The organism is Nocardioides sp. GY 10127 (genome assembly GCF_004919085.1).
Taxonomy (GTDB): Bacteria; Actinomycetota; Actinomycetes; order Propionibacteriales; family Nocardioidaceae; genus Nocardioides.
This window is the reverse complement of the sequence record NZ_STGL01000006.1, coordinates 395,137-449,229: the sequence shown is the minus strand read 5'-3', so window position 1 is coordinate 449,229 and position 54,093 is coordinate 395,137. Positions and strand designations below refer to the sequence as shown.

Genomic DNA, 54,093 nt, shown 5'->3' with positions numbered 1-54,093 from the left:
CCGAGACCACGGCCGGGACCACGCCCGCCCTGGCTCCGATGGCGGCCGACTACCGCCCCGGCTGGGCGCTCCCGTCCCACGCCTTCTCCGACCCGCGGCTGCACGCCCGCGAGCTGGACACCATCTGGTCGGGCACCTGGCTGTTCTGCTGCCCGTCCGCCGACCTCGCGGAGCCCGGCGACCGGGTCGCCTGGACGATCGAGGGCGACTCGGTGCTCGTCGTGCGTCAGCGCGACGGGTCGCTGCGCGGGTTCGTCAACGTCTGCCGCCACCGCGGCTGCCGGATCGCCGACGACGGTCGCGGGGAGGGCCGTGGGATCACCTGCCCGTACCACGAGTGGGTCTACGCCCTGGACGGCTCGCTGCGCGGCACCCCGCACATGGGCACGGAGGTCCGGCACGCCCGCGACTCCCTCGGGCTGCTGCCGGTGGCGGTGGCCGAGGTGGCGGGCCTGGTCTACGTCAACAGCGACGCCGAGGCGTCCTTCCCGCAGGCGTTCGCCGACGCCCTCACCGCCCACGTCGGGCGCTACCGGGTGGAGGAGACCGAGGTGGTCGCCCGGCACACCTACCGGGTGGCGGCGAACTGGAAGCTCCTCGTGGAGAACAACCGGGAGTGCTACCACTGCGCCGCCAACCACGAGGAGTTCTGCCTCTCGAACTTCGACCTCGGCATGTCCGGGGACACCCGGACCTCCGCCGAGTACGTCGAGACCGTCGCCCGGCAGGAGGCCCTGTGGGCCGAGCGCGGGCTGCCGGTGGGCGACGTCAGCTTCCCGGACGGGGAGTTCTTCCGGGTCGCGCGCCTGCCGCTGCGCGAGGGGTTCGTGACCGAGACGCTCTCCGGCCAGCCGGCCGGTCCGCTGCTGGGCGACCTCACCGACGCCCACGTGGGCTCGATCCGGATCGTCACGCTGCCCAACTCGTGGTGCCACGTGAACGCCGACTACGTGATGACCACCCGGCTCACGCCCGTCGACCCCGGGACCACCGACATCGAGGTCGTCTTCTGCGCCCGCCCGGGCGGGGAGGTGGACGTCGAGGGGCTGACCCGGGTCTGGGTCGCGACGTCCGAGCAGGACTGGGCGCTGTGCGAGCGCAACGCCCGCGGGATCGCCGACCGCGGCTACCGTCCCGGCCCGCTCTCCCCGGTGATCGAGAACTCGGTGGCGGCCTTCCACGAGTGGTGGCTGCGGGCGATCGGGCTGCCGGACCTCGCCGACGCCTCCGAGGCGGCGCGGCCGGCCTGATCGCCCCCCGGCTGCTGGTGGGCGGTGTGTGAGCAACGTGTCTGAGGTCTTGGCGGGTTGCTCCGGCACCGCCGGTGCGCTGCGGCTGGGTGGGCGGTGTGTCAGCAACCTGTTCAGGGTCTCGGGGGGTTGCTCCGGCACCGCCGGTGCCCCGCTGCGCGAGTGGCGGTGTGGCAGCAACCGGTCCAGCGTCCCGGCCGGTTGCTCCGGCACCGCCGGTGCCCGGCAGCTGGGTGGGTGGTGTGGCAGCAACCGGTTCAGGGCCTCGGTGGGTTGCTCTGCCACCGCCAGTGCCCCGCCGCCCGCGCCCCGGGACGTCATACGAACCGGCCGTGGATCGCACCCGGATGGATGACGTCCCCGCCGGCCGGCCGCCCGCGCCCCGGGATGTCATACGAACCGGCCGTAAGACGCACCCAGATGGATGACGTCCACAGGCCGCGGAGGCCGACCCCTCAGACCGACCCGGCCTCCCGGACGGAGTGCACGCGGTGCACGGCGAACCGCAGCTCGTCGTCGGCGCGGTGGTCGTAGCCGAGCAGGACGCCGCCGTCGAGCCGCAGCGGGTCGACGACCCGGTCGCCGCGACGTCCCTGCTGGTCGACGTAGCCGATGACGACGGTCGTGCGGGTCTCGATGGCCTCGCGCAGCAGCGTGAGCGCGTCGGCGGGGCTGGTGGTCGCCGCGGGCGGTCGGGCGGCGGCCGCCCGGTCACCGGCGCGGACGGCGCTCAGCACGTGCGCCACCGAGGCCTCACCGCGGGCGGCCACGGCCCCGGCGGAGCGGCCGGCCCGCGAGCCACGCGGCCCCCGGGTGCGCAGCTGCTCGGGCGCCGCGACGCGCACCTCGCCGTCCGGGCCCTCGACCACGGGCGCGGCGCCGAGCTCCCGCAGCCGGGGGAGCAGGACGTCGATCGGGGTGCTCGTCACCAGCACGGTCGGCGCGATCCGGCGCAGCCCGAGCGACTGCGAGCGCGGGTGGTGCAGCAGCTCGGCCAGCGCGGTCTCGTCGTCGCTGCGCAGGAACGCCTCGGCGTGGCCCACGCGCACCGAGCCGAACGTCCGGGCGGTGTCGTCGACGAGGTAGCTGAGCGGCTGCGGCACCGGGGTCGCGGAGACCTCGTCGAGGAACTCGTGCAGCTCGGCGGCGCTCCAGCCCAGGTCGAGCGCGCGGCGGACCGAGGGCGGGGTGAACCGGTAGACGGTCGCGCCGCCGCGCGACTCCACGTCGGCGATCGCGGCCAGCCGGCGGGCCAGCGGCGAGGCCAGCGGGCCGGGCGCCACCGCGGTGAGGTCGGCCTGGAGGAGCACCTGCTCCACCGGGTCCGGCAGGAGCGCGTCCAGGGCGGCGACCGCCTGCTCCTCCTCGCCGGCCAGCAGGGCGCGGCCGTGCGGGGAGAGCCCTCCGAGGCCGGTCACGCCGAGGGCCGCGGACTCCTCGGCCGCCCAGGCGACCTGCTCGGCCCGGTTGCGCGGGCGGCGCGGCCGGCGCCAGGAGACGCGGGCGACGATCGCGGGCAGGCCGGTGCCGGCGGCCGGCACGAGGTCGGGGTCGAGCTCGGCCAGCGCCTCCAGCGTGAGCCGCCGGGTCTCGACCTGGTGGGCACCGACCAGCTCGGGCACCAGCGCGTTCCACGCCTTGCCCGCGGGGTCGCGTCGGCCCACGAGCGAGGGCAGGCGGGGGGAGTCGAGCCACGCGCGGGCCAGCACCCGCCAGCGCTCCGCGAACGTGAGCCCGACCCAGCGGTCGTAGGCGTCGGTGGGGACCCAGGCCGGCTCGGACTCGCGGCCGAGGCCGGCGTCCAGGAGCCCGGCGCCGGCGGCGGTCTCCACCAGCAGCGCGGCCCCCGGCTCGTCGACGCCCAGCAGCACGGCGGCCGCCTTGAGGTCGCGCACGCCGAGCCCGCCGCTGCGCAGGGCGGACGGCGGGTGGGTGCCCCAGGTCTCCAGCAGCAGCTCGACCCGGCGGACCGCCTCGAAGGCGGCGCCGGCGGCCGCCCGGGCCACGAGGTCGGCACCCCGCGAGGAGGTCGGCACCTCCGGCACGGCGTCGGCGGGCTCGAGGGTGGTCCGGCCGCCGCGCAGCACGAGCCCGACCTCGCCCGGCAGCACGACCACGCCGTCCGGTCGCCTCACGAGCAGCCGACGCGAGAGCAGCTCCTCGGCCGGCGTCCGCGCCTGGGCGGGGCTCACGGTGTGCCTGGCCTCGCCCGTGGTGGCCTCCCCGCCCGCGTCCAGCACGGCGCGCAGCAGCGTCGAGGCCCGCTCCGACAGCTCGCCCAGCCGCTCGGTGACCTCGGCGGCCGACAGGGGCTCCGGCGAGCGCGGCCGCAGCCCGCTCACCCCGGCCTCCGGCCCACCCACGAGGGCCTCCGGCACCCCGGTCAGGGCCCGCAGCCCGGCGGGGCTCTCCCAGGCCAGCGCGAGGTCCAGCAGGACGTCGAGGGCGGCCCGGGTCGCCGCCGGCTCCGCCCGCACGAGGCCGACGACCTCCTCCGGGGTGGTGTGACCGGCCACCACGAGGGCATCGAGGACGGTGAGCGCGAGGCGGTCCAGCTGGTCGAGCGCGCGCGACAGCGACGACCTGGTCGCGGCGCGCGAGGCGAGCTGGCCCGAGTCCTGCGGCGCGGGGGAGACGAGGTCCCCGCGGCGCGCGAGGAGGGTGGCCAGACGCTCGTCGGGCCAGGCGCGCAGCTGGTCCGCGAGGGACCGGTATCCGGAGGACATCGGACCCACGCTAGCGACACGGGCGGGACGTGCCCACGCCCGGCGGGTGCGGTAGGAGAGGGTGGGGCCCGGAACCGGTGGTTCCGGCCCCGGCGGCGAGGAGAGGACGAGTCCGATGAAGCAGGTGCTGGTCCGGCACGGCGGCGCCACCGACGTGGGCCGGGTGCGCCGCGTCAACGAGGACTCCTTCCTCGCCCAGCCGCCCGTCTTCGTCGTCGCCGACGGCATGGGCGGGCACGACGGCGGGGACGTCGCGAGCGCGATCGCGGTCGAGGAGCTCGGTCGGCTCGGCGGCACCGCCTGGTCGGCGCCCGAGGCCGCGGCGGCGCTCGAGCGGGCGCTGGCCGCCGGGCAGCGACGCATCGCCGAGTACGCCCAGCGGCAGGTGGCCGCCGGCGCCGAGCGCTTCCACGCGGGGACGACGGTCGTGGCCGCCGTCCTGGTGCAGGAGGGCCGCCCGGAGGAGACCGACGACCGACCCGCCGACGCCGAGCGTCCCGGCTGGGTCCTGTGCCACCTGGGCGACTCCCGCATCTACCGCTTCGCCGACGGCCGGCTCGAGCAGGTCACCCGGGACCACTCGCTGGTCCAGGACTACCTCGACGCCGGGATGATCACGCCCGAGGAGGCGGCGGTGCACCCCGAGCGCCACGTCATCACCCGGGCCCTCGACGGCCGCGGCACCCCGCAGCCCGACCTGCTGCACCTGCCCCTGCGCGCCGGCGAGCGGCTGCTGCTGTGCAGCGACGGGGTCACCGGCATGCTGCCGGTCGAGGAGATCGCCACGATCCTGGCGCGCAGCGCGTCCGCCACCCTGGCGGCCCAGGCCCTCGTGGACGCCGCCGTGGCCGCCGGCGGGCGCGACAACGCCACCGCCGTCGTGGTCGACGTCGCCGAGCAGGTCGAGGCGTCGGCCGGCGACACGCTCACGCTCCCGCTGGAGGAGCAGCCCTCCTAGGCGGCGCCGCGTGTCCCGGTCAGCGCCGGACGAGCAGGGGCAGCCGGGTCACCAGGCCCGAGCCGTCGGTGGCGGTGAGCACCACCGCGCCCTGGCCGGCGGTCCCGCCGACCGACCGGACGCGGATGCTCGCGCGACGCCCGGGCGCCACCCGGACGGTCGCGGGGCGGGCGGTGACGCCCTCGGCTCCGCGGACCGTGACCCGCCACGTGCGCGTGGCCCGGCCCGCGTTGACCAGGGTCCGGGTGGCCGCGGAGCCGCCGGCGCGGACGACGATCCCGTCGGTCTGGAGACCGGCGGTGCCGGCGAGCCAGGCGCGGTCGAGCGCGGCGTCCCGCGGGACCACGAGGCCGACCGCGGTGCCGTCGGCCTCGGGGAGCACGCGCCCGGAGCCCTGCCGCAGCACGGGGACGCCGGGCAGGTGCTCGGCCCGGGCGACGAGGAGCGAGGCCACGCCGCCGGCCTCGAGACCGGTGGACGCGGCGAGCCGGGCCGCGGCCCCGGCCACCACCGCGCTGGCGGCGGAGGTGCCGCTCAGGACGCTCCACCGGTCGGCGGAGACGCCCGCGGGCACGACGCCGAGGACGTCGGTGCCGTCGGCGACCACGTCGGGCTTGAGGACGGTGGAGGTCGCCGAGCCGCTCGCGGAGAAGCCGGCCACCCGGGCGCGGGCCCGGCGCAGCCCCTCCGGCCGGAGCCGGACGTCGGCGGCCGGGTGGGTGGCGAGCCACCGGGTGAGCCGCCGCCCGTCGGCCGCGGCCAGGTGGACGGTGGGCACGGTGTGCAGGTCGGCGTCCACGCCCTCGTGGCCGGTGTTGACCAGCACCATCCCGACCCCGTCGGCGGCGGCGACGGCGGCGGACTTGTCGACGCGCCCCACCCCGCCGCGCAGGCAGAGGACGACCCGGCCGCGGACGCGACCTGCGTCCAGCGAGCCGGGCTCGCAGAGGCGGGCGGCCGCGGTGCTCGCGCCGGGCGCGGCCACGTCGGCGCCCCGGACCAGGCGGCCCGTCACGCCCTCGCTCGCGGCCATGGCGCCGTCCAGGACGGGTCCCGCGGCGCCGCCGGCCGTGGTGGCGACGACCTCGCCGCGGCGCTGGGCGGCCCGCACCGCACCGACCGTGACGACCCAGGGGGAGGGGTGCGCGGCCGTGGCCCGCGCGCCGCCGTTGCCGGCGGCGGCCACCACGACGGCACCGGCCTCGCGGGCGCCGAGCAGCGCCGTCTCGACCGTGTCGAGGCGCGAGGGGCCGCCGACCGCCAGCTCGAGCACGTCCACGCCGTCGGTGGCGGCGGCGTCGATCGCGGTCACGAGGTCGGCGGTGGAGCAGCCGTCGTCGTCGGGGTCCGGGGCGGTCCAGCACGCCTTGTAGACGGCGACGCGGGCCTGCGGGGCGACGCCGGACCAGGAGCCCAGGGACTCCTCGCCGACCCGGACCGTCACCCCCGCGTTGCCCGCGGCGATGGAGGAGACGAGGGTGCCGTGGCCGTCGGTGTCGAGCGGGGAGAGGCTGGCGCCGGAGCTGAGCCGGTGCTCCCCGAAGCCCGCCACGAACCAGCGGCCGGTGACGACCTTGCCCGCGCAGGACGCGGCCGGCCACGCGTCCTCGCCCTCGCAGGTGCCGGAGAAGCCGGTGGGGGCGGCGCCCAGGGCCGGGACGTCGGCGAAGACCGCGCTGTCGGCGTCGAGGCCGGTGTCGACCACCCCGACGACCGTGCCCGCGCCGCCCGCCGAGCCCGAGCCGGGGCTGTCGGCGCCGGTGACCGTGGCCGCCGCCGACGCGAGGGACGCCGTCGCCGCACGGCGTCCGACCGAGGCGGGCCGGCGCAGGGAGCTGCGCTCGACCATGCTCACGTCGTCGCGGGTGGCGAGGGTGGTGGCCTCGGCCGAGGTCAGCCGCACGGCGACCCCGTTGAGGGCCGTGGTCCACCGGTAGACGGGCTCGGGGGAGCCCACGGCGGCGAGGACGTGGTCCTGCTCGGTGAGCATGCGCACGGCGGTGAGGCCGCCGCCGGTGCTGCCGGCCGTGCCGGCGCCGGCGAGCGTGACGAGGTACAGGGCGCGGCCGGACCCGTCCGTCGCCGAGGCCGCCGAGGCCCCCGAGGCCGCCGCCGAGCCACCGGCGGCGCTGGAGGTCTCCGCGCCGGCCGACGTGGTGGCGGCGGACGCGCTCGTGGTGGAGCCGGCCGGGGTGGAGCCGGCTGCGGGTGAGGAGGAGGCGCCGGACGCCGAGGCGGACGACGAGGAGGCCGACGCGCCGGCCAGCCACGTGTCGACCGGGCGGGCGGGGGCGGTGAGCCCGGCCGCGGGCTGGCCCACGGCGAGCACGGCCAGGCCGGCGAGGGCGGGCACGGCGGCCAGGACGGGGCGCAGGAGCGCGACACGTCGCACGTCCTCACCTCCGAACCGTTCTCGTGCTGGCGAAGTGCACAGTGTGACGGAAGTGGCGTCCGGCCGCAGCCCCGTCGCGGGGGAGACGTCAGTCCGGCCCTTCCGCCGTCCGTGGTGAGGATCGGCACGCCGGGCCCGCGGGCTGAGGTGCCGGGGGCGCGTGCGTCGGTGCCGCCTCCTACCCTGGCCGCGTGGTGCCTCCCCTCGTCGTCGGCTTCGACCTCGACATGACCCTGGTCGACTCCCGCCCCGGGATCGGCGCCGTCCTGCGCGAGCTCGGCTCCGAGCTGGGCCTCGAGCTCCCGGTGGAGCAGCTCACCGCGCAGCTCGGGCCGCCGCTGGACCAGATGCTCGCCCCGCACCTGCCCGCCGACCGTGTGGGCCCGGCCGTCGACCGCTTCCGCGCGCTCTACCCCGACCTCGCGGTCGCCGCGACCCCGCTCCTGCCCGGCGCCGTCGAGGCCGTCGAGGCCGTGCGCGGGCTGGGCGGACGCGTCGTGGTGGTCACCGGCAAGCACGAGGCCAACGCCAAGCTGCACGTCGACCACCTCGGCCTCGCCGTCGACGCAGTCACCGGCAACGTCTGGGGCCACGGCAAGGGCGACGTCCTGGCCCGCGAGGGCGCGCAGGTCTACGTCGGCGACCACGTGCACGACGTCGAGGGCGCGCGGGCGGCCGGTGCGGTCTCCGTCAGCGTGCTCACCGGACCCTGCTCCGCGGAGGAGCTGACGGCGGCCGGGACGGACGTCGTCCTCGAGTCCCTGGACGCCCTGCCCGCCTGGCTGGCCGGGCACGTGCTGAACGGGCGGCTGGCCGACCTCGAGCAGCGCCTGCGGGGCCTGGGCTCGGTGCTGGTGGCCTACTCCGGCGGCGCGGACAGCGCCTTCCTCCTCGCCGCCGCCGTGCGTGCGCTCGGCGCGGGCAACGTCGTGGCCGCGACCGGCTACTCCCACTCCCTGCCCCAGGCCGAGCGGGACCCGGCCCGGGCGTTCGCGGAGAGCCTCGGGGTCCGGGTGCTCACCCCCGACACCCACGAGATGGAGCGCGAGGGCTACCGCGCCAACGCGGGCGACCGCTGCTTCTTCTGCAAGGCCGAGCTGCTCGACGTCCTCTCCGTGCTGGCGGTCGAGCACGGCCTCGCGGCCGTGGCCACCGGCACCAACGCCGACGACGTGGCCGCGGGCTTCCGGCCCGGCATCCGGGCCGCCGCCGAGGCCGGCGCCGTCACGCCGCTGGCCGACGCGGGGCTCACCAAGGCGCAGGTCCGCGCCGCGTCGCGCGCGTGGTCGCTGCCGACCTGGGACAAGCCCGCCGCCGCCTGCCTCTCCTCGCGGATCGCCTACGGCGTCGAGGTCAGCCCCGAGCGCCTCGCCCGCGTCGAGCGCGCCGAGACCGACGTCCGGGAGGTGCTCGCCGAGCACGGCCTGCCCGCCCGCGACCTGCGGGTGCGCGACCTCGGCGAGCGCGGCGCCCGCGTCGAGGTGGACGCCGACCTGGCGACCGGACCCCTGGCGCACGACCCCGGGCTGGCCGCCGCCGTGGTCGAGGCGGTCGTGGCCGCCGGCTTCGCGACCGCGGAGGTCGACCCGCGCGGCTTCCGGTCCGGGTCGATGAACGAGCTGCTCCCCGACCCCGAGCGCTGGAGGTAGGACGTGAGCGCCGACGGGCTCCTGGCCGGAGCCGGCCTCGTCCTGGCCCGGGTGTGGGCGGACGCCACCTCCCGGCAGCCGCTGCCGGCGGTGTGGGTGGTGGTCGTGACCGGCGTGGTCGCCGCCGTCCTGGTGGTCTCCTCGCTGACCTGGCACACGGTGCGCACCGGCGTGACCGTGGTGCACGAGGCGGGGCACGCGCTGGTCGCGGTGCTCGTGGGTCGTCGGCTCGCCGGCATCCGGCTGCACTCCGACACCTCCGGCGTGACGCTCTCGCGCGGGCGACCGACCGGCCCCGGCATGGTCGCGATGCTGGCCGCCGGCTACCTGGCCCCGGCCGCCCTCGGCGTGGTGGCGGCCCTGCTGCTGGCCGCGGGACGGCCCCTGGCGCTGCTGTGGCTGCTCGTCGTCATGGCCCTGCTGCTGCTCGTGTGGGTGCGCAACGCCTACGGCGCGCTCGTCCTCGTGCTGCTCGGCGGGCTCGTCGCGGCCCTGGGCTGGTGGGGTGCCGAGCCGTGGCCCAGCGTGGCCGCCTACCTCGTCACCTGGCTGCTGCTGCTCTCCGCGCCGCGACCCCTCCTGGAGCTCCTGGGCCGCGGCCCGGCCGGCCGCCGCGGCTCCGACCCCGAGCAGCTCGCCCGCGTGAGCGGCGTGCCCGTGCTCGTGTGGGTCTGGTTCATGCTGCTGGCCAACCTGGCCGGGCTGGTCGTCGGCGTCCTCACGCTCCTGCCCCAGCTGCTCGAGCGCTGAGCCCGCGCCGAAGTGGGGTCGGCGCCCGGTCGGACCTATTCTTTGCCGTCGGGTCGCGCCTGCGCGCCCGCACGCGGGAGCGGCCCGAGCCGCCCGCGAGGAACCGAGCAGCGACCTAGGGGGAGAGCAGCTGTGCCGACTGGCAAGGTGAAGTGGTACGACGCCGAGAAGGGCTTCGGCTTCCTCTCCCGCGAGGACGGGCCGGACGTGTACGTGCGCGCCGACGCGCTGCCCGCGGGCACCGGCCCCCTCAAGGCCGGCACCCGCGTGGAGTTCGGCGTGGCCCAGGGCCGCCGCGGTGAGCAGGCGCTCGCCGTCACCGTGCTCGACGCGCCCGCCTCGGTCTCCCGCAACCAGGCCGCCGCCCGCCGCAAGAAGCCGGACCAGCTGGCCACCATCACCGAGGACGCCATCCGGCTCCTCGACGCGATGGGCGAGGCCTACCGTCACGGACGGCACCCCGAGCGCCAGGCCGCGCGGCAGACCGCCAAGGTGCTGCGCGCCCTCGCCGACGAGCTGGAGCTCTGACTGGGTGTGTCCCTATTGGTCGGCTCCGAGCCCTGGCTCTGGCGATGAACTAGCTACATCTGGTTCAGCAGGCCAGGGGGCGACGGATGAACCACTCAGTCGAGAGAAGTTCCTCGCGGTCCATCGGTGACAGACGGGCGATGAGCCCAGGAAGAGCGCCTCGGTCAACTTCCGAGCGGTGGGCGAGGATTGCGGCCACCTTCTGTTCCAGCCAGGGCGAAACGTCCACTCGGTCTGTGACCTGTTCGTCCGGAGCGGCGTACACGGCTCTTCGAGCGCCGATGATCTCCTCGATCCGCTCTACCGACGAACACGGGTGGGTCGCCAAGTAGACGGCGCTCGGCGCCCAAGGATGGCCCGCATCGGGATACACGTCCATACCGGCTGCCTCGGCGGCCAGCATGGTCACGCGATGGGTGTGCACATGATCGGGGTGGCCGGTCAGACCGCCATAGGCGTCGAAGGTCACCAGGGCTTCCGGACGGAACTCGCGGATCTGCATCACGAGCCGGTGTACGGCTTCGTCAAGCGGCGCATCGCACCAGCGGGGACGGCCCGGAGCAGACTCCGGGACCTTCGCGTCGGCGTATCCGAGCATCCTCGGCTCACCCGCACCAAGGATCCTCAGCGCATCAGTCAGCTCGGCTACTCGTTGCGTGTCCGGAGCCCACGTGGCGGTGACGACGGCAGTCCGCGCGCCTGCTGCGGCATGTTGAGCGAGGATGCCGCCCGCGGCCAGTGACTCGTCATCGGGGTGTCCGAACACCGCAAGCAGGCTCGAAAACCTCAAGACGACGACCTTCCTGACGGGACCCCAGATCGGCCCAGTATGGGCGTCTCGTACGGTCGCACCCGCGACGAAACGCACTCACGTGCCGCATTGCGCGAGGTGACCGAACCGACGCCGCTCACGCGGCGTTGGCGAGCATCGGTCGGCCGCGTCGCGTCCGTGAGATGTGGCGGAGCATGGTCGCGATGCAGGCGACCTGGAGTCGGCCGGTCGCTGAGGCGGTCGTGTTCTCGAACGACTTCGCAAGACGGCGGGAGCGTCCGAGTCGGCCATGGGCGACCTCGACCCGCCAAACGTGCTGGATGGGGCGGAACACCGGTTGCTTGTCGTCCCACCCGACCCGGCGCACCTCGACGTCGTAGAGGCCACCGAGCGTGCGGGCAGCGGCCGCGGTGACCCCACGGTCTACGAGGACCAGCTCGAGCCGCCCGGTGGCGCCTTGGCCAGTGAGGTGCTCCAACATGAGCTCACTGGCGCGGTTCTCGTGGGTGGAGGCCGGCACGACCAGCGCACCTATCGGGAGTCCGGTGACGTCGACCGCCACAATGCGCTTGGCGCCCTTGGTGCGTCCGTAGGGCCGCCGCGCTCGTGAAAGGTGCGGCCGCCGTTGGATGCCCCGCGAGCGAGGTGCGTGTCGATGACCACCATCGACGGCGTCGCCTCTGCGCGGCCATCGACCGCGCGCGCGGCCTCGTGCAGCACGGCGAGGGCTCGTGCCCAAGTGCCGTTGCGGGACCAGCGGCGGAACTGCGACCAAACCCGGGTCCAAGGTCCGAACGACTCCGGCAGGTAGCGCCATTGGCACCCGGTCTGCACGATGTAGAGCATCGCGTCTACCACGGAGCGCAGGTCCTCGGCGTGCCTGCGGCCGCGCTTTCCCGGCTGGTTGAACACCGGCTCCAGGAGGTCCCACTGCTCGTCGGTCAGGTCACTTGCGTACGCCATGCCCTGCACGGTGACGACCGGACTTCCCACGACAATAGGGACACACCCAGTGAGGGTCGCTCTCCCGAACCGACGGGTGAGGGCCGTCCGGCTCAGCCCCGGCCGGCGCCGCCGCGCGCCCGGCTGACGACCAGCGCGGTGAAGGCCACGAGGACGGCAGTGGCGACCCCGAGGCCGACGCGCGCCGGGTCGACCGGCAGCGCGACGCCGGTCAGCCCGCCGACCACCCAGGCCACCTGGAGGGTCGTGTCGCTGCGGGCGAACGTGCTGGCCTGCACGGTCGGCGCGACGTCCGCCTGGATCGTGGAGTCCAGGCAGAACTTCGCCAGCGACTGCGAGAGCCCGGCGACGAGCCCCAGGACGGCGAGCGGCACGACGCCGTAGGCGGCCAGGGCGAGGGCGAGCGCGACGGCGTCCGCCACGAGCGCGGCGAGCACCGTGACGCGGGGGTCGAGGCGGCGCAGCAGGGAGGCTGCGGCCACGCCGGCGCCGTTCCCCACGGCGGCCGCGCCGACCACGACGGCGACCAGCACCTCGCCGGACAGGGCGCTCGCGGGCGGGTTCTCCCGCAGCAGGAACGCCAGGAACATGAGCAGGAAGCCCGAGACGAACCGTGGGCCGAGGTTGGCCAGCAGGGCGAACCGGACGCTGGGCGGCACGGCGAGCACGCGGCGCAGGGCGGTGAGAAGCCGGGCGCCCGCACCGTCCCGGCCCGCGCCGTCGCCGGCCGCCGCGCCCGGTGACGCCTCCCGCGACGGCAGGGCGAACGGCTCCTCGCCGGCGGCGGAGTCGACCCGTGCGGGCAGCCGCACGGCGCACACCACGGCGACGAGGAAGAGGACGAAGGCGTAGCGCAGCGCCCACTGCGACCCGGCGAGCGAGGCCAGGAGCGCCACCGGCGCCGACACCGCGGTGCCCGCCATGCCCGCCAGCGAGACGCGCCCGTTGGCCCGCACGAGGCTCATCCCCTTGGGGCGCAGTCGCGGCACGGCCGCGGCCCGGGTGACCCCGTAGGCCTTGCTGGCCACGAGCACCCCGAGCGCCGCCCCGAACAGCTCGGCCTCGCCCCCGCTCACGGCGCCGGCCAGCACCCACGCCAGGAAGGCGCGCACGGCCATCGTGGTCGCGATCGCCCAGCGGCGTCCGTGCCCGAAGCGGTCCAGGGTCGGGCCGATGAACGGCGCCACCACCGCGAACGGCAGCATCGTGACGGCGAGGAACAGCGTCACCTGGCCCTTCGCCTCGGCGGAGGGCACCTGGAAGAACAGCGTCCCGGCCAGCGCGATGGCGATCGCCGCGTCCCCGGCCGCGTTGGCGGCGTGCAGGTAGATGAGGCGGTTCAGCCCGGACGCCTCCGCGCCCTGCGCCCCGGCGGCACGGCGGGTCTGGCGGCCGACGTAGCGGGCGGCGCGGGTCGTCCCTCGCGCCGTGGCCCGCGCCGTGGCCCGCGCCCCGGTGGCCGCGCCCCGCCCCACGGCGGCGGCGTCCACTCTGGGCCGGCCCCGTCGCTGCGACGTCGACCGGTCCGTCCCGCTCTCGTCGGTCGCACCCACGCGCCCCATCCTGCCGGGGCGGCCCAGCGGCTCCGGGAGCCACCCGCTGTCTGCTCGGACACGCCCGCCGGGGCCCCGATGAGGCGGGGCGCCACGAGGACAGGCATCATGGCCCCCGTGAGGACCACCGCCCGTCAGAAGCCGGACGCCGTCACCGTCGGTGCCGTCGAGGCCGCGCGGTCCGCCCTGCTCGGTGACGTCGACGACGCCTCCGACATCGGCGAGCACCTCGGTCACGAGGTCGAGGGCGAGCGTCTCGTCACCCACTACTTCGCCTGCGCGCGACCCGGCTACGTCGGGTGGCGCTGGGCCGTCACGCTGACCCGCGCGTCGCGCCAGCGCACGATCACGGTGGACGAGGTCGTCCTGCTGCCCGGCGACGACGCGATCGTCGCCCCGGCGTGGGTGCCCTACCGCGAGCGCATCCGGCCGGGCGACCTCTCTCCGGGCGACCTCCTGCCGGTCGAGGACGACGACCCGCGGCTCGTGCCCACCTACTCCTTCGGCGACGACCCGCTGGACACCGACGAGAAGGCCCAGGTCCGCGACGTGGCCCGCGAGCTGTTCCTCGGCCGTCCGCGCACGCTCGGCCCGGAGGGCCGCGAGCAGGCCGCGCAGCGCTGGTGGGACGGCGACGGCGGCCCCGGCAGCCCGCTGGCCCAGGCCGCGCCCGACTCCTGCGACACCTGCGGCTTCCTCGTCCGCCTCAACGGGCCGCTGGCGGAGACGTTCGGCGTGTGCGCCAACGGGGACGCCAACGACGACGGACGCGTGGTCGCGCTGGGCCACGGCTGCGGCGCCCACTCCGAGGTCCGGCTCGCCAAGAAGCACGAGCCCCAGCCGATGCCGGAGCCGTACGTCGACGACCTGGCCGCCGACAACGTCGAGTCCTTCTGAGGCTCGCGCCGCCCGCTCGGGCTCCGCTCAGCCCCGCACGGCGCTGAGCAGCCACACGGCGTAGTCGTCGGCCGGCGGGTGCAGCTCGTAGCTGCCGAACCGGGCGTCGACCCGCAGGCCGGCCGCCTCGACGTCCGCCTCGAACTCCTCGGGGCGGTACCTGCGCGCGGCGGGCGGCCCGTCGGCCAGGTGGAAGCCCACGAGGACGCGGCCGCGCCCGGCCAGCAGGCCGCGGACCGTGCTGAGCATCCGCTGCTCGGTGCCCTCGGCGACGAAGACGAGGACGTTGCCCACCAGGACGACCAGGTCGTACTCGTGCGGACGCTCGGTGCCCAGGGTCGCGGGGGACAGCGCCAGGCCGTCCAGTGGCAGGACGTCGAGCCCCGGGTAGGTCGCCCGCGCCTGCTCGACCAGGGCGGCGTCCGGCTCGACGGCGACGACGGTGTGCCCGCGCGCGGACAGCGCCGCGGAGACCCGGCCCATGCCCGCCCCGACGTCGAGCACCCGCCCGCCGCGGGGGAGGAGGGCGTCCGCGAGCCGGGCCTCGCCGTCGACGTCGGCGCCGGAGGCGACCAGTCGACCGAACGTCCGGCCGAACCCGTCGGAGGTGCCGGCGCCCGCCTGCGCCCAGCGGGTGGGCGGCAGGGGTCCGCTCACGCCGTGGCCTCGTCGGGCCCGTCGGTCGCGGAGACCTCGTCCGCCTGCTCGGCGGCCTGCGCGGCCGCCACCCGCCTGTCGCGGCGCCGGCGGACGTACTCGAGGCCGAGGAGCCCCAGGCCTGTGCCGGCCAGGCAGACCCACAGCCACCAGGTGCGCTCGGTCTGCTCGAGCCACCCGTAGAAGGGGATGAGGGCGAGGAAGCCGAGGAAGCACAGGGCCGTCCCCACCGTCACCGTCCGGACCCCGTCGGTGTCCAGCGGCTCGACCGGGGCGACCACGTAGGTGCGCCGCCCGATACGGTGGGCGTCCACCTGCTCGTCCTCGCTCACGGCCCCAGCCTAGAGGGCGACGCCCGCCTGCGGCCCCCGGCCCGCGCGGCTGGGGTCCTCGGCCTTTTTGACCCCCTCACAGGGGCCGGGTAGCCTCGACTTTCGTGTCTGGGACGACCAGGCCGTCGCGCGTGCTCGACCAGCTCCTCCGCCACGTCGGAGGAGGCCGGGCACGGGCCCCACGAACCGCCGGGGGAGACCCCGGTCGGGGCGAGGACAGGGGCGACACGCCCGACCTCGGGGGTGTGCGGTCGGTCGGTAGCACCACCCAGCGCCAGGGGGGAGAGGGATCTCCCGCCACCACCCTGCCCGGCAGGTCGCCGAGCAGTGAGAGTCGACAAAGAGAGGGAACCACCCGGTGCCCACTATCCAGCAGCTGGTCCGCAAGGGCCGCCAGGACAAGGTGTCCAAGAACAAGACGCCTGCCCTGAAGGGTTCTCCGCAGCGCCGCGGCGTCTGCACCCGCGTCTACACGACCACCCCGAAGAAGCCGAACTCCGCCCTCCGCAAGGTCGCCCGCGTGCGTCTGAGCTCCGGCGTCGAGGTCACCGCCTACATCCCGGGTGTCGGTCACAACCTGCAGGAGCACTCGATCGTGCTCGTCCGCGGCGGCCGTGTGAAGGACCTTCCCGGCGTCCGCTACAAGATCATCCGCGGCACCCTCGACACCCAGGGTGTCAAGAACCGCAAGCAGGCTCGCAGCCGTTACGGCGCGAAGAAGGAGAAGAGCTGACATGCCGCGCAAGGGTCCCGCGCCGAAGCGGCCGATCGATGTCGACCCGGTCTACGGGTCGCAGCTGGTCACCCAGCTCGTCTCCAAGGTCCTGCAGGACGGCAAGAAGCAGGTCGCGCAGCGCATCGTCTACAGCGCCCTCGAGGGCTGCCGTGAGAAGACCGGCACCGACCCGGTCGTCACGCTGAAGCGTGCGCTCGACAACGTGAAGCCGGCCATCGAGGTCAAGTCCCGCCGCGTCGGCGGTGCGACCTACCAGGTCCCGATCGAGGTCAAGGGTGGTCGTGGCACCACCCTCGCCCTCCGCTGGCTCGTGGGCTACGCCCAGGACCGTCGCGAGAAGACGATGGCCGAGCGGCTGATGAACGAGATCCTCGACGCCTCCAACGGCCTCGGTGCCGCTGTGAAGAAGCGCGAGGACACTCACAAGATGGCCGAGTCCAACAAGGCCTTCGCCCACTACCGCTGGTGACCTCGGCGGGGCGGCTCCTGACCGGGGCCGCCCCGCTCCACCGCACACCTTCGACCTAAGGAACGCGACCAGACCGTGGCTGTCGACATCACGACCGACCTCAAGACTGTCCGCAACATCGGCATCATGGCTCACATCGATGCCGGCAAGACGACCACCACCGAGCGGATCCTCTTCTACACCGGCATCTCCTACAAGATCGGCGAGGTGCACGACGGCGCCGCGACGATGGACTGGATGGAGCAGGAGCAGGAGCGCGGCATCACCATCACGTCCGCCGCGACGACCTGCTGGTGGAAGAAGCACCAGATCAACATCATCGACACGCCCGGTCACGTGGACTTCACGGTCGAGGTCGAGCGCTCGCTGCGCGTCCTCGACGGTGCCGTCGCCGTGTTCGACGGCGTCGCCGGTGTCGAGCCCCAGACCATGACCGTGTGGCGCCAGGCGAACAAGTACTCCGTCCCGCGGATGTGCTTCGTCAACAAGCTGGACCGCACCGGCGCGGACTTCTACCGCGTGGTCGACACCATCGTCGCCAAGCTGAACTCGACCCCGCTCGTGATGCAGCTCCCGATCGGCGCCGAGGGCGACTTCATCGGCATCGTCGACCTGGTCGAGATGAACGCCAAGGTCTGGCGCGGCGAGACCAAGACCGGTGAGGACTACGTGGTCGAGGAGATCCCGGCCGACCTCGCCGACAAGGCCGCCGAGTACCGCGAGAAGCTCATCGAGACCCTCGCCGAGACCGACGACGACATGATGGAGAAGTACCTCGAGGAGGGCGACGTCTTCGACGTGCCCACCGTCAAGGCCTACGTCCGTGCCGCGACGCTCGCCGACAAGGTGAACCCGATCCTCACCGGCACCGCGTTCAAGAACAAGGGCGTCCAGCCCCTGCTCGACGCGATCGTCGACTACCTCCCGTCCCCGCTGGACGTCGAGGGCATCGTCGGCCACAAGCCGGACTCCGAGGAGATCCCGGAGAACGAGATCGTCCGGAAGCCGTCCGACGACGAGCCGCTGGCCGCGCTGGCGTTCAAGATCGCCGCCGACCCGCACCTCGGTCGTCTGACCTTCGTCCGCGTCTACTCGGGCAAGCTCGAGGCCGGCGCCACGGTGCTGAACTCGACCAACGGCCGCAAGGAGCGGATCGGCAAGGTCTACCAGATGCACGCGAACAAGCGTGAGGAGATCGCGTCGGTCGGCGCCGGCCAGATCGTCGCCGTCATGGGCCTGAAGGACACCCGCACGGGTCACACCCTCTCGGACGCGGCCAAGCCGGTCGTGCTCGAGTCGATGACCTTCCCGGCCCCGGTGATCGAGGTCGCGATCGAGCCCAAGACCAAGTCGGACCAGGAGAAGCTGGGTGTCGCCATCCAGCGTCTGGCCGAGGAGGACCCGACCTTCGTCGTGAAGACCGACGAGGAGACCGGGCAGACCATCATCTCGGGCATGGGCGAGCTCCACCTGGACATCCTGGTGGACCGCATGAAGCGCGAGTTCAAGGTCGAGGCGACCGTCGGCAAGCCGCAGGTGGCCTACCGCGAGACGATCCGCCGCGAGGTCTCCAACCACTCGTACACGCACAAGAAGCAGACCGGTGGTTCCGGCCAGTTCGCGAAGGTCGTCATCTCGATCGCGCCGAACGTGGACCCGGAGACCGGCCTCGGTGCGGGCTACGAGTTCGCCAACAACGTGACCGGCGGTCGCGTGCCGAAGGAGTACATCCCCTCGGTCGACCAGGGTGCCCAGGACGGCATGCAGTTCGGCGTTCTCGCCGGCTACCCGATGGTCGACGTGAAGGTGTCCCTCGAGGACGGCGCGTACCACGACGTGGACTCCTCGGAGCTCGCGTTCAAGATCGCCGGCAACCAGGCCTTCAAGGAGGCCTGCCGGATGGCCAAGCCGGTGCTGCTGGAGCCGATGTTCGCCGTCGAGGTGACCACCCCGGAGAACTTCCTGGGTACTGTCATCGGTGACATCAACTCCCGTCGCGGCCAGATCCGTTCGCAGGAGGAGGTGAACGGTGACCTCGTCGTCGCCGCTCTCGTCCCCCTGTCCGAGATGTTCGGGTACGTCGGTGACCTGCGGTCCAAGACCTCGGGCCAGGCCTCGTACTCGATGGAGTTCGACTCGTACGCCGAGGTTCCCGCGAACATCGCCGACGAGATCGTCAAGAAGGTCAAGGGCGAGTAAGGCCCCCAGCCTCGGCACCAGCTGCGGCGGCCGCGGACCCATGCGGCCGCCGCCCAGTTCCACCACGAGTCAAGTAACAACCACACCAGGAGGAGCCCCCAGTGGCTAAGGCGAAGTTCGAGCGGACCAAGCCGCACGTCAACATCGGCACCATCGGTCACATCGACCACGGGAAGACGACGCTCACCGCGGCGATCTCGAAGGTGCTGCACGACAAGTACCCGGACCTCAACGAGGCGTCGCCGTTCGACCAGATCGACAAGGCTCCCGAGGAGCGTCAGCGCGGCATCACCATCTCGATCGCCCACATCGAGTACCAGACGGAGGCGCGTCACTACGCCCACGTCGACTGCCCCGGTCACGCGGACTACATCAAGAACATGATCACCGGTGCCGCCCAGATGGACGGCGCGATCCTGGTGGTCGCCGCGACCGACGGCCCGATGCCGCAGACCCGTGAGCACGTGCTGCTCGCCCGCCAGGTCGGCGTGCCCGCCCTGGTCGTCGCCCTGAACAAGTGCGACATGGTCGACGACGAGGAGCTCATCGAGCTCGTCGAGATGGAGGTGCGCGAGCTCCTCTCCGAGTACGAGTTCCCGGGTGACGACGTCCCGGTCGTCCAGGTGGCGGCCTTCCCGGCGCTGCAGGGCGACGAGAAGTGGGGCAACTCGATCCTCGAGCTCATGACGGCCGTGGACGAGTACATCCCGCAGCCGGAGCGCGACACCGACAAGCCGTTCCTCATGCCCGTCGAGGACGTCTTCACGATCACCGGTCGTGGCACCGTCGTCACCGGTCGTATCGAGCGCGGCATCATCAAGGTCTCGGAGGAGATCGAGATCCTCGGTATCCGCGAGGGCTCGACCAAGACCACCGTCACCGGTGTCGAGATGTTCCGCAAGCTGCTCGACGAGGGCCAGGCCGGCGAGAACGTCGGTCTGCTGCTCCGCGGCACGAAGCGCGAGGACGTCGAGCGCGGCATGGTTCTGGCCAAGCCGGGCACCACGACCCCGCACACCAACTTCGACGCCTCGGTCTACATCCTCTCGAAGGAGGAGGGCGGCCGTCACACGCCGTTCTTCAACAACTACCGCCCGCAGTTCTACTTCCGTACCACGGACGTGACGGGCGTCGTGACCCTTCCCGAGGGCACCGAGATGGTCATGCCGGGTGACAACACCGAGATGGCCGTCGAGCTCATCCAGCCCATCGCCATGGACGAGGGCCTGCGTTTCGCGATCCGCGAGGGTGGCCGCACCGTCGGCGCCGGCCGGGTCACCAAGATCACCAAGTGATCCACCGGGTCGGCCGGTGACCGCTCGCGGTCACCGGCCGACCCACCGGGACAGCCCCGGACCTCTCACCGAGGTCCGGGGCTGTTCTGCGTCCGAGGGGCTCTTCTGGGATGCCTGGGCACGCGGTGGACTGCCCGGCTCAGTCGGCGTCCCGGTCCCAGAGCCAGGTCGCGCTGGGGGTGGCGCCGCCGTCGATCGGCGAGGCCGTGGCGGTGAACGCCACCCAGCGGCCGTCGCCGGAGACGGCGAGCTCGCGGGCGTCGGGCACCGCGACGCTACGGGTGGTGGGGGCGTCCAGGTCGGAGCTCGCCAGCACGTCGCCGTCCCGCCAGGCGACGTGGGTGCCGTCGCCGGAGAGCACGGCCTCGTCGGCGGGATGGCGGAACAGCTCCGCCCCGGTCCCCACATCCCGGACGACGACCTCGGTGCCTCCGGGTGACTCCGCGAGCCAGGCCACGCGTCGCCCGTCCGCGGACAGCGTCGGGGAGTGAGTGCGGGCGTCCGCGGTCTCGTCGAGCAGCTCGGGCGACCCGTCGAGGAGCAGGTAGGCGTCCTCCGCCTCGTCCACGTCGTCGGCGGTGAGGGCCGCTGACGTCGTCAACGCCACGGTGTCGCTGCCCGAGGCGAGGACGGCCTGGACGGTGCCGTCGGTGGCCGGTGCCAGCTGCTCGGGGCTCTCGTCCCCGGGCCGCAGCACGAACGGTGCCCGGAGCCCGTCGCCGTCGACGAGGACCAGGGCGAGCGACCCGTCGTCCGCGGGCGCGGCCGCCGCGACGCGCCGGCCCGCGGGCCGCGGGAGCGGGGTGGTGGCGAAGGTCCACAGGTCGAGCAGGACGCCGCGGCCCCGCCGCACCAGCGTCACGAGCCGGCCGTCGGGGGACAGCGCCGGGCGTGCGTCCTGGGCCCACGGCTTCTCGGCGCGACCGGTGAGGCGGTCGCGCAGCAGCGGGACGCGGGCCCCGCGGACGGCCACCCAGCGTCCGTCCGTGGACAGCGTGGGGAGATCGGTGCCGGAGGCGGCGGGGGCCACGGCCGTGAAGACCGGCCCTGGCGGCGGGTCGTACGGCCCGGGGGTGACGCCCCGGAGCCGGACCGTCGGGGTCGACTGTCCGTCGACCAGCACGCGCCACGTCTGCACCCCGTCGCGCAGGGGCGCCCGAAGGGCGTAGCTGCCGTGGTGACGTCCGCGCACGAGGGTGACCCAGCGGCCACGGCGGAGAGCCTGCAGCGCGGTCGTGCCCTTGTCGCTGCCGGGCACGCCGCCGCTGACCCTCACCTCGTCCCCGGGTGCGCCGTAGGTGCGGGAGAGGTGGATGCCGGGGGTGTCGTTGGCGTCAGCCGGGAGCGGGCCGCTGCCGGCAGTGAGGAGACCCGCAGCCACGGCCCCCGCGGTGACCACGCCGGCGGCCCGGGGAGCACGGCGGCCGGCCTGAGCCGGGGGCAGGTCCTTCACCAGACTCCCTCGGTGTCCCACGTCCAGGCCCACGTGATCGGGTAGGCCTCGCCGGTCCGCGGGTCCACGGTGGTGGTGACGACGGCGTGCCGCCCGCCGTCCGCGGGGACGACGCGCAGGGCGTCGAGCCCGTGGCCGTCCGCGTCCACCGGCGACACCGTGGTCACCCCGGTGGCGAGGTCGGTGAGTCGCGCCGGGTGGGCGGGAGCGGGCTCGCCGGGTGAGGTCTCCACCGCGGCGACCCAGCCGAGGGTCCCGCCGTCGGCGGACAGCACCCCACCGCCGACGGCGGCGGCCCGGAACACCTCCTCCTCGGCGTCGAGGTCGCGCACGACCACCTCCCCGGCCGTCACGTCCAGGTACGCGAGCCGGGTCCCGTCGCCCGAGAGCGAGGGGGAGCCGGTGGCCCCGAGCCCGGGGTCGACGAGGACCGGCGCGGCCTGGCCGGGGTGCCACAGGTACACGTCCGGCTCGTCGTCCACGTCGTCGTCGGCGAGGCGGGCGCTGCTGACGAACGCGACCGTGGCGCCGTCCCCGCTCACGGTGGCCGGCTCGCGGGACGTCGCGGGGTCGGGCCCGACCGTGCTCGGGTCGGTGCCGGCAGGCACGTCGAGCCGCAGCGCGCGGGCGCGGCCCGGCGTCCACCACCACGCCTGGCCCCCGTCCCGGGTACGCCGGGTCAGGGTGACGGAGCCGTCGTCGGCGACCGCCACCGACGAGAGCCGGCCGCGGGCCCGGGGGACGGGCACCCGCACCAGGTCCTGGGAGCGCATGCCCAGGGTCTGGGCGACCTGGCCCTGCGCCATCGCGAGGACGAGCCCGTCGTCGGAGACGGCACCCGAGGACACCAGGTAGCTCGTGAGGTCGCGGGGGAGCTGCTCCGCGTGCCGGGTGAGCTGGTCCTGCAGGAACGGGCCACCCGTGCCGGCGGTGACGACCGAGCGCCCCGTCGCGGAGACGTCGGCCGCGAACCGCTGGTACTGCGACCCGTGGACGTGCCGGAACGCCGGCCCACCGGGGTCGGGGTCGTAGGGACCGGGCACGATCCCGCGGGTCGCGCGGCGAGCGGAGAAGAGGTCACCGACACGGACCTTCCAGTCCTGCCGGCCCTCGACCAGCGGGCCGCTGAGCCGGTAGCCGCCGCCGGGCTGCACCGCGACCCGGTCGACGGTCGTCCAGGTGCGCCCGCGCGAGCGCCGCTGGAGCAGCGCGAACGAGCTCTCGGCCACCCGGTCCGGCACGGTGCCGGTGGCCACCACGTCCTCGCCCGGGGCACCCCAGGTCCGGTCGAGGGTGAGGCTCACCGGTCGCGGTCCACGCGCCGCGGGCTCCGCCGACGAGGGCAGGCCCAGGCCGAGCGCGAGCGCGACCACGAGCGCCGGCACGGCCGACGCGGCGAGACGAGGACGAGTGAGCGCTACCACACAGGGACGGTACAGGAACGGATCGTCGCCGCACCTGCCCCGGCGCCGCGGGCCGCGCGCAGCACAAGGCGGGCTCGCGAGCTGGGACGCGCCGGTGGGGAGCAGGGAGAATGACCGCCATGCCCGAGCAGCACCCGACGTCCCCCGACTCCCGCGTCGCCCCGGCCCGCCCGCACCACAAGCTCACCGAGGACGGCCGCGCGTTGCGCGAGGTCCTCAGCTACTCCCGCCGCGGGAGCCGCTTCACGGCGCGCCAGGCGCAGGCCTGGGCGGCGCACCACGAGGCGTGGGTGATCCCGGACGAGGCGGTCGACCGCCCCGGGTTCTCGTTCGCGTCCTGCTTCGACTCCGAGGCGCCCCTCGTCGTGGAGATCGGCTCGGGCGCGGGGGACGCGACGGCCGCCCTCGCCGCGGCGCGCCCGGACGTCAACGTCCTCGCGTTCGAGGTGTGGCGACCGGGGGTCGCCGACACCCTCTGGAAGCTGGAGGAGGCCGGAGTCCGCAACGTGCGCCTCATCGGCGTCGACGCGCAGTGGGCGCTCGAGCACCTGCTCGAGCCCGGGTCCCTCGCCGAGGTGTGGACCTTCTTCCCCGACCCGTGGCACAAGAAGCGTCACCACAAGCGCCGCCTGGTGGGCCCCGGCTTCGCGCACGTGGTGGCCGAGCGGCTGGAGCAGGGCGGGCTGTGGCGGCTGGCCACCGACTGGGCCGACTACGCCGAGCAGATGCTCGAGGTGCTGGACGCCGAGCCGCTGCTGACCGGGGGAGTCGTCGAGCGGTGGGACGCCCGACCGGTGACGCGCTTCGAGCGCAAGGGCACCGACGCCGGGCGGTCGATCACCGACCTCACCTACCGGCGGGTGTGACCCCCTCGGCGGGTCACGACCGGAGCAGCGCCAGCTCCTCGTCCACGTAGGGGTCGTCGAGCCCGAGCGCGTCGAGCTCGGCCCGCAGCGCCTCCTGCACGGCCCGGGCCTCGGCGTCGCGGCCCAGGAGGCGCAGCGACCAGCCGACCATCCACCGGGCCACCCGGGTCCGGTCGTCGTCGCCCAGGCGGACGCGGGCGGCGAGCGCCCGCTCGAAGCACCCGAGCGCGGCCCGGTGGTCGCCCGCGTCGGCGTGCACCATCCCGAGGTTGTTGAGCAGGGACGCGTCCCAGGCCCGCGCCGCCGGGGACCCGCACGCCGCCGCCCGCGCGATCGCCGCCTCGTGCGCGGCCACCTGCTCGTCGACCGGCAGCACCAGGCACACCATGTGCAGCGCGTCGATCTCCAGCTCCTCCAGCCCCGCGGCGCGCGCCAGGCCCGCGGCCTCCGTGAAGAGGGCCAGCGCCGGTGCGTCCTCGCCGGCCGAGCGCCGCAGCCGCCCACGCTCCAGCGCCATCCGGACGCCCAGCTCCGAGGGGAGGTCGTGGTGGACGCCGTCCACCAGGCCGTCCAGCACGGTGTGCCCCTCCTCGAAGCGCTCGAGCAGGCCCAGCGCCCGCGCCACCTGCGTGCGCAGCAGCCGGCGCTCGTCCGCGCCCCCGGGGGAGTCCATCGCGGCCTCGGCCGCCGCGCGCAGCCGCGCCAGCGAGCCGGCCGGGTCGGAGAAGTCCCACAGGTCCGAGACGTCGCGCACGCGTCCATCCTGCCCGACGGCCGGATGGCCGGAGCCGGCCCCACGTCCCCCACTCACAGGGAGCCGACAGCGACCCGACGGCGGCGGCCGAAGCAGCGGGCGGAGCCTCGAGGTACCCACCCGTACCAGGAGGACCCCGATGCGCTCCCCGTTCCACCGCGCCACCCGCTCCGGCACCCCCGGCTCCCGATCCACCGACGCCGGCACGACCCGGGCCGTGCCCGCGGCCCCGATGACGGGCTCGTCGGCCTCGGCGCTGCTCGGCGGCGCGGCCGGTCTGCGGGCGCCCTCCCCGGTGCTGCCGGTCCTGGCGGCGATGGCCGTCCTGGGGGTCGGCGCGGCGAGCGTCGTCGTGCTGGGCGTCGGCGGCTCCCTGGTCGTGGCCGCCTTCCTGGCGCTGCTCGCGGTCGCGGCCCTGGCCGCCGCGGGCACGGCGCTCGCCCTCGTCCTCGCACGCCGGCTGGGGGAGATGCGGCACCTGCCCGACCTCGGTCGGAAGTTCGTCACCAGCCACGAGCACGGTCGGGTCACCGACATCAGTGCCGAGCGCGGCGGCCTGACGCTGCACGTCGCCTCCGACGAGGTCCAGACGATGGTGCTCGACGAGCAGGGTGCCCCCGACCACGTCAGCGGTGGCGGCGCCGCCACCTCGGCCTGGCGCATCCCCGCCGAGTCCCGGCTCACCCCGGAGCAGCGCCGGGTCGTCCAGCAGCTCGTCGCGGACAAGGTGCCGGTGCGCGTCGTCTCCTCCGGCGTCGTGAGCCTGACCGGCCCGGTCGCCACCGGCTGGCGCCTCGAGGCGGGCAACGGCCTGGTCCTCAGCGGCCACGCCTGACCGACCTCCCCGGCAGGTCCCACGACCGCCCCCGTTCGCGCCGATCGCCGGCCCGAGCGGGGGCGGTGTCGCGTCCGGCCACGCCCCGCCCCTGCGTCCGCACGGGGGCGACGCCACGCCGGGAAGCAGCGGCGAGGCGCCGTCCCGGCCGGGCGCCGGGTAGCCTGGCGGGACGTCAGCGGGCTCACGTCCCGCGTGAGCGATCCTCCACCGACGCGATGCCTCGGGCCGATCGCGCGGGGGGCGCCTGCACGATTTGGCCGAGGCCCCGATCTCTGCCAAGATAGCCAAGTTGCTCCGGCGGGTCGCCGGGGCGCGGCACACCTTGACTTCTGAATCGCGTCTCCCTCTCCCGGGTTCCTCGGGGTAGGAGAACTGTGTTCCAGGGGTCGCTGTGCGCCCGCCGAACCAGGAGACCCGATTCAGCCTCACGAGGGCTGCCACCAGCCGGAACCGACACCAGGACCCGGTCCAGTGGCATGCCCGCGATTCCTCCAGGAATGGCGACACGCCCGACCGCGGGGGTCGGAGACGAGGTGGCGAGCAACGCGGGACCCACTCAAACCCGAGGACGTCCCGGCGAACAACGCACGCGGCAGCTGACGAGAAGGACGAGAGAGACCTATGGCGGGACAGAAGATCCGCATCAGGCTCAAGGCCTATGACCACGAGGTGATCGACACCTCGGCGCGCAAGATCGTGGACACGGTCACCCGCACGGGTGCCAAGGTCGCCGGCCCGGTGCCGCTGCCGACCGAGAAGAACGTGTACTGCGTCATCCGCTCGCCCCACAAGTACAAGGACTCCCGCGAGCACTTCGAGATGCGCACCCACAAGCGCCTCATCGACATCATCGACCCGACCCCGAAGACCGTCGACTCCCTGATGCGGCTCGACCTGCCGGCGGGCGTCGACATCGAGATCAAGCTCTGAGGTCTGCCGACATGACTTTCGAACGCAATGTGAAGGGCCTGCTGGGCACCAAGCTCGGCATGACCCAGCTCTGGGACGAGAACAACCGTGTGGTCCCCGTGACCGTCGTCGCGGTGAGCACGAACGTCGTCACCGGCGTCCGTACCCCCGACGTGGACGGCTACAACGCCGTCCAGATCGGCTACGGCGAGATCGAGGCCCGCAAGGTGAGCAAGCCGGTCGCCGGCCAGTTCGCCAAGGCCGGCGTGAACCCGCGCCGCCACGTGGTCGAGATCCGCACCACCACGGCCACCGACTACACCGTCGGCCAGGAGATCGCCGTCGACACCTTCGCCGCCGGCGAGGAGATCGACGTGACCGGTACCAGCAAGGGCAAGGGCTTCGCCGGTGTCATGAAGCGTCACGGCTTCGCCGGTGTGTCCGCCTCCCACGGTGCCCACCGCAACCACCGCAAGCCCGGCTCGATCGGCGCCTGCGCCACCCCGGGTCGCGTCTTCAAGGGTCTGCGCATGGCCGGCCGCATGGGTAGCGACACCGTCACCACCCAGAACCTGACCGTTCACGCGGTGGACGCGGAGAAGGGCATCGTGCTCATCAAGGGTGCCGTCCCCGGCCCCAAGGGTGGCGTGCTGGTCCTCCGCTCGGCCGCCAAGAAGACCCAGGAGGCCTGAGCATGGCTGTCAAGACCGTGAAGGTCGATCTCCCCGCCGAGATCTTCGACGTGGCCGTCAACGTGCCGCTGATCCACCAGGTCGTCGTGGCGCAGCAGGCTGCCGCTCGCCAGGGCACCCACGCCACCAAGACCCGCGGCGAGGTCCGCGGCGGTGGCAAGAAGCCCTACAAGCAGAAGGGCACCGGCCGCGCCCGCCAGGGCTCGACCCGCGCCCCGCAGTTCGCGGGCGGTGGCGTCGTGCACGGCCCGCAGCCGCGCAGCTACGACCAGCGGACCCCGAAGAAGATGAAGGCCGCCGCCCTCCGCGGTGCCCTCTCGGACCGGGCCGCCAACGGCCGCATCCACGTGGTGGAGTCCCTCGTCACCGGCGAGACCCCCTCCACCAAGACCGCGCTGGCCGCCCTCAAGGAGGTCGCGGAGCGCCGCAACTTCCTCGTGGTCGTCGACCGCTCGGACGACGTGACGGTGCTGTCGCTGCGCAACGTGGTGGAGGCTCACCTCCTCTACGCCGACCAGCTGAACACCTACGACGTGCTCGCCTCCGACGACGTGGTCTTCACCAAGGCCGCTTTCGAGGTCTTCGTGGCCGGCGCGACCAAGAAGGAGGCCTGAGCATGAGCACCCTGCACAAGGACCACCGTGACGTGCTGCTCGCGCCGGTCGTCTCCGAGAAGAGCTACGGCCTGCTCGACCAGAACAAGTACACGTTCATCGTGCACCCGGACGCGAACAAGACCGAGATCAAGATCGCGGTCGAGAAGATCTTCGACGTCAAGGTGACGAGCGTGAACACGCTGAACCGTCCCGGCAAGTCCCGTCGTACCCGTTACGGCCTGGGCAAGCGCAAGGACACCAAGCGCGCGATCGTCAGCCTGGCCGAGGGTCACCGCATCGACATCTTCGGCCAGGTCGGCTGACCGGTCAGGATACGAGGAACTCAGTTATGGCTATCCGCAAGTACAAGCCGACCACCCCGGGCCGTCGTGGCTCGTCGGTCGCCGACTTCGTCGAGATCACCCGGACCACGCCGGAGAAGTCCCTGACGGTGCCGCTGCCCAAGAAGGGCGGCCGCAACAACCAGGGTCGGATCACCACCCGTCACCAGGGTGGCGGTCACAAGCGTGCGTACCGGATCATCGACTTCCGTCGCTACGACAAGGACGGCGTGCCGGCCAAGGTCGCTCACATCGAGTACGACCCCAACCGCACCGCCCGCATCGCCCTGCTCCACTACGCCGACGGCGAGAAGCGCTACATCATCGCGCCGAAGGACCTGACGCAGGGCACCGCGGTCGAGGCCGGCCCCAACGCCGACATCAAGCCCGGCAACAACCTGCCCCTGCGCAACATCCCCGTCGGCACCACGGTGCACTGCGTGGAGCTGCGCCCGGGCGGCGGCGCCAAGATCGCCCGCTCGGCCGGCATGTCCGCCCAGCTGATCGCTCGTGAGGGCTCCCGCGCCACGCTGCGCATGCCCTCCGGCGAGATGCGCTACGTCGACGTGCGCTGCCGCGCCACCGTCGGCGAGGTCGGCAACGCCGAGCAGTCCAACATCAACTGGGGCAAGGCCGGCCGCATGCGCTGGAAGGGCAAGCGCCCGACCGTCCGCGGTGTCGTGATGAACCCGGTCGACCACCCGCACGGTGGTGGCGAGGGCAAGACCTCGGGTGGTCGTCACCCGGTGTCCCCGTGGGGCAAGCCCGAGGGCCGCACGCGCAAGCGCAAGGCCTCGGACGCCATGATCATCCGCCGCCGCAAGACCGGAAAGGGCCGTAAGTAATGCCTCGCAGCCTGAGCAAGGGTCCCTTCGTCGACGACCACCTCATGAAGAAGGTGGACGCCGAGAACGACAAGGGCACCCACAACGTCATCAAGACGTGGTCGCGTCGCTCGATGATCGTGCCGGCCATGATCGGCCACACGATCGCCGTCCACGACGGCCGCAAGCACGTGCCGGTGTTCGTGTCCGACTCCATGGTCGGTCACAAGCTGGGGGAGTTCGCTCCCACCCGCACCTACAAGGGCCACGTGAAGGAAGACCGGAAGGGCCGCCGCCGCTGACGCGGGGGCGACCAAGGAAACTGGAGAGAACGAGCACATGAGCGTTACTGAGCGCCGGCGCACCAGCGCCCGCCGCGAGTCGCTGCTCGGCGACCAGCCGGGTGCCTTCGCGACCGCCCGCTTCGTGCGGATCAGCCCGATGAAGGCCCGTCGTGTCGTGGACCTGGTCCGCGGTGCGAGCGTCGAGGAGGCCCGGAACATCCTGGCCTTCGCGCCGCAGGCCGCCGCCGAGACCGTCCTGAAGGTCCTCGAGTCCGCTGTCGCGAACGCGGAGTCGACCGAGGGTCTGGACACCGACGACCTGGTGGTCATCACCGCCATGGTCGACGAGGGCCCCACCATGAAGCGGTGGCGTCCCCGTGCCCAGGGCCGCGCCACGCGGATCAACAAGCGCACGAGCCACATCACGCTGGTCGTCGCGCCGGCCAACAACGGAGAGGGTGCCTGATGGGTCAGAAGATCAACCCGAACGGCTTCCGTCTGGGTATCAGCACGGACCACAAGTCCCGCTGGTACGCCGACAAGCTCTACAAGTCGTACGTCGGTGAGGACGTCGCGATCCGCAAGCTCCTGTCCAAGGGCATGGAGCGGGCCGGCATCGCGAAGGTCGAGATCGAGCGGACCCGGGACCGCGTGCGGGTGGACATCCACACCGCTCGTCCGGGCATCGTCATCGGTCGCCGTGGCGCCGAGGCCGACCGCATCCGCGGCGAGCTCGAGAAGCTGACCGGCAAGCAGGTCCAGCTGAACATCCTCGAGGTCAAGAACCCGGAGGTCGACGCCCAGCTCGTCGCCCAGGGTGTCGCCGAGCAGCTGTCCGGCCGCGTGCAGTTCCGCCGCGCCATGCGCAAGGCGATGCAGACCACGATGCGCTCCGGTGCCAAGGGCATCCGGATCCAGTGCTCCGGCCGCCTCAACGGCGCCGAGATGTCGCGCACCGAGTTCTACCGCGAGGGTCGCGTCCCGCTGCACACGCTGCGTGCCGACATCGACTACGGCTTCTACGAGGCCCGCACGACCTTCGGCCGCATCGGCGTGAAGGTCTGGATCTACAAGGGTGAGGTGTCCGGCTCCCGCGCCGAGCGCCAGGCGCAGGCCGCTGCTCGCGCCGGCGTCCCCGGTCGCGGTGGCAACCGTGGCGGTCGCGGTGGCGACCGTCCGACCCGCGGCTCCCGCGGCGACCGCCCCACCCGCGCCGACCGCGGTCAGCAGTCCGAGGCTCCCGCCGAGGCCGCTGCCGCTCCGGCGTCCGACACGACGACCGCTCCGGAGGCCTGACATGTTGATGCCCCGCCGCGTCAAGCACCGCAAGCAGCACCACCCGAAGCGCTCCGGCGCTGCCAAGGGTGGCACCAGCCTGGCTTTCGGTGACTACGGCATCCAGGCCCTCGGGCCCGCCTACGTGACGAACCGCCAGATCGAGTCCGCTCGTATCGCCATGACCCGCCACATCAAGCGTGGCGGCAAGGTCTGGATCAACATCTACCCGGACCTCCCGCTCACGAAGAAGCCTGCTGAGACCCGCATGGGTTCCGGTAAGGGTTCCCCCGAGTGGTGGGTGGCCAACGTCAAGCCGGGCCGCGTGATGTTCGAGCTCTCCGGTGTTCCGGAGGACATCGCCCGCGAGGCCATGCGCCGCGCGATGCACAAGCTCCCCATGAAGTGCCGATTCGTGACCCGAGAGGGCGGTGAGTTCTGATGGCGAACGCCCAGGCGCACGAGCTCGACGAGCTCAACGACGTCGACCTGGAGGCCAAGCTCCGCGAGGCCAAGGAGGAGCTGTTCAACCTCCGCTTCCAGGCGGCCACCGGTCAGCTGGAGAGCCACGGCCGGCTGCGGTCGGTCAAGAAGGACATCGCCCGGATCTACACCGTGGTGCGTGAGCGCGAGCTCGGCATCCGGACCGCCCCGGGCGCGAGCAACGAGGACGGTGCCGCATGAGCGAGCAGGTGACCGAGCGCAACAGCCGCAAGACCCGTGAGGGCATCGTGGTGAGCGACAAGATGGACAAGACCGTGGTCGTGACCGTCGAGGACCGCGTCAAGCACGCCCTCTACGGCAAGGTCATGCGTCGCACGAGCAAGCTCAAGGCCCACGACGAGGCCAACGAGTGCGGCATCGGCGACCGCGTCCTCCTCATGGAGACCCGCCCGCTCTCCGCCACCAAGCGGTGGCGCGTGGTCGAGGTCCTCGAGAAGGCCAAGTGAGTCCTCGCCGCAAGGCGAGCCCAACCCCATGAAGTTCGGCCAGGCTCACGGGTCACGAGCCCGTGAGAACCAGCTCGACAACCAGGAGAAACAGCAATGATCCAGCAGGAGTCGCGACTGAAGGTCGCCGACAACACGGGTGCCAAGGAGATCCTCTGCATCCGCGTTCTCGGCGGCTCGGGTCGCCGCTACGCCGGCATCGGCGACACCATCGTCGCCACGGTCAAGGACGCGATCCCCGGCGGCAACGTCAAGAAGGGTGACGTCGTCAAGGCTGTTGTCGTGCGCACCGTCAAGGAGCGCCGTCGTCCCGACGGCTCGTACATCCGCTTCGACGAGAACGCCGCCGTCATCCTCAAGAACGACGGTGAGCCCCGCGGCACCCGCATCTTCGGCCCCGTGGGTCGTGAGCTGCGGGACAAGAAGTTCATGAAGATCATCTCGCTCGCCCCGGAGGTGCTGTGAGCATGGCCAAGAACCTGCACGTCAAGAAGGGCGACACCGTCAAGGTGATCGCCGGCAAGGACAAGGGCGTCGAGGGCAAGGTCATCCGCACGATCCCCGGTGAGGACCGCGTGATCGTCGAGGGTGTCAACCTCGTCAAGAAGCACACCAAGGCCGTCAACAACGGCGGTCGTGAGGGCAGCACCGGCGGCATCGTGACCGCCGAGGCGCCGATCCACGTGTCCAACGTGGCGCTGGTCGAGGGCAAGGGCACCACCCGCACGGGCTTCAAGCGCGTCGAGGTGACCAAGCGTCGCCCCGACGGCTCGACCTACAGCTCCGAGCGCAGCGTCCGCATCTCCCGCAAGACCGGCAAGGAGATCTGAGATGACCGAGACCACCGAGACCCCCGTGGTCGCCACGGTGCCCCGTCTGAAGACCCGGTACCGCGAGGAGATCCTCCCGGCGCTCAAGAACGAGTTCGAGATCGCCAACGTCATGCAGGTGCCCGGCCTGACCAAGATCGTGGTCAACATGGGTGTCGGCGAGGCGGCTCGCGACGCGAAGCTGATCGACGGTGCGGTCCGCGACCTCACCGCGATCACCGGCCAGAAGCCGACCGTGACCAAGGCCCGCAAGTCCATCGCGCAGTTCAAGCTGCGCGAGGGCATGCCGATCGGCTGCCACGTCACCCTCCGCGGTGACCGCATGTGGGAGTTCCTCGACCGGCTGCTGTCCATCGCCCTGCCCCGTATCCGCGACTTCCGCGGCCTCAACGGCAAGCAGTTCGACGGCAACGGCAACTACACCTTCGGTCTCACCGAGCAGGTCATGTTCCACGAGATCAACCAGGACCGGATCGACCGGACCCGGGGCATGGACATCACCGTGGTCACCACCGCCACCAATGACGACCAGGGTCGCGCGCTGCTGAAGGCGCTCGGCTTCCCGTTCAAGGAGAACTGACATGGCGAAGACGGCTCTGAAGGTCAAGGCGGCCCGCAAGCCGAAGTTCAGCTCGCGCGCCTACACCCGCTGCCAGCGCTGCGGCCGGCCCAAGGCCGTCTACCGCAAGTTCGGCCTGTGCCGGATCTGCCTGCGCGAGATGGCGCACCGTGGCGAGCTGCCCGGCGTGACCAAGTCCTCCTGGTGACGGGTTTCCCGCACTCCTTCTGAATCCACACACAAGTCGCCCAAGGTCGCCCCGCCAAGCCGTGCGGATGCGAAACCGGGGTGGAGAAAGGGCCTCACGGCCATGACGATGACTGACCCGATCGCAGACATGCTGACCCGTCTGCGCAACGCCAACCAGGCGTACCACGACTCGGTGTCCATGCCCTACAGCAAGCTCAAGCAGGGCGTGGCCGACATCCTCCAGCAGGAGGGGTACATCACCTCGTACGCCGTCGCCGAGCCGGCCGAGGGCGAGGTGGGCAAGACGCTCACCATCACCCTCAAGTTCGGCCGCAACCGCGAGCGCTCGATCGCCGGCGTCCGCCGGATCAGCAAGCCCGGTCTGCGCGTGTACGCCAAGCACACCGGCCTCCCGAAGGTGCTCGGCGGCCTGGGCGTCGCGATCATCTCGACGAGCCAGGGTCTGCTGACCGACCGCCAGGCGAACCAGAAGGGCGTGGGCGGCGAAGTCCTCGCCTACGTCTGGTGACGACGAGACCGAGATAGGAGAACCACAAGCATGTCGCGTATTGGCAAGCTCCCCATCACGGTCCCGTCGGGCGTCGATGTGAGCATCGACGGCCCGGTCGTGACCGTCAAGGGCCCCAAGGGCACGCTGAGCCACACCGTGGCCTCGCCCATCACCGTCGAGAAGGCGGAGGGTGAGCTCGAGGTGAAGCGCCCGGACGACGAGCGGCTGTCCAAGTCGCTCCACGGCCTGACCCGCACGCTGGTCAACAACATGGTCGTGGGCGTGACCCAGGGCTACGAGAAGAAGCTCGAGATCCGTGGCGTCGGCTACCGCGTGCTGCCCAAGGGCCCCACGCAGCTGGAGTTCCAGCTCGGCTACAGCCACCCGATCATCTTCGAGGCCCCCGAGGGGATCACCTTCACGACGGACGGGCCGACCCGGCTCGGCGTCCAGGGCATCGACAAGCAGCTCGTCGGCGAGGTCGCCGCGAACATCCGCAAGCTGCGCAAGCCTGAGCCCTACAAGGGCAAGGGTGTGCGCTACGAGGGCGAGCACGTCCGGAGCAAGGTCGGAAAGGCTGGTAAGTGACGATGGCCATCTCGCTGTCCAACCACAAGCACACCGCGGCGAAGACCCGCTCCCGCCTCCGCCGGCAGGTGCGCGGCCGCAAGAAGCTGCACGGCACCGCCGAGCGTCCGCGCATGGTCGTGACCCGCTCCTCGAAGCACCTCAGCGTCCAGGTCGTCGACGACCTGGTCGGCAAGACGCTGGCGAGCGCCTCCTCCATGGAGGCGGACGTCCGCACGCTCGAGGGCGACAAGACCGCCAAGGCGAAGAAGGTCGGCGAGCTCGTCGCCGAGCGTGCCAAGGCTGCTGGTGTCGAGGGCGTGGTCTTCGACCGCGCCGGCAACAAGTACCACGGTCGCATCGCGGCCCTGGCCGACGCCGCCCGTGAGGGCGGCCTCACCTTCTGATCGCGAAGTCCGAGAGAGTAGAGGAAGTAGTCTCATGAGCGGAGCCCAGCGCGGACAGCGCGGTGGCGAGCGCCGTGGACGCGACGACCGTCGCGGCAACCAGGGTGCTGACAAGACCGCCTACATCGAGCGTGTCGTCGCGATCAACCGTGTCGCCAAGGTCGTGAAGGGTGGTCGTCGCTTCAGCTTCACCGCCCTCGTGATCGTCGGTGACGGCGAGGGTCTCGTCGGCGTCGGTTACGGCAAGGCCAAGGAGGTGCCGGCCGCCATCGCCAAGGGCGTGGAGGAGGCCAAGAAGCACTTCTTCCAGGTCCCCCGGGTCCAGGGCACCATCCCCCACCCGGTCCAGGGTGAGAAGGCTGCCGGTGTCGTGTTCCTGAAGCCGGCCGCCCCCGGTACCGGTGTCATCGCCGGTGGTCCGGTGCGCGCCGTCCTGGAGTGCGCCGGCATCCACGACATCCTGAGCAAGTCGCTCGGCTCGTCGAACCAGATCAACATCGTTCACGCGACCGTCGAGGCGCTGAAGATGCTGGAGCAGCCGGAGGCCGTCGCGGCCCGTCGCGGCCTGCCCGTCGAGGCCGTCACCCCCGCCGCGCTGCTCAAGGCGCGCAACGAGGTTCCCGCGGGTTCCTCGGAGGAGGTGGCCTCCTGATGGCGCAGCTCAAGGTCCAGCAGATCAAGTCCACGATCGGCTGCAAGCAGAACCAGCGCGAGACCGTGCGTTCGCTCGGTCTCAAGCGGATCGGCGACGTCGTCGTGAAGGAGGACCGCCCGGAGATCCGCGGCATGGTCCAGACGGTGCGTCACCTCGTGACCGTCGAGGAGGTGGAGTGACATGACGCTCAAGCTGCACAACCTGAAGCCGGCCAAGGGCGCCAAGACCGCCAAGACCCGTGTGGGTCGTGGTGAGGCGTCCAAGGGCAAGACCGCCGGTCGCGGTACCAAGGGTACGAAGGCCCGCTACCAGGTCCCGGCTGCGTTCGAGGGTGGCCAGATGCCCATCCACATGCGCATGCCGAAGCTCAAGGGCTTCAAGAACCCGTTCAAGGTCGAGTTCCAGGTCGTGAACCTGGACAAGATCTCCGAGCTGTTCCCGGAGGGTGGCTCGGTCTCGATCGAGGACCTGGTGGCCAAGGGCGCGGTCCGCAAGGGCCAGCCGGTCAAGGTCCTCGGCAGCGGCGACATCGCCGTCAAGGTCGACGTGAGCGCGAACGCGTTCTCGGCCTCCGCCTCGGAGAAGATCCAGGGCGCGGGCGGTACGACCACCCTGGTCTGACAACGCTCGAAGGGCGCGGGGCACCACCTCGGTGCGGGTCCCGCGCCCTTCGTCGTTCCCGGGACTCCTGGGCCTCCTCACCGACTCGGCGGTGCCGGACATGGATGCAACATCACACCTGTTAGGCTCTGCCGGGCTCGCTGGGTAAGACCTGGGAGTCGTTGTCTGAATGCAGAAAGAGGATCTCGTGCTAGGCGCGTTCGCCAACGCTTTCAGGACGCCTGACCTGCGTCGCAAGCTGCTCTTCGTCCTGGGCATCATCGTGATCTTCCGGGCGGGGTCCCAGATCCCGGCCCCCGGTGTGAACGTCGCCAACGTGCAGACGTGCATCGAGGCGGCCCAGTCCGGCTCCAACGCCAGCCTCTACAGCCTGGTGAACCTCTTCTCCGGCGGTGCGCTGCTCCAGCTGACCGTCTTCGCGCTCGGGATCATGCCGTACATCACGGCGAGCATCATCCTGCAGCTGCTGGTCGTGGTGATCCCGCGCCTGGAGGCCCTCAAGAACGAGGGCCAGGCCGGCCAGACCAAGATCACGCAGTACACCCGGTACCTGACGCTGGGCCTCGCGCTCCTCCAGGCCACCGGCATCGTGGCGCTCGCCCGCTCAGGCGGCCTGCTCTCGTGCGACTCCTCGCTGCTGCACGACGACGGGATGCGCACGTTCCTCGTCATGGTCATCACCATGACCGCCGGCACGGCCGTCATCATGTGGCTGGGCGAGCTCATCACCGAGCGCGGCATCGGCAACGGCATGTCGATCCTGATCTTCACCCAGGTCGTGGCCACCTTCCCCTCCGCCATGTGGCAGGTGCAGAAGGCCCAGGGCTGGTGGACGTTCGGGATCGTGCTGCTCATCGGCCTGGTGCTGATCGCGGCCGTCATCTTCATCGAGCAGGCGCAGCGGCGGATCCCCGTCCAGTACGCGCGCCGCATGGTCGGTCGGAAGATGTTCGGCGGTTCCTCGACCTACATCCCGCTCAAGGTGAACCAGGCCGGCATCATCCCGGTCATCTTCGCCTCGTCGCTGCTGTACCTGCCGGCCATGGCCGTGCAGTTCAACCAGACCAGCGACTCCGCGTGGGTGGCCTGGATCAGCAAGTACTTCGTGCGGGGAGACCACCCGCTCTACATGATCGCCTACTTCGCGCTGATCGTGTTCTTCACCTACTTCTACGTCTCGATCACCTTCAATCCGAAGGAGGTCGCGGACAACATGAAGAAGTACGGCGGCTTCATCCCCGGGATCCGGGCGGGCAAGCCGACCGAGGACTACCTGTCCTACGTCCTGTCCCGCATCACGCTGCCCGGTGCCGGCTACCTCGGACTGATCGCCCTGGTGCCCCTGATCGCCCTCGTGCTGATCCAGGCCAACCAGAACTTCCCCTTCGGCGGCACGTCGATCCTCATCATGGTCGGCGTCGCCCTCGACACGGTGAAGCAGATCGAGAGCCAGCTCCAGCAGCGCAACTACGAAGGATTCCTTCGCTGACATGAGAATGATCTTCATGGGCCCTCCCGGGGCCGGCAAGGGCACCCAGGCCGCGCTCGTCGCCGAGCACCACGGGATCCCCGCCATCTCGACCGGTGACATCTTCCGCTACAACGTGGGTCAGGGCACGCCCCTCGGCCTCGAGGCGAAGAAGTACATGGACGCCGGCGAGTACGTGCCCGACTCGGTGACCAACTCGATGGTGCGCAACCGCATCGCCGAGTCCGACGCTGAGCCCGGCTTCCTGCTGGACGGCTACCCGCGCACGCTCGCCCAGGTGACCGAGCTCGACGGCATGGTGGAGGCCTCCGGCCACGCCATCGACGTCGCCGTGGTCCTCACCGTGGACCAGGAGGAGCTCGTGCAGCGTCTCCTCAAGCGTGCGGAGACCTCGGGCCGCAGCGACGACACCGAGGACGTCATCCGGCACCGTCAGGAGGTGTACGTCGAGCAGACGGCGCCCCTCATCGACGTGTACCGCGACCGTGGTCTCCTCGTCGAGGTCGACGGCATGGGCGAGGTCGCGGACGTGACCGCTCGCATCATGGCCGCGCTCGACGGCCTCGCCACCTCCTGAGCGGGTCCCCGGTGGGTTGGCGCGACCGCGGCGTCGAGATCAAGACGCCCGAGCAGCTGCTGCTCATGCGTCGCGCCGGCCTCGTGGTCGGCGCGACGCTGCAGGTGCTGGCCGGGGCGGTGCGCCCCGGCCTCACCACCTCCGAGCTCGACGCGATCGCCGAGGACAGCATCCGCAGTCGCGGCGCCGTCCCGTCGTTCCTCGGCTACGAGGGGTTCCCGGGCAGCATCTGCACCTCGGTCAACGACGAGGTCGTCCACGGCATCCCGGGTGACCGCGTGCTGGCGGCGGGGGACCTGGTGTCCATCGACTGCGGCGCCATCGTGGAGGGGTTCCACGGCGACGCCGCCCTGTCGGTCGTGGTGGGGGAGCCCACCGCGCTCGACCGCGAGCTCCTGCGGATCACCGAGGAGTCGATGTGGCACGGCCTCGCGGCGGCCCGCCTGGGCGGCCGCGTGACCGACATCGGCCACGCCGTCGAGACCTACGTCCGCTCGCAGGACGCCACGGGCACCGCGCTCGGGATCGTCGAGGACTACGTCGGCCACGGGATCGGCACCGCGATGCACCTGCCGCCGGACGTGCCGAACTACGGCAAGCCCGGCCGCGGCCCGCGCCTGGTGCCCGGGATCGCCCTGGCGGTGGAGCCCATGCTCACCGTCGGCGACCCCGAGACCGACGTCCTCGAGGACGAGTGGACCGTGGTCACCGTGGACGGCTCACGAGCCGCCCACTTCGAGCACACCTTCGCCGTCACGGAGCACGGCTCCTGGGTGCTCACCGCCCTCGACGGCGGCGAGGAGCGGCTCACCGCCCTCGGCGCACCCTTCGGGCCCCTCGCGGACTGACCCCACCTCGCGGCGGCCGCGCCGGCCGCCGGACGGTGTGCCTGGGCGGCGTGCCTGGGCGGTGCCTGCGGCCGGTGTGCGCTGACGCACGCCGCGCAGGATGGGGGCGCCTCCCGGGCCCCCGGCTACCTTGTCGGTGCGACGGACCGCCGTCGGTCGGCGCGTGCGACGCGCCCTGCTCCTTCCCCGAAAGGCCCGCGCGTGGACGTCCCCCTCTGGCTCTGGATCGGCACCGTCGTGCTGACCACCGCCCTGCTCCTGGTGGACGTCCTGGTGATCGGACGCCGTCCGCACGAGCCCAGCACCGCCGAGTCCGTCCGCCACCTGCTCGGCTTCGTCGGCCTCGCCGTCCTCTTCGGCCTGGGCGTCTGGGTCTTCTCCGGCGCCGACTACGCCGGGCAGTTCTTCGCCGGCTGGGTCACCGAGTACTCGCTGAGCGTGGACAACCTGTTCGTCTTCCTGCTCATCATGTCCAGGCTCTCGGTCCCCAGGCAGTACCAGGCGACCGCCCTCCTCGTGGGGATCGTGATCGCCCTCGTCCTGCGCGGCCTCTTCATCGGGGTCGGGGCGGCCGCGATCAACCAGTTCAGCTGGGTCTTCTACCTCTTCGGCCTGTTCCTCGTGTACACGGCGGTGAAGCTCGTCCTCGACCACGGCGAGGAGGACCCGGGGGAGCCGGCGCCGGTCCGCTGGGTGCGGACCCGGCTGCCGTTCGCCGACGACTACGACGGCGTCCGCCTCACCACGAGGAAGGACGGTCGGCGCGTGGGCACGCCGATGCTGATCGTCGTCCTCACCCTCGGGATGACGGACCTGCTCTTCGCGCTCGACTCGATCCCCGCCATCTACGGCCTCACGAACGAGCCCTACCTGGTGTTCGCGGCCAACGTCTTCGCGCTCATGGGCCTGCGCCAGCTCTACTTCCTCATCGGCGACCTGCTCGACCGCCTCGTCTACCTCTCCTACGGCCTGGCCGTGCTGCTGGCGTTCATCGGGGTGAAGCTGGTCCTGCACGCGCTGCACGAGAACGAGGTGCCGTTCCTCAACGGCGGCCGGCCGGTCGAGTGGGCCCCGGACGTCCCGACCTGGCTCTCGCTGGTCGCGATCGTCGTGATCCTCGGCGTCACCACCGTGGCGAGCCTGCTCAAGGACGCCCACGACCGGCGCACCGCGGGGACGACGGGCGCCTGACCCGGGCCGGGAACAGCCGACCGGGGGAGCGGCGTTGGGACGACGATGAGCACGCAGCGTCCCACCCTCTCCGTCCTCGACCTCGTTCCCGTCCGCGCCGACCAGACGTCGGCGGACGCGGTGGCCGCCACCCTCGACCTCGCCCGCGAGGCCGACCGGCTGGGGTACCACCGCTACTGGGTCGCCGAGCACCACAACGGGCCCGCGGTCGCGGCCACCAACCCGCCCGTGCTCATGGCGATGATCGGCTCGGTCACGCAGCGCCTGCGGATCGGGTCCGGCGGCGTCATGCTGCCCAACCACGCCCCGCTCGTCGTGGCCGAGCAGGTCGCGCTCCTCGAGGCCGCCTTCCCCGGACGGGTCGACCTCGGCCTGGGCCGCGCGCCCGGCACGGACCCGATCACCTCCTACGCCCTGCGCCACGGTGCCGGCGGCGTGGAGGAGGACGCCGTGGCCCGGTTCCCCGACTACGTGGACGACCTGCTGGCGATGATGGACGCCGACGGGGTCGCCGTGAGCGTCGCCGGCCGGACGCAGGCCCTGCGGGCCACGCCCGCGGCGCGCAGCGTCGCCGACGTCTGGCTCCTGGGCAGCAGCGACTACTCCGCGCGCCTGGCCGCGGAGAAGGGGCTGCCCTACGTCTTCGCCCACCACTTCTCCGGCAACGGGGACGGGACCCAGGCGGCGCTGGAGCTGTACCGCAGCAGCTTCCGCCCCTCCGACCTGCTCTCGGAGCCCCGCACGTTCCTCACCGTCAACGCCAGCGTCGCGAGCGACGCCGACGAGGCGCGACGCCTGGCCCGACCCCAGCTCCTGACCATGCTGGCCCTGCGCACCGGACAGCCGATGGTGCCGCTGCGGTCGGTGGAGGCCGCCGAGAAGGTCGACCTGGCGCCGGCGCACGCCGCCCTCGTCGAGGACATGGCGGCCCGCTGGGTCATCGGCGCCCCCGAGGAGTCCCGGGAGGCGGTCGCCGCGCTGGCGGCGCGCTTCGGCGTGGACGAGGTGATGGTGAACCCGGTGGCTGGTGCCCACGAGGGCGCCGAGCCGGCCGTCGCGACCGCTCGGCGGGACACGCTGCGGCACCTTGCCGCCTGATGCTGGCGCGGCTGCCGGCAGCGTCCTACACTGCTGGACCCGCCGGGCGCGGCCGGATTCGTGTTTCACCACACGACCGCCCTACACTGGCGTGTCGGTCCAACGTGGGCTGACCTGCGCCCCTCACGGCTGCCCGTGCTCGTCACGGGTCGAGGGTCGAGGTCGGCGGCACGAGGTCCACGACCACCACGGTGGTCGGAGGTTCCCGGACCACCTGCGCGGTCACCCGACCGCGTGGTGCACCACGGTAGACACCAACAACGGATTGTGGAGGACATGCCGAAGAAAGAAGGCGTGATCGAGATCGAGGGCACCGTCGTGGAGGCCCTGCCCAACGCCATGTTCCGCGTCGAGCTGAGCAACGGCCACAAGGTTCTCGCCCACATCAGCGGCAAGATGCGCCAGCACTACATCCGGATCCTCCCCGAGGACCGCGTGGTGGTGGAGCTGTCTCCCTACGACCTCTCCCGCGGTCGGATCGTCTACCGCTACAAGTAGCCGCCCGTCTGGCCCCCGAGGGGCCACAGGAAGGACTTGACATGAAGGTCAAGCCGAGCGTCAAGAAGATCTGCGACAAGTGCCAGGTGATCCGTCGCCACGGCCGCGTCATGGTCATCTGCTCCAACCCGCGTCACAAGCAGCGCCAGGGCTGACCAGCCCCCGCTGGACGCAGGCGCCTCCGGGCGCCACGCACCACCCGCAGCAACCCGCTGCACACAACGTGTCCGCTAGGCACCGACCGTCCGTGAGGGCGGGGAGCGCCGAACACACCTCCGGAGCAGGAGCCGGAGCCCGGGTCTCGACGAGACGTCCCGGGGCGCGGCACGACCGACACTCCCGCAGAGAAACGAAAGGCCACTGACATGGCACGCCTCGTCGGTGTCGACCTTCCGCGCGACAAGCGCATCGAGGTCGCTCTCACCTACATCTACGGCATCGGCCGTACCTCCGCCCACCAGATCCTCGAGGTGACCGGCGTCGACCCCAACACCCGGGTCCACGCGCTCACCGAGGACGACCTGGTCAAGCTCCGCGACGCGATCGAGGCCAGCTACAAGACCGAGGGTGACCTCCGTCGTGAGGTCCAGGCTGACATCCGTCGCAAGATCGAGATCGGCAGCTACCAGGGTCGCCGCCACCGCATGGGTCTCCCCGTGCGCGGCCAGCGCACCAAGACCAACGCCCGCACCCGCAAGGGTCCGAAGCGCACGGTCGCCGGCAAGAAGAAGGCGAAGTGACGGCGGGCCTCACGGCCGCCTCCCGCTGACTTCCTCGATCCACACTCGACCAGTACCTCAGGAGAGAAATGCCTCCCAAGAGCCGTCAGGCTGCGGCGAAGACCAAGATTCGCCGCAAGGAGAAGAAGAACGTCGCTACGGGCGAAGCCCACATCAAGAGCACGTTCAACAACACCATCGTCACGATCACGGACCCCACCGGTGCCGTGATCTCCTGGGCCTCCGCCGGCACCGTCGGCTTCAAGGGCTCGCGCAAGTCCACCCCGTTCGCCGCGCAGATGGCCGCTGAGGCCGCCGGTCGTCGGGCCATGGAGCACGGCATGAAGAAGATCGACGTCTTCGTCAAGGGTCCGGGCTCGGGCCGCGAGACGGCGATCCGTTCCCTGGGTGCCATCGGCCTCGAGGTCGGCACCATCCAGGACGTCACGCCCACGCCCCACAACGGCTGCCGCCCGCCCAAGCGCCGCCGCGTCTGAGCCCGACCGAGAACAGGAGACTTGAGAAATGGCCCGTTACACCGGCCCCATGACCCGCAAGTCGCGCCGTCTCGGCGTCGACCTGGTGGGTGGTGACGCCGCTTTCGAGCGTCGCCCGTACGCCCCCGGCCAGCACGGCCGTGCCCGCATCAAGGAGAGCGAGTACCGCTCGCAGCTGCAGGAGAAGCAGAAGGCTCGCTTCACCTACGGCGTGATGGAGAAGCAGTTCCACCGCTACTACGTCGAGGCCTCCCGCCGCGACGGCAAGACCGGTGACAACCTGCTCCAGCTGCTCGAGGCCCGCCTCGACAACGTGGTCTACCGCGCCGGCTTCGCCCGCACGCGTCGCCACGCCCGCCAGCTCGTGGTCCACGGCCACTTCCTGGTGAACGGCAAGAAGGTCAACATCCCCTCGTACCAGGTCTCGGCCCACGACGTCATCGACGTCCGCGCCAAGTCCCTCGAGATGACCCCGTTCATCGTGGCCCGCGAGACCCACGGCGAGCGCGTCGTCCCGGCGTGGCTCGAGGCCCTGCCGCAGCGCATGCGCATCCTGGTGCACCAGCTCCCCGTCCGGGCGCAGATCGACATCCCGGTCCAGGAGCAGCTCATCGTCGAGTACTACTCGAAGAAGTGACCCCGTGACGTCGCCCCGGCGAGCGAGAGCTCGTCGGGGCGGCGGCACACCCGCAGCACCTCCTCCACCCCCGCAGTTCGGGTCCCTCATATAGCGGTCGGGCCCGGAAAGGAACGAACCAGTGCTCATTGCACAGCGCCCCACCCTCTCGGAAGAGCCGGTCGACGAGTTCCGCTCGCGCTTCGTCATCGAGCCGCTCGAGCCCGGCTTCGGCTACACGCTCGGCAACTCGCTCCGCCGGACGCTGCTGAGCTCCATCCCCGGCGCCTCGGTCACCAGCATCAAGATCGACAACGTGCTCCACGAGTTCTCGACGGTCGAGGGCGTCAAGGAGGACGTCACCGAGATCATCCTGAACCTCAAGGCCCTCGTGGTCTCCTCCGAGCACGACGAGCCGGTCACCATGTACCTGCGCAAGTCGGGTGCCGGTGACGTCACCGCCGCGGACATCGCCCCGCCGGCCGGTGTCGAGGTCCACAACCCCGACCTGCGCATCGCGACGCTGTCCGACAAGGGCAAGCTCGAGATGGAGCTCGTCGTCGAGCGCGGCCGCGGCTACGTGTCCGCCGCCCAGAACAAGGGCGCCGACAACGAGATCGGCCGCATGCCGGTCGACTCGATCTACAGCCCCGTGCTGAAGGTCAGCTACAAGGTCGAGGCCACCCGTGTCGAGCAGCGCACGGACTTCGACAAGCTCGTCATCGACGTCGAGACCAAGCCCTCGATCCGCCCGCGCGACGCTCTCGCCTCCGCCGGCAAGACCCTCGTCGAGCTGTTCGGCCTCGCCCGTGAGCTCAACGTCGAGGCCGAGGGCATCGACATCGGCCCGTCGCCCGTCGACGAGCAGCTCGCCGCCGACCTGGCCCTGCCGGTCGAGGACCTGCAGCTCACCGTCCGGTCGTACAACTGCCTCAAGCGCGAGGGCATCCACACCGTGGGTGAGCTCATCAGCCGCTCGGAGCAGGACCTCCTCGACATCCGCAACTTCGGTGCGAAGTCGATCGACGAGGTCAAGGCCAAGCTCGTCGAGATGGGCCTGTCCCTCAAGGACAGCGCTCCCGGCTTCGACCCGCACGCCGCCCTCGCCGCCTACAACGACGACGACGACGACGCGTTCGTCGAGGACGAGCAGTTCTGACGTCCCACCCCACCGTCCCCCACCCCGGCTCGCCGGGGCGGGGGCGGTGACGGGCTCACCGAGCCCACCACCATGACCAGGCCGGCGCCCGCCGGCCGACTACCTCGGTACCTGGTACGGCCGAGGAGAAAGAGAGACACCCATGCCGAAGCCCACCAAGGGCCCCCGCCTCGGCGGCTCCGCGGCGCACCAGCGCCTCATCCTCCGGAACCTGGCCACCGCGCTCTTCGAGCACGGCGCCATCACCACCACGGAGAAGAAGGCCCGCGCCCTGCGGCCGTACGCCGAGAAGCTCGTCACCCGCGCCAAGAAGGGCGACCTGCACAGCCGTCGTCTCGTCCTGCGTGAGCTCTTCTCGGGTCTCGACCCGGAGAAGGACGTCGTCACCAAGTACGCGCAGCACAAGCTCTTCACCGAGATCGCCCCGGCCTTCGCCGAGCGTCCCGGCGGCTACACCCGGATCACCAAGCTCGGCCCCCGCAAGGGCGACAACGCCCCCATGGCGGTCATCGAGCTCGTGACCGAGCCCTACGCCCCGAAGACCAAGGCCGCCCCGGCCGCGCCTGCCGCGCCCGTGGCCGAGCCCGTCGAGGAGCCCGCTGCCGAGGAGACCGTGGAGGCCACCGAGGCCGCCGACGAGACCCCGGCCGAGGCCCCCGAGGCCGCGGAGGAGTCGACCGAGGAGGCCTGAGCCCCCTCGCTCGTCCCGAGCACCAGCACGACCCAGCCCCACCACAGGACCCGCCCGGCGCACGCCGGGCGGGTCCTGTGCGTTCTGGTCCTGTGCCTTCGGGTCCCGTTCGGGGTGGCTGCCGCGGGAGGGTCAGGCGCGGAGCGCCGCCAACGCGTCCGCGGCGTCGAGGCTGCGGGGCTCGCCGCCGGACCGGACCAGCGCCCGCACGGTGGCCCCCACGAGGGCGTTGGCGGGCGTGGGGAGCCCGTGCAGCCGGCCGAGGAGCACGATCTCGCCGTTGAGGTAGTCCGTCTCGACGCTCCCGGCGCCCCGGGCCACGCTCTGCCAGGTGGAGCTGCCGGCCCCGGATCGGCCGACGAGCGGGCGCAGGAGGTCGCCCCGGCGCGCGGTGTCCTCCGCCGTCCCCACCACGCTCAGCCCGGCCGCGGAGAGCGCCGCCTCGCCCTCGGCCCGCACCAGGGCGGTGAGCTCCTCGGCAGCCTCGGACTCGGCGAAGGCGGCGTCGACGCCGTTGCCGAGGTTGACCAGCAGCTTGCGGCGCTTCCAGGCCATGACGTCGGTGCGCACGACCGAGTCGAAGCCGGCGGCCCGCAGGTCCCGGGCCCAGGCCTCGTCCGCCTCGTCGCTGCCTCGCGGGAACAGCCCGGTGTCGAGGAGGCCGGGGCGGCCGGCGGAGTGGACGACGACCCGACCGGGCTCGAGGCTGGAGGCCGGCATCATCACGACGACCCCGTGGACGTGGGGGCGCAGGCGCAGGGCCCGGCGCTCGTTGTCGACGCCGTTCTGCAGGCAGAACACCGGGACGCCGGCGGGGACGTCGGCGAGGTCCTCCAGCACCGCGTCGGTCTGCTGGGACTTCACGGCCAGCACCACGGCGTCCTGCTCGCGCCACTCCACCTCCGCGAGGCCCGCGACGGAGGGAACGGGGACCGCCCGCTCGTCGGCGTCCCCGACGGTGAGCCGGACGCCGTGGGCGCGGACGGCCTCGAGGGTCGCCCCGCGCGCGACCAGGAGCACCTCGGCACCCGACTCGTGGAGGAGGGCGGCGACCGCGCCCCCGATGGCCCCGGCACCCACGATCACGTAACGCACGTGGCCCAGGCTAGGCGGCGAGCGGTGAGGCCGGGCGGGGGAGTCCCGCGGGGCGAGGAGAGGGCGCCGGGCGGCCTCAGGCGAGCGAGGCGTCGAGCTCCGCGCGGGTCGGCGGGTCGGCGCCCGGGCGGGAGACGGTGACGGCCGCGGCGGCCGCGGCGTGCGCGAGCAGCCCCTCGACGTCCTCGCGGGTCAGGCCGTCCAGGCGACCGCCGAGCCGGCCCAGCGTGGCCAGCCCGTCGACGAGCGCCGCGGAGAAGGTGTCGCCGGCGCCGATGGTGTCGGCGACCGTGACGGTGCGGCCCGGCACGTCCACCCGACCCTGGGCGTCGAACCAGGCGGCGCCCTCGGCGCCGCGCGTCACGACCACCGCCGCCGGGCCGAGGGAGAGCAGGTGGGCGGCGCCGCCGTCGAGGCCCAGGCCGGGCCAGAGGCCGTCGAGGTCCTCGTCGGAGAGCTTCACCAGGTCGGCGAGCGCGACGACCGCCTCGGTGGCCGCCACGACCTCGGGCCCGGTCCCCGTGATGCTGGGGCGCGCGTTGACGTCGTAGGTGATCGTGGCGGCGGGTCGCAGGGCCGTGAGGACGTCGCGCACCTGACCGGCACCGGGGGAGAGGACCGCGCCGATGGAGCAGGCGTGCACGGCGAGCGGGGCCGGCTCGAGCGGCACCTCGCCGATGCGCCACTCCAGGTCGAACACGTAGCTGGCCGACCCGTCCTCGGCCAGCGTGGCGGCCGCGGACGAGGTGTGGTCGATGACCGCCGGGTCGGAGGCGAGCAGGACGCCGTTGGTGTCGAGGTGCTCGGAGAGCATCCGCCCGTAGGCGTCGCCGGTGAACGCGGTGGCGAAGCGGACGGGCCGCCCCAGCCGGGAGAGGGCCACGGCGACGTTGGCGGCCGAGCCGCCCGGGTGGGCCGTGACCGCCCCGTCGGCGGTGTGGACGACGTCGACGAGTGCCTCGCCGACGACCAGCAGGTCACGCTCCAGGGCCGCATCCATGGGGTGAGTCCTAGCACGCGGGTGCGGCGCAGGTCACCTCGGTCACGACCGGGGCGTCGCGCCGGGGCCCGCGGGCACGCTGGAGGGGCGACCCGGGCAGCTGTCAGGCAGGGGGTGACCGTGGCGTCGGCGGGGCGGCCCTACCCTGGCCCCGTGACCCTGCTGCCCGTCGACCCCGCCTCGCCCGAGCCCGCCTCCGAGCAGCTGCGCCGGCAGGTGGCCGACCGGGCCGCCACCGGTGACCTGCCCGTCGGCACGCGGCTGCCCCCGGTGCGCACCGCGGCCGAGCAGCTCGGTCTGGCCGCCAACACCGTGGCGAAGGCCTACCGGGCGCTCGAGGCCGGCGGCGTCGTCGTGGCCGAGGGCCGGCGCGGGACGTTCGTGGCCGAGCAGCGCGACGACGACCTGCTGCGCGCCCGGGCCGAGGCCCTGGCCGCGGCGGCCGCCGGGCGGGGGCTGTCGCTGGCGGAGGCGCAGCGCCTGCTCGAGCGGGTCTGGCCCCGCTGACCCGCTCACGTCCCGGTTCAGGCCCCGCCGACCCGGCTGAGCGTCACTCCTGCGCCGGCGTCAGCCAGGCGTGCACCAGCGGCACCACCGAGGCCCCCTCGCCGCTGGCGGAGGCCACCCGCTTCATCGACCCCGCGCGCACGTCCCCGGCCGCGAAGACGCCGGGCACCGTCGTCGCCAGGTTCTCCGGGGGGAGGCCATGGGCCCAGCGCTCGCGCGGGACGTCGCGGCCGGTGAGCACGAACCCGCGGGGGTCGCGGGCCACGTCGTCGGGCAGCCAGTCGCAGTGCGGCTCGGCGCCGAGGAGCAGGAACAGCCCCTGGGCCTCGACCCGCTCGGTGCGGCCGTCGGTGGTGTCGGTGAGCTCCAGCCACTCCAGGCGGGCGTCGCCGCCGCCGTCGGTGACCTCCGTGCAGGTGCGCACGTGGATGCGGTCGGTGTACTCGATCTCGTTGACGAGGTACTGGCTCATCGTCTCGGCCAGCGACGGACGCCGCACCAGGATCGTGACGGAGCGGGCGAACCGAGCCAGGTGCACGGCCGCCTGGCCGGCGGAGTTGCCGCCGCCGACGACGTAGACGTCCGCCCCCTCGAGCTCGCGCGCCGCGCTCATCGCCGCGCCGTAGTAGACGCCACGGCCGACGAGCTCCTCCACGCCGTCCACCCGGAGCTTGCGGTAGGCGACACCGGTGGCGACCACGACCGAGCGCGCCCGCACCGAGCCACCGTCGGTGACCACGGTGTGCGGCGCGCCGTCGGCGCCCGGCTCCAGCGCCTCCACCCGCCAGCCGGTGACGAAGCGGGTGCCGAAGCGGAGCGCCTGGTTGCGCGCCCGCTGGGCCAGCCGCATGCCGGAGATCCCGCGGGGGAAGCCGAGGTAGTTGCGGATCATCGAGCTCGTGCCGGCCTGGCCGCCGATCGCCTCCGCCTCCAGGACGACGACCGACAACCCCTCCGAGGCGGCGTACACGGCCGCGGCCAGGCCGGCGGGCCCGCCGCCGACGACGCAGAGGTCGATCACGCCCGGCACGTCCACGCCCTCGGCCGAGCCGTAGAACGAGGCGGCGACCGACCTCGCGGTCGCCGCCTGCACCGGGGGCCGGTTCATCGCCACGACGAGCGGGTAGGCCGGGTCGTCCCCGACCTCGGCGGCGTGCGCCTGCCGCACCGCGAGGCCGACCTCGGAGCCGGGGTCGACGACCTTGTAGGGCATCCCCATCCGGTCCAGGAAGTCGCGGACGCCGTGCAGCTCGGGGTGGTCGGCGGCGGAGAGGATCTTGACGCTCACGACCTCGGGGCCCGCCGCGGTCGACGCCCAGTCGCTGAGGAGCTCGGTGACGGCGTGGTGGAACTCCTCGTCCCGCGTGCCCCGGGGCATGAGCAGGAACGCGTCGTACTTGCCCTTGGCCATGCCGGGGCGCAGGTCGTCGGCCGCGGTGAGGAAGTGCTCCCAGTGGGCGGCGACCAGGCGGCGGGCCGTGGGCGCCGCCTCGCGCAGCCGCGCGAACGCGGCCAGCACCGGCGCGTCGGGCAGGACGGCGTCCGTGACGACGAGGGCGACGGCGCCGCCGGCGTCCCGCACCGCGCGGGCCGTGGCCTCGGCCTCCGCGCAGGTGCGCGCGCAGCGCACGTCGTACTCGGCGGTGTAGCGGGCGAAGCCCGTGCGCAGGTCGTCGAGGTGCTCGTCGGCGACGAGCAGGACGACGGGCGTCGGCGTGCTGGAGGTGCTCACGGTCGACAGCGTAGGCAGGCGGCCGCGCCCCGGTGGGTGACGCGGACGCCGCCGGGGGCGGTCCTCGACTGCGCTCGTCCCGGGCCCGTGCGGGAGGATGGCGGCGTGCGCCTGCGGATCGACCTCGCCTACGACGGGACCGACTTCTCCGGCTGGGCCGCGCAGCCGGGCCTGCGCACCGTGCAGGACGAGGTGCAGCGCGCGCTCGGCACCGCCCTGCGCACCGACCCCGTGCCCGTGGTCTGCGCCGGCCGCACCGACGCCGGCGTCCACGCCCGCGGCCAGGTCCTGCACACGGACGTCGACGAGGCGGCCGTGGTCGCGGCGGCCGGCCGGTCCGCGCAGCCCCCGGTCGACGCCCTCGTCCGCCGGCTCAACGGCATCCTCCCGACCGACGTCGCCGTCCGCGGGGCGCGGCGGGCCCCCGACGCGTTCGACGCCCGCTTCTCGGCGCTCTGGCGCCGCTACGCCTACCGGGTGGCCGACGACCCGGCCGTGCTCGACCCGCTGAGCGTGCGCCACGTCCTGCGCTGGAACCGGCCGCTCGACGTCGAGGCCATGGCCGAGGCCGCCCGGCCGCTGCGGGGCCGCCACGACTTCGCGGCCTTCTGCAAGGCCCGCGAGGGCGCGACCACGATCCGCACCCTCGAGCACCTGACGTGGGAGCGGGACGCCGCGGGGCTCGCCGTCGCGCACGTCCGCGCCGACGCCTTCTGCCACTCCATGGTGCGCGCGCTGGTCGGCTGCCTGCTGGCCGTCGGCGAGGGCCGGCGGCCGGTCACCTGGCCGGCGGAGGTGCTCGCCACCCGCGCCCGCACCTCGCACGTCGCCGTCGCGCACGCGCACGGGCTGGTGCTGGAGGAGGTCGCCTACCCTGACGACGCCGAGCTGGCCGCCCGCAACGAGCGGACGCGGGCCCGGCGCACCGAGGACGAGCTGGACTGCCCGGACTGGGCCGACGCAGCGCCGGACGTGAACGGGACGGGCCCGAACAGGAACGGCGTGGAGGGGACGGACGCGTGAGCACCGACGACGCCGAGCACTACTTCACCGCCGACCCCAGCGTCGCGTTCACCCGGACCGCGGTGGACGCCGAGGTCTGGGGCGTCCGCCTGAGCCTGGACTCCGGCTCCGGGGTCTTCGCCCACGGCCGGCTCGACGTCGGCACGGCGGTCCTGTTCCGCGAGACCGAGCCGCCGACCGCGCCGCGCCTGCTCGACCTCGGGTGCGGCTACGGCGTGATCGGCCTGGCGGCCGCGCTGGCCTCCCCGGCGTCCACGGTGACGGCGGTGGACGTCAACGAGCGCGCCCTCCTGCTGGCCCGCACCAACGGCGAGGCGCTGGGCGTGGCGGACCGGTTCACGGCCTGCCTCCCCGACGAGGTGGCGCCGGACGCGCAGTTCGACGAGATCTGGTCCAACCCGCCCATCCGCATCGGCAAGCAGGCGCTGCACGGGCTGCTCCTGCGCTGGCTGCCGCACCTGGCGCCGGGAGGGCGCGCGGTCATGGTCGTCGGCAAGAACCTCGGCGGCGACTCGCTGCAGCGGTGGCTCGGCGAGCAGGGCTGGCCGACCACGCGACTGGCCAGCGCTAAGGGCTTCCGGGTGCTGGAGACCCGGCGGGCCGGGTACTGATCCTGCGGACTGATCCTGCGCAGTGACCCGCCGGGGCCGCCTCAGGGCGTGATCGCCTGGGCGAGCACCGCGGCGGCGGCCGGGTCGGCCGAGGTCGTGCGGTGCCACAGCAGCAGGAGCAGGTCGGACGCCGGGCCGCTCACCGTGACGGTGTCCTCGACGTCGCCCACGACGACCGGCGCGGAGCCCGGCAGGTCGGTGGCCTCGAGCCGCAGGGCGGTCGTGAGCATCTCGCAGCGGGCGAGCCGCACCTGGCGCGGGTAGAACATGTGCGCCACCTCGTCGACGGCGTCCCAGGCGATCGCCGGGTCGACCCGCCACTCGTCGGCGCGGCCGCCGGCCTTGAGCAGGTCGCGGGTGTGCAGCAGCGTCTCGTGGGTCTGGCGGCGCTGCCACCAGGCGGCGGTGCCGACGCCGCGGCCGAAGGTCCAGGCGGGGGCGTCGTCCGGGCGCGAGCGCAGCGCGTCGAGGAGCTCCGCGGCCTGGGTGCGGTACCAGTCGGGCAGCAGCGAGAGGTCGTGCGGCGCGTCCTGGGCCGGCGGGGCCTCGGGGTTCTGCTCGACGACGGCGTGCCGGGCCCACACGTGCACCGCGCCGAGGTGCTCGACCAGGTCGGCCACCGCCCAGTCCGGGCAGCCCGGCACCGGGAGCGTGGGGTCGATCTCGCCCGTCAGCCTCGCGAAGTCCTCGACGGCGGCGGTCAGCAGGTCGGTCCACGGCTGCGTCATGCCGCCATCCTGACAGGCCACGTCCGTGGCCCGGACGGGTGGTGAGGAACCCCTCGCCGTCCGCCCGCGTGCAGCGGCTCGGGTCAGGCCGGCCAGCCGCCGAGCAGGTGGACGCGCCCGTCCCGGTCGACCAGGCGGGCGGCCACGCCCCGCTCGGCCAGCCACTGCTCGCCGGCGGGGCCGCGCACGATCGTGGCCGTCGCGGCGGCGTTGGCCTCGACGCAGGTGGGGGCGGCGACGCTCACGCTGCGCCAGGTGTCGGGCGCGCTGCGGCCGGTCGCGGGGTCGACGACGTGGTGGACCCGGGCGGAGCCGCGCCGCCACGCGCGGCGCACGGTCGAGGACGTGGCGAGCGCCGCGCCGCCCGGCAGCGACACCTGCTGCGCGGGGTCGTCCGCGGTGTCCTGGACGGTCACCTGCCAGCCCCGCTCGTCGGGGGCGGGGCCGGCCGTGGCCAGGTCGCCGCCCAGGCCCACGAGGACGCCGCAGCCGAGCCGGGTGTGCACCAGCCTCGCGGCGAGGTCGGCCACCGCCGCCTTCGCGGTGGCGCCGAGGTCGAGCACGAGGCCCGGCGGCACGCGGACGACGTCCGCCTCGCCCTCACCCCCGTGCCCGCCGCCGGTCAGCTCGACGTCGCGCCAGGTCACCGTGGGCGGCAGCGGGACGGCGTCCTGCGCCTCGTCGTGGACCTCGCGGATGTCGCGGTCGTAGCCCAGGGCGGCCAGCGCGGCGCCGACGGTGGGGTCGACGGAGCCGTCGGTGTCCTCGGCCGCGTCGAGCGCCTCCGCCACGAGCAGCCCCAGCAGGGGCGAGACGGGGACCGGGACGCCGCCGGCGTCCGCGAGCCGGTGCACCTCGGAGTCAGGGCGGAACCGGCTCGCCGCCGCGTCGGCCTGCTCCAGCAGGGCGGCGACGGCGTCGGCCGCCCGGTCGAGGAGCGCCGGGTCGGTGACCACCACGACGGCCGTCGTGCTCCACACGTCCCAGGTGCGTGCGGCGGTGGTGGCCGCGTCGGGGGTGGCCGCGTCGTGGGTGGCGGTGGCCGTGGGCACGGCTCAGGACCCCTGCGAGCTCGCCTGCGAGGTGGAGCCCGAGCCGCTGCCCACCGCGACGCTGCTCGAGGTGGTCCCCGAGCTGCTGGACGTCGAGGAGGAGGTGTCCGTGCTGCTGCAGGCGGCGGCGCCGAGGCCGAGCCCGGTCACGAGGACGCCGGCGACGACGGCGCGGCGCAGCCGGCCCGCGCGGCGGGGCCTGTCCGCGGCGGGCGTCGTGGCGTCGGGGGAGCGGTCGGAGGTGGTGTCCATGTCCTCGACGCTCCGTCGGGTCGGTGTGGGTTCCCTGTGCGGCGGCTCAGCAGTCCTGATGGCCCTGATGACGTGGCCGGGAGGATATCGAGGTGACCGCGTCGCGGCGATGGGGGAGGATCGTCGCTCGTGGGTCACGTGGACGTCGCCGGGGTCAGGTACGAGCTTCCCGACGGTCGGGTGCTGCTCGACGACGTGAGCTTCCGCGTCGGCGAGGGCGCGAAGGTCGCGCTCGTCGGCGCCAACGGCGCGGGCAAGACGACGCTGCTGCGGATCGTCTCGGGCGACCTCGACCCGCACGCCGGCGTGGTCACGCGGTCGGGCGGGCTGGGCGTCATGCGCCAGGACGTGAAGGCGGGCCTGGGCGAGGACCCGAGCGTGGCCGACCTCCTGCTCAGCGTCTCCCCCGTGCGGGTGCGCGAGGCGTCCGCCCGCGTGGACGCCCTCGAGCTGCGCCTGATGGAGACCGACGACGAGAAGACGCAGATGCGCTACGCCGAGGCGCTGGCGGAGTACGCGGACGCCGGCGGCTACGACCTCGAGGTCACCTGGGACGTCGTGACGACCGCGGCGCTCGCGCTGCCCTACGACCGGGCGAAGTACCGCTCGCTCTCGACCCTGTCGGGCGGCGAGCAGAAGCGGCTGGTGCTGGAGTACCTGCTCGCCGGGCCCGACCAGGTGCTGCTGCTCGACGAGCCGGACAACTACCTCGACGTGCCGGGCAAGGTCTGGCTCGAGGGGCGCATCCGCGGCAGCGAGAAGACGATCCTGCTCATCAGCCACGACCGGGAGCTGCTCGACAACACCGCGACGCGGGTCGTCACCGTCGAGCTCGGCTGGGCGGGCAACACGGTGTGGACCCACCCCGGCGGCTTCACCAGCTACCACCAGGCCCGCAAGGACCGCTTCGCGCGCTTCGAGGAGCTGCGCCGGCGCTGGGACGAGGAGCACGCGAAGCTCAAGGCGCTGGTGCTGCGCCTGAAGGTGAAGGCCGAGTTCAACGACGGCATGGCGAAGGCCTACAAGGCCGCCCAGACCC

Annotated in this window: 66 protein-coding genes (2 of these 66 cut by a window edge); 49 read left to right on the top strand and 17 right to left on the bottom strand. The window is 73.0% G+C overall.

The genetic code is table 11. The annotated features are described in order from the left end of the window. Positions 1 to 1,250 carry the 3' portion of an aromatic ring-hydroxylating dioxygenase subunit alpha gene (locus E8D37_RS12205; protein WP_136570020.1) on the top strand. It extends 34 nt beyond the left edge of the window, so 1,250 of the gene's 1,284 nt are visible here — the last part of the coding sequence; the start codon falls outside the window, past its left edge; it ends in the stop codon at positions 1,248 to 1,250. Between the two features lie 455 nt (positions 1,251 to 1,705). Here E8D37_RS12205 and E8D37_RS12200 read toward each other — a convergent pair whose 3' ends face one another. Next, on the bottom strand, positions 1,706 to 3,976 hold the full coding sequence (locus E8D37_RS12200; RefSeq protein ID WP_136570019.1) for a helicase C-terminal domain-containing protein: 2,271 nt from the start codon (positions 3,974 to 3,976) through the stop codon (positions 1,706 to 1,708). Positions 3,977 to 4,091: 115 nt separating this feature from the next. Between E8D37_RS12200 and E8D37_RS12195 the strand changes: the two genes are divergently transcribed. Further along, a complete protein-coding gene (locus E8D37_RS12195; protein WP_136570018.1) occupies positions 4,092 to 4,934 on the top strand; it encodes a protein phosphatase 2C domain-containing protein in 843 nt (280 codons plus the stop codon). A gap of 19 nt (positions 4,935 to 4,953) precedes the next feature. Here E8D37_RS12195 and E8D37_RS12190 read toward each other — a convergent pair whose 3' ends face one another. Beyond that, complete coding sequence (locus tag E8D37_RS12190) at positions 4,954 to 7,326, bottom strand: S8 family serine peptidase (protein WP_168929733.1); 2,373 nt, start codon at positions 7,324 to 7,326, stop codon at positions 4,954 to 4,956. Between the two features lie 191 nt (positions 7,327 to 7,517). Between E8D37_RS12190 and E8D37_RS12180 the strand changes: the two genes are divergently transcribed. The 3 genes from E8D37_RS12180 to E8D37_RS12170 all read left to right on the top strand — a co-directional run bounded on the left by E8D37_RS12180 (position 7,518) and on the right by E8D37_RS12170 (position 10,253). Continuing rightward, on the top strand, positions 7,518 to 8,975 hold the full coding sequence (locus tag E8D37_RS12180) for an HAD hydrolase-like protein (RefSeq protein ID WP_240770372.1): 1,458 nt from the start codon (positions 7,518 to 7,520) through the stop codon (positions 8,973 to 8,975). 3 nt (positions 8,976 to 8,978) lie between these two features. Further along, on the top strand, positions 8,979 to 9,725 hold the full coding sequence (locus E8D37_RS12175) for a M50 family metallopeptidase (protein WP_240770371.1): 747 nt from the start codon (positions 8,979 to 8,981) through the stop codon (positions 9,723 to 9,725). A 132-nt stretch (positions 9,726 to 9,857) separates the two neighbouring features. Next, a complete protein-coding gene (locus tag E8D37_RS12170) occupies positions 9,858 to 10,253 on the top strand; it encodes a cold-shock protein (RefSeq protein WP_136570017.1) in 396 nt (131 codons plus the stop codon). A gap of 64 nt (positions 10,254 to 10,317) precedes the next feature. Here E8D37_RS12170 and E8D37_RS12165 read toward each other — a convergent pair whose 3' ends face one another. The 4 genes from E8D37_RS12165 to E8D37_RS12150 form a co-directional block, all read right to left on the bottom strand. After that, positions 10,318 to 11,019, bottom strand: coding sequence for a PIG-L deacetylase family protein (locus E8D37_RS12165; RefSeq protein WP_206055714.1), 702 nt, complete (start codon positions 11,017 to 11,019; stop codon positions 10,318 to 10,320). Between the two features lie 142 nt (positions 11,020 to 11,161). Further along, on the bottom strand, positions 11,162 to 11,656 hold the full coding sequence (locus E8D37_RS12160; RefSeq protein WP_346763589.1) for a hypothetical protein: 495 nt from the start codon (positions 11,654 to 11,656) through the stop codon (positions 11,162 to 11,164). Beyond that, positions 11,557 to 11,988, bottom strand: coding sequence for an IS5 family transposase (locus tag E8D37_RS12155; RefSeq protein WP_136570015.1), 432 nt, complete (start codon positions 11,986 to 11,988; stop codon positions 11,557 to 11,559). The genes E8D37_RS12160 and E8D37_RS12155 overlap by 100 nt, the downstream gene beginning before the upstream one ends. Positions 11,989 to 12,080: 92 nt before the next feature. Continuing rightward, a complete protein-coding gene (locus E8D37_RS12150; protein ID WP_240770370.1) occupies positions 12,081 to 13,541 on the bottom strand; it encodes an MFS transporter in 1,461 nt (486 codons plus the stop codon). 108 nt (positions 13,542 to 13,649) lie between these two features. Here E8D37_RS12150 and E8D37_RS12145 point away from each other — a divergent pair, with 108 nt between their 5' ends. Next, positions 13,650 to 14,438, top strand: coding sequence for a DUF3027 domain-containing protein (locus E8D37_RS12145; RefSeq protein ID WP_136570013.1), 789 nt, complete (start codon positions 13,650 to 13,652; stop codon positions 14,436 to 14,438). Between the two features lie 27 nt (positions 14,439 to 14,465). On the opposite strand, the gene E8D37_RS12140 is transcribed toward E8D37_RS12145, so the two are convergent. Both E8D37_RS12140 and E8D37_RS12135 read right to left on the bottom strand, forming a co-directional pair. Next, on the bottom strand, positions 14,466 to 15,095 hold the full coding sequence (locus E8D37_RS12140) for a class I SAM-dependent methyltransferase (RefSeq protein WP_206055713.1): 630 nt from the start codon (positions 15,093 to 15,095) through the stop codon (positions 14,466 to 14,468). After that, on the bottom strand, positions 15,092 to 15,427 hold the full coding sequence (locus tag E8D37_RS12135; protein ID WP_240770369.1) for a DUF2530 domain-containing protein: 336 nt from the start codon (positions 15,425 to 15,427) through the stop codon (positions 15,092 to 15,094). Before E8D37_RS12135 ends, E8D37_RS12140 begins: the two co-directional genes overlap by 4 nt. Before the next feature lie 358 nt (positions 15,428 to 15,785). On the opposite strand from E8D37_RS12135, the gene rpsL reads away from it, so the two are divergent. From rpsL to tuf, 4 genes are all read left to right on the top strand, one after another. Continuing rightward, positions 15,786 to 16,160 (top strand): 30S ribosomal protein S12, encoded by a 375-nt coding sequence (gene rpsL / locus E8D37_RS12130; RefSeq protein ID WP_011757353.1) that lies wholly within the window; start codon positions 15,786 to 15,788, stop codon positions 16,158 to 16,160. 1 nt (position 16,161) lies between these two features. Continuing rightward, positions 16,162 to 16,632 (top strand): 30S ribosomal protein S7, encoded by a 471-nt coding sequence (rpsG, locus tag E8D37_RS12125; protein ID WP_136570012.1) that lies wholly within the window; start codon positions 16,162 to 16,164, stop codon positions 16,630 to 16,632. A gap of 75 nt (positions 16,633 to 16,707) precedes the next feature. Then, positions 16,708 to 18,831, top strand: a complete 2,124-nt coding sequence (gene fusA / locus E8D37_RS12120) for an elongation factor G (RefSeq protein ID WP_136570011.1) — start codon at positions 16,708 to 16,710, stop codon at positions 18,829 to 18,831. Between the two features lie 101 nt (positions 18,832 to 18,932). After that, on the top strand, positions 18,933 to 20,126 hold the full coding sequence (gene tuf / locus E8D37_RS12115) for an elongation factor Tu (protein ID WP_136570010.1): 1,194 nt from the start codon (positions 18,933 to 18,935) through the stop codon (positions 20,124 to 20,126). Positions 20,127 to 20,265: 139 nt separating this feature from the next. Here the strand turns inward: tuf and E8D37_RS12110 are convergent, their stop codons facing one another. Continuing rightward, entirely contained in the window at positions 20,266 to 21,579 is a 1,314-nt protein-coding gene (locus tag E8D37_RS12110; protein WP_136570009.1) for a hypothetical protein, read from the bottom strand. Continuing rightward, entirely contained in the window at positions 21,576 to 23,003 is a 1,428-nt protein-coding gene (locus E8D37_RS12105; RefSeq protein WP_136570008.1) for a hypothetical protein, read from the bottom strand. The genes E8D37_RS12110 and E8D37_RS12105 overlap by 4 nt, the downstream gene beginning before the upstream one ends. Before the next feature lie 119 nt (positions 23,004 to 23,122). On the opposite strand from E8D37_RS12105, the gene trmB reads away from it, so the two are divergent. Continuing rightward, positions 23,123 to 23,869: a tRNA (guanosine(46)-N7)-methyltransferase TrmB gene (trmB, locus tag E8D37_RS12100; RefSeq protein WP_136570007.1), complete on the top strand. Its 747-nt coding sequence runs from the start codon at positions 23,123 to 23,125 to the stop codon at positions 23,867 to 23,869. Positions 23,870 to 23,882: 13 nt separating this feature from the next. Here trmB and E8D37_RS12095 read toward each other — a convergent pair whose 3' ends face one another. Next, positions 23,883 to 24,623 carry a tetratricopeptide repeat protein gene (locus E8D37_RS12095; protein ID WP_136570006.1) on the bottom strand — a complete coding sequence of 247 codons (741 nt, stop codon included), beginning with the start codon at positions 24,621 to 24,623 and terminating at the stop codon, positions 23,883 to 23,885. A gap of 139 nt (positions 24,624 to 24,762) precedes the next feature. Between E8D37_RS12095 and E8D37_RS12090 the strand changes: the two genes are divergently transcribed. The 34 genes from E8D37_RS12090 (at position 24,763) to rplQ (ending at position 45,054) form a co-directional block, all read left to right on the top strand. After that, positions 24,763 to 25,458: a hypothetical protein gene (locus E8D37_RS12090; protein ID WP_136570005.1), complete on the top strand. Its 696-nt coding sequence runs from the start codon at positions 24,763 to 24,765 to the stop codon at positions 25,456 to 25,458. A 624-nt stretch (positions 25,459 to 26,082) separates the two neighbouring features. Then, the gene (rpsJ, locus tag E8D37_RS12085; RefSeq protein ID WP_008360994.1) at positions 26,083 to 26,391 is read left to right on the top strand and encodes a 30S ribosomal protein S10; all 309 of its coding nucleotides are present in this window, start codon (positions 26,083 to 26,085) and stop codon (positions 26,389 to 26,391) included. A gap of 11 nt (positions 26,392 to 26,402) precedes the next feature. Further along, entirely contained in the window at positions 26,403 to 27,062 is a 660-nt protein-coding gene (gene rplC / locus E8D37_RS12080) for a 50S ribosomal protein L3 (RefSeq protein WP_136570004.1), read from the top strand. 2 nt (positions 27,063 to 27,064) lie between these two features. Beyond that, on the top strand, positions 27,065 to 27,676 hold the full coding sequence (rplD, locus tag E8D37_RS12075) for a 50S ribosomal protein L4 (RefSeq protein WP_136570003.1): 612 nt from the start codon (positions 27,065 to 27,067) through the stop codon (positions 27,674 to 27,676). Between the two features lie 2 nt (positions 27,677 to 27,678). Further along, positions 27,679 to 27,981 carry a 50S ribosomal protein L23 gene (rplW, locus tag E8D37_RS12070; RefSeq protein WP_136570002.1) on the top strand — a complete coding sequence of 101 codons (303 nt, stop codon included), beginning with the start codon at positions 27,679 to 27,681 and terminating at the stop codon, positions 27,979 to 27,981. 26 nt (positions 27,982 to 28,007) lie between these two features. After that, positions 28,008 to 28,844 (top strand): 50S ribosomal protein L2, encoded by an 837-nt coding sequence (gene rplB, locus E8D37_RS12065; RefSeq protein ID WP_136570001.1) that lies wholly within the window; start codon positions 28,008 to 28,010, stop codon positions 28,842 to 28,844. Then, entirely contained in the window at positions 28,844 to 29,125 is a 282-nt protein-coding gene (gene rpsS, locus E8D37_RS12060) for a 30S ribosomal protein S19 (RefSeq protein ID WP_136570000.1), read from the top strand. The genes rplB and rpsS overlap by 1 nt, the downstream gene beginning before the upstream one ends. A 37-nt stretch (positions 29,126 to 29,162) precedes the next feature. Next, complete coding sequence (gene rplV, locus E8D37_RS12055; RefSeq protein ID WP_136569999.1) at positions 29,163 to 29,573, top strand: 50S ribosomal protein L22; 411 nt, start codon at positions 29,163 to 29,165, stop codon at positions 29,571 to 29,573. Further along, positions 29,573 to 30,403 (top strand): 30S ribosomal protein S3, encoded by an 831-nt coding sequence (gene rpsC / locus E8D37_RS12050; RefSeq protein ID WP_136569998.1) that lies wholly within the window; start codon positions 29,573 to 29,575, stop codon positions 30,401 to 30,403. Before rplV ends, rpsC begins: the two co-directional genes overlap by 1 nt. A gap of 1 nt (position 30,404) precedes the next feature. Next, complete coding sequence (gene rplP / locus E8D37_RS12045; RefSeq protein WP_136569997.1) at positions 30,405 to 30,824, top strand: 50S ribosomal protein L16; 420 nt, start codon at positions 30,405 to 30,407, stop codon at positions 30,822 to 30,824. Beyond that, entirely contained in the window at positions 30,821 to 31,066 is a 246-nt protein-coding gene (gene rpmC / locus E8D37_RS12040) for a 50S ribosomal protein L29 (protein ID WP_136569996.1), read from the top strand. Before rplP ends, rpmC begins: the two co-directional genes overlap by 4 nt. Then, on the top strand, positions 31,063 to 31,332 hold the full coding sequence (gene rpsQ / locus E8D37_RS12035) for a 30S ribosomal protein S17 (protein WP_136569995.1): 270 nt from the start codon (positions 31,063 to 31,065) through the stop codon (positions 31,330 to 31,332). Before rpmC ends, rpsQ begins: the two co-directional genes overlap by 4 nt. 96 nt (positions 31,333 to 31,428) lie before the next feature. Continuing rightward, the gene (rplN, locus tag E8D37_RS12030) at positions 31,429 to 31,797 is read left to right on the top strand and encodes a 50S ribosomal protein L14 (RefSeq protein WP_136569994.1); all 369 of its coding nucleotides are present in this window, start codon (positions 31,429 to 31,431) and stop codon (positions 31,795 to 31,797) included. A gap of 2 nt (positions 31,798 to 31,799) precedes the next feature. Then, positions 31,800 to 32,162, top strand: a complete 363-nt coding sequence (gene rplX / locus E8D37_RS12025) for a 50S ribosomal protein L24 (RefSeq protein ID WP_240770367.1) — start codon at positions 31,800 to 31,802, stop codon at positions 32,160 to 32,162. A gap of 1 nt (position 32,163) precedes the next feature. Continuing rightward, complete coding sequence (gene rplE / locus E8D37_RS12020) at positions 32,164 to 32,742, top strand: 50S ribosomal protein L5 (RefSeq protein ID WP_136569993.1); 579 nt, start codon at positions 32,164 to 32,166, stop codon at positions 32,740 to 32,742. 1 nt (position 32,743) lies between these two features. Further along, entirely contained in the window at positions 32,744 to 32,929 is a 186-nt protein-coding gene (locus E8D37_RS12015; RefSeq protein WP_136569992.1) for a type Z 30S ribosomal protein S14, read from the top strand. 102 nt (positions 32,930 to 33,031) lie between these two features. Continuing rightward, the gene (gene rpsH / locus E8D37_RS12010; RefSeq protein WP_136569991.1) at positions 33,032 to 33,439 is read left to right on the top strand and encodes a 30S ribosomal protein S8; all 408 of its coding nucleotides are present in this window, start codon (positions 33,032 to 33,034) and stop codon (positions 33,437 to 33,439) included. 30 nt (positions 33,440 to 33,469) lie between these two features. Further along, a complete protein-coding gene (gene rplF / locus E8D37_RS12005) occupies positions 33,470 to 34,009 on the top strand; it encodes a 50S ribosomal protein L6 (protein ID WP_136569990.1) in 540 nt (179 codons plus the stop codon). A 2-nt stretch (positions 34,010 to 34,011) separates the two neighbouring features. Beyond that, on the top strand, positions 34,012 to 34,395 hold the full coding sequence (rplR, locus tag E8D37_RS12000; protein ID WP_136570116.1) for a 50S ribosomal protein L18: 384 nt from the start codon (positions 34,012 to 34,014) through the stop codon (positions 34,393 to 34,395). 34 nt (positions 34,396 to 34,429) lie between these two features. After that, positions 34,430 to 35,047 (top strand): 30S ribosomal protein S5, encoded by a 618-nt coding sequence (gene rpsE / locus E8D37_RS11995; protein WP_136569989.1) that lies wholly within the window; start codon positions 34,430 to 34,432, stop codon positions 35,045 to 35,047. Then, entirely contained in the window at positions 35,047 to 35,229 is a 183-nt protein-coding gene (rpmD, locus tag E8D37_RS11990; RefSeq protein WP_136569988.1) for a 50S ribosomal protein L30, read from the top strand. Before rpsE ends, rpmD begins: the two co-directional genes overlap by 1 nt. Position 35,230: 1 nt before the next feature. Then, entirely contained in the window at positions 35,231 to 35,671 is a 441-nt protein-coding gene (rplO, locus tag E8D37_RS11985; RefSeq protein ID WP_136569987.1) for a 50S ribosomal protein L15, read from the top strand. Positions 35,672 to 35,858: 187 nt separating this feature from the next. After that, a complete protein-coding gene (gene secY / locus E8D37_RS11980) occupies positions 35,859 to 37,160 on the top strand; it encodes a preprotein translocase subunit SecY (RefSeq protein ID WP_136569986.1) in 1,302 nt (433 codons plus the stop codon). 1 nt (position 37,161) lies between these two features. Then, positions 37,162 to 37,737 (top strand): adenylate kinase, encoded by a 576-nt coding sequence (locus tag E8D37_RS11975; RefSeq protein WP_206055712.1) that lies wholly within the window; start codon positions 37,162 to 37,164, stop codon positions 37,735 to 37,737. A gap of 11 nt (positions 37,738 to 37,748) precedes the next feature. Then, the gene (gene map / locus E8D37_RS11970) at positions 37,749 to 38,585 is read left to right on the top strand and encodes a type I methionyl aminopeptidase (RefSeq protein ID WP_136569985.1); all 837 of its coding nucleotides are present in this window, start codon (positions 37,749 to 37,751) and stop codon (positions 38,583 to 38,585) included. Between the two features lie 201 nt (positions 38,586 to 38,786). Further along, on the top strand, positions 38,787 to 39,776 hold the full coding sequence (locus tag E8D37_RS11965) for a TerC family protein (RefSeq protein ID WP_136569984.1): 990 nt from the start codon (positions 38,787 to 38,789) through the stop codon (positions 39,774 to 39,776). Between the two features lie 45 nt (positions 39,777 to 39,821). After that, positions 39,822 to 40,874 carry an LLM class flavin-dependent oxidoreductase gene (locus tag E8D37_RS11960; protein WP_136569983.1) on the top strand — a complete coding sequence of 351 codons (1,053 nt, stop codon included), beginning with the start codon at positions 39,822 to 39,824 and terminating at the stop codon, positions 40,872 to 40,874. 276 nt (positions 40,875 to 41,150) lie between these two features. Further along, entirely contained in the window at positions 41,151 to 41,372 is a 222-nt protein-coding gene (gene infA / locus E8D37_RS11955; RefSeq protein ID WP_136569982.1) for a translation initiation factor IF-1, read from the top strand. A gap of 41 nt (positions 41,373 to 41,413) precedes the next feature. Continuing rightward, positions 41,414 to 41,527 carry a 50S ribosomal protein L36 gene (gene rpmJ / locus E8D37_RS11950; protein WP_136569981.1) on the top strand — a complete coding sequence of 38 codons (114 nt, stop codon included), beginning with the start codon at positions 41,414 to 41,416 and terminating at the stop codon, positions 41,525 to 41,527. A gap of 210 nt (positions 41,528 to 41,737) precedes the next feature. Next, a complete protein-coding gene (gene rpsM, locus E8D37_RS11945) occupies positions 41,738 to 42,112 on the top strand; it encodes a 30S ribosomal protein S13 (protein ID WP_136569980.1) in 375 nt (124 codons plus the stop codon). 68 nt (positions 42,113 to 42,180) lie between these two features. Next, the gene (rpsK, locus tag E8D37_RS11940) at positions 42,181 to 42,588 is read left to right on the top strand and encodes a 30S ribosomal protein S11 (protein WP_136569979.1); all 408 of its coding nucleotides are present in this window, start codon (positions 42,181 to 42,183) and stop codon (positions 42,586 to 42,588) included. Positions 42,589 to 42,616: 28 nt separating this feature from the next. After that, the gene (rpsD, locus tag E8D37_RS11935) at positions 42,617 to 43,225 is read left to right on the top strand and encodes a 30S ribosomal protein S4 (protein ID WP_136569978.1); all 609 of its coding nucleotides are present in this window, start codon (positions 42,617 to 42,619) and stop codon (positions 43,223 to 43,225) included. Positions 43,226 to 43,346: 121 nt separating this feature from the next. Further along, positions 43,347 to 44,363, top strand: coding sequence for a DNA-directed RNA polymerase subunit alpha (locus E8D37_RS11930; RefSeq protein ID WP_136569977.1), 1,017 nt, complete (start codon positions 43,347 to 43,349; stop codon positions 44,361 to 44,363). Between the two features lie 142 nt (positions 44,364 to 44,505). Then, positions 44,506 to 45,054, top strand: a complete 549-nt coding sequence (rplQ, locus tag E8D37_RS11925) for a 50S ribosomal protein L17 (protein WP_136569976.1) — start codon at positions 44,506 to 44,508, stop codon at positions 45,052 to 45,054. A 132-nt stretch (positions 45,055 to 45,186) separates the two neighbouring features. Here the strand turns inward: rplQ and E8D37_RS11920 are convergent, their stop codons facing one another. Together E8D37_RS11920 and E8D37_RS11915 are read right to left on the bottom strand one after the other, a co-directional pair. After that, a complete protein-coding gene (locus tag E8D37_RS11920) occupies positions 45,187 to 46,149 on the bottom strand; it encodes a 2-dehydropantoate 2-reductase (RefSeq protein WP_136569975.1) in 963 nt (320 codons plus the stop codon). Positions 46,150 to 46,225: 76 nt separating this feature from the next. Then, positions 46,226 to 47,149, bottom strand: a complete 924-nt coding sequence (locus tag E8D37_RS11915) for a PfkB family carbohydrate kinase (protein WP_206055711.1) — start codon at positions 47,147 to 47,149, stop codon at positions 46,226 to 46,228. Between the two features lie 153 nt (positions 47,150 to 47,302). Here E8D37_RS11915 and E8D37_RS11910 point away from each other — a divergent pair, with 153 nt between their 5' ends. Next, a complete protein-coding gene (locus E8D37_RS11910; RefSeq protein ID WP_136569974.1) occupies positions 47,303 to 47,656 on the top strand; it encodes a GntR family transcriptional regulator in 354 nt (117 codons plus the stop codon). Between the two features lie 43 nt (positions 47,657 to 47,699). Here E8D37_RS11910 and E8D37_RS11905 read toward each other — a convergent pair whose 3' ends face one another. Continuing rightward, complete coding sequence (locus E8D37_RS11905) at positions 47,700 to 49,388, bottom strand: FAD-dependent oxidoreductase (protein ID WP_206055710.1); 1,689 nt, start codon at positions 49,386 to 49,388, stop codon at positions 47,700 to 47,702. Between the two features lie 105 nt (positions 49,389 to 49,493). On the opposite strand from E8D37_RS11905, the gene truA reads away from it, so the two are divergent. Further along, a complete protein-coding gene (gene truA, locus E8D37_RS11900) occupies positions 49,494 to 50,411 on the top strand; it encodes a tRNA pseudouridine(38-40) synthase TruA (protein WP_136569973.1) in 918 nt (305 codons plus the stop codon). After that, a complete protein-coding gene (locus tag E8D37_RS11895) occupies positions 50,408 to 51,022 on the top strand; it encodes a methyltransferase (RefSeq protein WP_136569972.1) in 615 nt (204 codons plus the stop codon). Before truA ends, E8D37_RS11895 begins: the two co-directional genes overlap by 4 nt. Positions 51,023 to 51,063: 41 nt before the next feature. Here the strand turns inward: E8D37_RS11895 and E8D37_RS11890 are convergent, their stop codons facing one another. The 3 genes from E8D37_RS11890 to E8D37_RS11880 form a co-directional block, all read right to left on the bottom strand. After that, positions 51,064 to 51,750 carry a maleylpyruvate isomerase family mycothiol-dependent enzyme gene (locus tag E8D37_RS11890; RefSeq protein WP_136569971.1) on the bottom strand — a complete coding sequence of 229 codons (687 nt, stop codon included), beginning with the start codon at positions 51,748 to 51,750 and terminating at the stop codon, positions 51,064 to 51,066. 83 nt (positions 51,751 to 51,833) lie between these two features. Beyond that, on the bottom strand, positions 51,834 to 52,802 hold the full coding sequence (locus E8D37_RS11885; protein WP_136569970.1) for an FAD:protein FMN transferase: 969 nt from the start codon (positions 52,800 to 52,802) through the stop codon (positions 51,834 to 51,836). Positions 52,803 to 52,805: 3 nt separating this feature from the next. Beyond that, positions 52,806 to 53,054 carry a hypothetical protein gene (locus E8D37_RS11880; RefSeq protein WP_136569969.1) on the bottom strand — a complete coding sequence of 83 codons (249 nt, stop codon included), beginning with the start codon at positions 53,052 to 53,054 and terminating at the stop codon, positions 52,806 to 52,808. A gap of 129 nt (positions 53,055 to 53,183) precedes the next feature. Between E8D37_RS11880 and E8D37_RS11875 the strand changes: the two genes are divergently transcribed. After that, positions 53,184 to 54,093: the 5' portion of an ATP-binding cassette domain-containing protein gene (locus E8D37_RS11875; RefSeq protein ID WP_136569968.1), read on the top strand. Its footprint extends 785 nt past the window's final position; only the first 910 of its 1,695 coding nucleotides appear in the window; its start codon is at positions 53,184 to 53,186; its stop codon lies beyond the right edge, outside the window.

What these genes read in the sequence shown, in the direction of transcription:
- E8D37_RS12145 (WP_136570013.1), top strand. Translation starts at nt 13,650, where the DNA reads ATGGCCCCCGTGAGGACCACCGCCCGTCAGAAGCCGGACGCCGTCACC.
- rplE (WP_136569993.1), top strand. Translation starts at nt 32,164, where the DNA reads ATGACCGAGACCACCGAGACCCCCGTGGTCGCCACGGTGCCCCGTCTG.
- rplQ (WP_136569976.1), top strand. Translation starts at nt 44,506, where the DNA reads ATGCCGAAGCCCACCAAGGGCCCCCGCCTCGGCGGCTCCGCGGCGCAC.
- rplV (WP_136569999.1), top strand. Translation starts at nt 29,163, where the DNA reads ATGAGCGTTACTGAGCGCCGGCGCACCAGCGCCCGCCGCGAGTCGCTG.
- rpsM (WP_136569980.1), top strand. Translation starts at nt 41,738, where the DNA reads ATGGCACGCCTCGTCGGTGTCGACCTTCCGCGCGACAAGCGCATCGAG.
- rplF (WP_136569990.1), top strand. Translation starts at nt 33,470, where the DNA reads ATGTCGCGTATTGGCAAGCTCCCCATCACGGTCCCGTCGGGCGTCGAT.
- E8D37_RS11960 (WP_136569983.1), top strand. Translation starts at nt 39,822, where the DNA reads ATGAGCACGCAGCGTCCCACCCTCTCCGTCCTCGACCTCGTTCCCGTC.
- trmB (WP_136570007.1), top strand. Translation starts at nt 23,123, where the DNA reads ATGCCCGAGCAGCACCCGACGTCCCCCGACTCCCGCGTCGCCCCGGCC.
- rplX (WP_240770367.1), top strand. Translation starts at nt 31,800, where the DNA reads ATGGCCAAGAACCTGCACGTCAAGAAGGGCGACACCGTCAAGGTGATC.
- rpmJ (WP_136569981.1), top strand. Translation starts at nt 41,414, where the DNA reads ATGAAGGTCAAGCCGAGCGTCAAGAAGATCTGCGACAAGTGCCAGGTG.
- E8D37_RS12015 (WP_136569992.1), top strand. Translation starts at nt 32,744, where the DNA reads ATGGCGAAGACGGCTCTGAAGGTCAAGGCGGCCCGCAAGCCGAAGTTC.
- rplD (WP_136570003.1), top strand. Translation starts at nt 27,065, where the DNA reads ATGGCTGTCAAGACCGTGAAGGTCGATCTCCCCGCCGAGATCTTCGAC.
- E8D37_RS11890 (WP_136569971.1), bottom strand. Translation starts at nt 51,750, where the DNA reads ATGACGCAGCCGTGGACCGACCTGCTGACCGCCGCCGTCGAGGACTTC.
- rpsC (WP_136569998.1), top strand. Translation starts at nt 29,573, where the DNA reads ATGGGTCAGAAGATCAACCCGAACGGCTTCCGTCTGGGTATCAGCACG.
- E8D37_RS11915 (WP_206055711.1), bottom strand. Translation starts at nt 47,149, where the DNA reads ATGGATGCGGCCCTGGAGCGTGACCTGCTGGTCGTCGGCGAGGCACTC.
- rpsS (WP_136570000.1), top strand. Translation starts at nt 28,844, where the DNA reads ATGCCTCGCAGCCTGAGCAAGGGTCCCTTCGTCGACGACCACCTCATG.
- infA (WP_136569982.1), top strand. Translation starts at nt 41,151, where the DNA reads ATGCCGAAGAAAGAAGGCGTGATCGAGATCGAGGGCACCGTCGTGGAG.
- E8D37_RS12155 (WP_136570015.1), bottom strand. Translation starts at nt 11,988, where the DNA reads ATGGCGTACGCAAGTGACCTGACCGACGAGCAGTGGGACCTCCTGGAG.
- E8D37_RS12195 (WP_136570018.1), top strand. Translation starts at nt 4,092, where the DNA reads ATGAAGCAGGTGCTGGTCCGGCACGGCGGCGCCACCGACGTGGGCCGG.
- rplB (WP_136570001.1), top strand. Translation starts at nt 28,008, where the DNA reads ATGGCTATCCGCAAGTACAAGCCGACCACCCCGGGCCGTCGTGGCTCG.
- E8D37_RS11880 (WP_136569969.1), bottom strand. Translation starts at nt 53,054, where the DNA reads ATGGACACCACCTCCGACCGCTCCCCCGACGCCACGACGCCCGCCGCG.
- rpsQ (WP_136569995.1), top strand. Translation starts at nt 31,063, where the DNA reads ATGAGCGAGCAGGTGACCGAGCGCAACAGCCGCAAGACCCGTGAGGGC.
- rpsE (WP_136569989.1), top strand. Translation starts at nt 34,430, where the DNA reads ATGAGCGGAGCCCAGCGCGGACAGCGCGGTGGCGAGCGCCGTGGACGC.
- rpsD (WP_136569978.1), top strand. Translation starts at nt 42,617, where the DNA reads ATGGCCCGTTACACCGGCCCCATGACCCGCAAGTCGCGCCGTCTCGGC.
- rpsH (WP_136569991.1), top strand. Translation starts at nt 33,032, where the DNA reads ATGACGATGACTGACCCGATCGCAGACATGCTGACCCGTCTGCGCAAC.
- rplC (WP_136570004.1), top strand. Translation starts at nt 26,403, where the DNA reads ATGACTTTCGAACGCAATGTGAAGGGCCTGCTGGGCACCAAGCTCGGC.
- rplO (WP_136569987.1), top strand. Translation starts at nt 35,231, where the DNA reads ATGACGCTCAAGCTGCACAACCTGAAGCCGGCCAAGGGCGCCAAGACC.
- rplN (WP_136569994.1), top strand. Translation starts at nt 31,429, where the DNA reads ATGATCCAGCAGGAGTCGCGACTGAAGGTCGCCGACAACACGGGTGCC.
- E8D37_RS12200 (WP_136570019.1), bottom strand. Translation starts at nt 3,976, where the DNA reads ATGTCCTCCGGATACCGGTCCCTCGCGGACCAGCTGCGCGCCTGGCCC.
- rpmD (WP_136569988.1), top strand. Translation starts at nt 35,047, where the DNA reads ATGGCGCAGCTCAAGGTCCAGCAGATCAAGTCCACGATCGGCTGCAAG.
- rplP (WP_136569997.1), top strand. Translation starts at nt 30,405, where the DNA reads ATGTTGATGCCCCGCCGCGTCAAGCACCGCAAGCAGCACCACCCGAAG.
- rplW (WP_136570002.1), top strand. Translation starts at nt 27,679, where the DNA reads ATGAGCACCCTGCACAAGGACCACCGTGACGTGCTGCTCGCGCCGGTC.
- rpsG (WP_136570012.1), top strand. Translation starts at nt 16,162, where the DNA reads ATGCCGCGCAAGGGTCCCGCGCCGAAGCGGCCGATCGATGTCGACCCG.
- rplR (WP_136570116.1), top strand. Translation starts at nt 34,012, where the DNA reads ATGGCCATCTCGCTGTCCAACCACAAGCACACCGCGGCGAAGACCCGC.
- rpsJ (WP_008360994.1), top strand. Translation starts at nt 26,083, where the DNA reads ATGGCGGGACAGAAGATCCGCATCAGGCTCAAGGCCTATGACCACGAG.
- E8D37_RS12090 (WP_136570005.1), top strand. Translation starts at nt 24,763, where the DNA reads ATGCGCTCCCCGTTCCACCGCGCCACCCGCTCCGGCACCCCCGGCTCC.
- rpsK (WP_136569979.1), top strand. Translation starts at nt 42,181, where the DNA reads ATGCCTCCCAAGAGCCGTCAGGCTGCGGCGAAGACCAAGATTCGCCGC.
- E8D37_RS11975 (WP_206055712.1), top strand. Translation starts at nt 37,162, where the DNA reads ATGAGAATGATCTTCATGGGCCCTCCCGGGGCCGGCAAGGGCACCCAG.